At 30.4% G+C, this 54146-nt stretch carries 81 protein-coding genes, 1 tRNA gene, 1 pseudogene and 1 other annotated feature (1 of these 84 running past the window's edge); of the genes and pseudogenes, 70 read left to right on the plus strand and 13 right to left on the minus strand.

Features of this window, described 5'->3' with window-relative positions:
* The first annotated feature begins 239 nt into the window (after positions 1–239).
* The 4 genes from CLLI_RS11015 to CLLI_RS11030 all read left to right on the plus strand — a co-directional run bounded on the left by CLLI_RS11015 (position 240) and on the right by CLLI_RS11030 (position 4039).
* The gene (locus tag CLLI_RS11015) at positions 240–1082 is read left to right on the plus strand and encodes a GHMP family kinase ATP-binding protein (RefSeq protein ID WP_106064263.1); all 843 of its coding nucleotides are present in this window, start codon (positions 240–242) and stop codon (positions 1080–1082) included.
* Positions 1083–1084: 2 nt separating this feature from the next.
* Complete coding sequence (locus tag CLLI_RS11020) at positions 1085–1804, plus strand: gamma-glutamyl-gamma-aminobutyrate hydrolase family protein (protein WP_170063712.1); 720 nt, start codon at positions 1085–1087, stop codon at positions 1802–1804.
* A gap of 346 nt (positions 1805–2150) precedes the next feature.
* Positions 2151–2365, plus strand: a binding site (T-box leader).
* 142 nt (positions 2366–2507) lie between these two features.
* Positions 2508–3812: a branched-chain amino acid transport system II carrier protein gene (brnQ, locus tag CLLI_RS11025; protein WP_106064265.1), complete on the plus strand. Its 1305-nt coding sequence runs from the start codon at positions 2508–2510 to the stop codon at positions 3810–3812.
* A gap of 152 nt (positions 3813–3964) precedes the next feature.
* Positions 3965–4039 (plus strand) — tRNA-Glu (locus CLLI_RS11030).
* Positions 4040–4177: 138 nt separating this feature from the next.
* Here the strand turns inward: CLLI_RS11030 and CLLI_RS11035 are convergent.
* The 6 genes from CLLI_RS11035 to CLLI_RS11060 all read right to left on the minus strand — a co-directional run bounded on the left by CLLI_RS11035 (position 4178) and on the right by CLLI_RS11060 (position 7702).
* Positions 4178–5341, minus strand: a complete 1164-nt coding sequence (locus CLLI_RS11035; RefSeq protein ID WP_106064266.1) for a tyrosine-type recombinase/integrase — start codon at positions 5339–5341, stop codon at positions 4178–4180.
* A gap of 164 nt (positions 5342–5505) precedes the next feature.
* Positions 5506–5766: a hypothetical protein gene (locus CLLI_RS11040; RefSeq protein WP_106064267.1), complete on the minus strand. Its 261-nt coding sequence runs from the start codon at positions 5764–5766 to the stop codon at positions 5506–5508.
* Positions 5767–5792: 26 nt separating this feature from the next.
* Positions 5793–6221: a hypothetical protein gene (locus CLLI_RS11045; RefSeq protein ID WP_106064268.1), complete on the minus strand. Its 429-nt coding sequence runs from the start codon at positions 6219–6221 to the stop codon at positions 5793–5795.
* A 44-nt stretch (positions 6222–6265) separates the two neighbouring features.
* Positions 6266–6742 (minus strand): hypothetical protein, encoded by a 477-nt coding sequence (locus tag CLLI_RS11050; RefSeq protein ID WP_106064269.1) that lies wholly within the window; start codon positions 6740–6742, stop codon positions 6266–6268.
* Between the two features lie 49 nt (positions 6743–6791).
* A complete protein-coding gene (locus CLLI_RS11055; protein WP_106064270.1) occupies positions 6792–7256 on the minus strand; it encodes an ImmA/IrrE family metallo-endopeptidase in 465 nt (154 codons plus the stop codon).
* Between the two features lie 17 nt (positions 7257–7273).
* Entirely contained in the window at positions 7274–7702 is a 429-nt protein-coding gene (locus CLLI_RS11060) for a helix-turn-helix domain-containing protein (RefSeq protein ID WP_106064271.1), read from the minus strand.
* Positions 7703–7864: 162 nt separating this feature from the next.
* Between CLLI_RS11060 and CLLI_RS11065 the strand changes: the two genes are divergently transcribed.
* From CLLI_RS11065 to CLLI_RS11075, 3 genes are all read left to right on the plus strand, one after another.
* Complete coding sequence (locus tag CLLI_RS11065) at positions 7865–8080, plus strand: helix-turn-helix domain-containing protein (protein ID WP_106064272.1); 216 nt, start codon at positions 7865–7867, stop codon at positions 8078–8080.
* Between the two features lie 132 nt (positions 8081–8212).
* Positions 8213–8974 carry a phage antirepressor KilAC domain-containing protein gene (locus CLLI_RS11070; RefSeq protein ID WP_106064273.1) on the plus strand — a complete coding sequence of 254 codons (762 nt, stop codon included), beginning with the start codon at positions 8213–8215 and terminating at the stop codon, positions 8972–8974.
* Between the two features lie 28 nt (positions 8975–9002).
* Positions 9003–9185 carry a hypothetical protein gene (locus CLLI_RS11075; protein ID WP_106064274.1) on the plus strand — a complete coding sequence of 61 codons (183 nt, stop codon included), beginning with the start codon at positions 9003–9005 and terminating at the stop codon, positions 9183–9185.
* 2 nt (positions 9186–9187) lie between these two features.
* On the opposite strand, the gene CLLI_RS11080 is transcribed toward CLLI_RS11075, so the two are convergent.
* Entirely contained in the window at positions 9188–9334 is a 147-nt protein-coding gene (locus tag CLLI_RS11080; RefSeq protein WP_106064275.1) for an Arc family DNA-binding protein, read from the minus strand.
* A gap of 123 nt (positions 9335–9457) precedes the next feature.
* Here CLLI_RS11080 and CLLI_RS11085 point away from each other — a divergent pair, with 123 nt between their 5' ends.
* The 5 genes from CLLI_RS11085 (at position 9458) to CLLI_RS11100 (ending at position 11216) form a co-directional block, all read left to right on the plus strand.
* Positions 9458–9610 carry a toxin-antitoxin system HicB family antitoxin gene (locus CLLI_RS11085; RefSeq protein WP_242975589.1) on the plus strand — a complete coding sequence of 51 codons (153 nt, stop codon included), beginning with the start codon at positions 9458–9460 and terminating at the stop codon, positions 9608–9610.
* A complete protein-coding gene (locus tag CLLI_RS11090; protein WP_106064277.1) occupies positions 9603–10433 on the plus strand; it encodes a phage antirepressor in 831 nt (276 codons plus the stop codon). The genes CLLI_RS11085 and CLLI_RS11090 overlap by 8 nt, the downstream gene beginning before the upstream one ends.
* A gap of 27 nt (positions 10434–10460) precedes the next feature.
* Complete coding sequence (locus CLLI_RS11095; RefSeq protein WP_106064278.1) at positions 10461–10718, plus strand: excisionase family DNA-binding protein; 258 nt, start codon at positions 10461–10463, stop codon at positions 10716–10718.
* Positions 10719–10739: 21 nt separating this feature from the next.
* A complete protein-coding gene (locus tag CLLI_RS14560) occupies positions 10740–10913 on the plus strand; it encodes a hypothetical protein (protein ID WP_170063713.1) in 174 nt (57 codons plus the stop codon).
* 93 nt (positions 10914–11006) lie between these two features.
* A complete protein-coding gene (locus tag CLLI_RS11100) occupies positions 11007–11216 on the plus strand; it encodes a hypothetical protein (protein WP_106064279.1) in 210 nt (69 codons plus the stop codon).
* Here the strand turns inward: CLLI_RS11100 and CLLI_RS11105 are convergent.
* Positions 11206–11658 (minus strand): hypothetical protein, encoded by a 453-nt coding sequence (locus tag CLLI_RS11105; RefSeq protein ID WP_106064280.1) that lies wholly within the window; start codon positions 11656–11658, stop codon positions 11206–11208. The genes CLLI_RS11100 and CLLI_RS11105 overlap by 11 nt on opposite strands.
* Positions 11659–11729: 71 nt before the next feature.
* Here CLLI_RS11105 and CLLI_RS11110 point away from each other — a divergent pair, with 71 nt between their 5' ends.
* The 15 genes from CLLI_RS11110 to CLLI_RS11170 all read left to right on the plus strand — a co-directional run bounded on the left by CLLI_RS11110 (position 11730) and on the right by CLLI_RS11170 (position 19769).
* Positions 11730–11912: a hypothetical protein gene (locus CLLI_RS11110; RefSeq protein WP_106064281.1), complete on the plus strand. Its 183-nt coding sequence runs from the start codon at positions 11730–11732 to the stop codon at positions 11910–11912.
* A gap of 2 nt (positions 11913–11914) precedes the next feature.
* Positions 11915–12211 carry a hypothetical protein gene (locus CLLI_RS11115; protein WP_106064282.1) on the plus strand — a complete coding sequence of 99 codons (297 nt, stop codon included), beginning with the start codon at positions 11915–11917 and terminating at the stop codon, positions 12209–12211.
* Positions 12212–12245: 34 nt separating this feature from the next.
* On the plus strand, positions 12246–13166 hold the full coding sequence (locus CLLI_RS11120; protein WP_106064283.1) for a YqaJ viral recombinase family nuclease: 921 nt from the start codon (positions 12246–12248) through the stop codon (positions 13164–13166).
* A 1-nt stretch (position 13167) separates the two neighbouring features.
* Entirely contained in the window at positions 13168–13977 is an 810-nt protein-coding gene (locus CLLI_RS11125) for a recombinase RecT (RefSeq protein WP_106064284.1), read from the plus strand.
* Positions 13970–14149 carry a hypothetical protein gene (locus CLLI_RS11130; RefSeq protein WP_106064285.1) on the plus strand — a complete coding sequence of 60 codons (180 nt, stop codon included), beginning with the start codon at positions 13970–13972 and terminating at the stop codon, positions 14147–14149. Before CLLI_RS11125 ends, CLLI_RS11130 begins: the two co-directional genes overlap by 8 nt.
* A 22-nt stretch (positions 14150–14171) precedes the next feature.
* Positions 14172–14888: a DnaA N-terminal domain-containing protein gene (locus CLLI_RS11135; protein WP_106064286.1), complete on the plus strand. Its 717-nt coding sequence runs from the start codon at positions 14172–14174 to the stop codon at positions 14886–14888.
* Between the two features lie 3 nt (positions 14889–14891).
* Entirely contained in the window at positions 14892–15101 is a 210-nt protein-coding gene (locus CLLI_RS11140) for a hypothetical protein (protein WP_106064287.1), read from the plus strand.
* An 11-nt stretch (positions 15102–15112) separates the two neighbouring features.
* Positions 15113–15280 (plus strand): hypothetical protein, encoded by a 168-nt coding sequence (locus tag CLLI_RS14565; RefSeq protein WP_170063714.1) that lies wholly within the window; start codon positions 15113–15115, stop codon positions 15278–15280.
* Positions 15281–15380: 100 nt separating this feature from the next.
* Positions 15381–16187, plus strand: a complete 807-nt coding sequence (locus CLLI_RS11145; RefSeq protein ID WP_106064288.1) for a DNA-methyltransferase — start codon at positions 15381–15383, stop codon at positions 16185–16187.
* 116 nt (positions 16188–16303) lie between these two features.
* Positions 16304–16489: a hypothetical protein gene (locus CLLI_RS11150; protein WP_106064289.1), complete on the plus strand. Its 186-nt coding sequence runs from the start codon at positions 16304–16306 to the stop codon at positions 16487–16489.
* Entirely contained in the window at positions 16490–16909 is a 420-nt protein-coding gene (locus CLLI_RS11155) for a Holliday junction resolvase RecU (protein ID WP_106064290.1), read from the plus strand.
* 10 nt (positions 16910–16919) lie between these two features.
* The gene (locus tag CLLI_RS14570) at positions 16920–17063 is read left to right on the plus strand and encodes a hypothetical protein (RefSeq protein WP_170063715.1); all 144 of its coding nucleotides are present in this window, start codon (positions 16920–16922) and stop codon (positions 17061–17063) included.
* Positions 17064–17139: 76 nt separating this feature from the next.
* On the plus strand, positions 17140–17667 hold the full coding sequence (locus CLLI_RS11160; protein WP_106064291.1) for a hypothetical protein: 528 nt from the start codon (positions 17140–17142) through the stop codon (positions 17665–17667).
* 107 nt (positions 17668–17774) lie between these two features.
* Positions 17775–18554 carry a DUF5986 family protein gene (locus CLLI_RS11165; protein WP_106064292.1) on the plus strand — a complete coding sequence of 260 codons (780 nt, stop codon included), beginning with the start codon at positions 17775–17777 and terminating at the stop codon, positions 18552–18554.
* Positions 18555–18587: 33 nt separating this feature from the next.
* Positions 18588–19769, plus strand: coding sequence for a helix-turn-helix domain-containing protein (locus tag CLLI_RS11170; RefSeq protein ID WP_106064293.1), 1182 nt, complete (start codon positions 18588–18590; stop codon positions 19767–19769).
* 207 nt (positions 19770–19976) lie between these two features.
* Here the strand turns inward: CLLI_RS11170 and CLLI_RS11175 are convergent, their stop codons facing one another.
* The 4 genes from CLLI_RS11175 to CLLI_RS11190 form a co-directional block, all read right to left on the minus strand.
* Positions 19977–20381 carry a type II toxin-antitoxin system HicB family antitoxin gene (locus tag CLLI_RS11175; protein ID WP_106064294.1) on the minus strand — a complete coding sequence of 135 codons (405 nt, stop codon included), beginning with the start codon at positions 20379–20381 and terminating at the stop codon, positions 19977–19979.
* A 54-nt stretch (positions 20382–20435) separates the two neighbouring features.
* Positions 20436–20627, minus strand: a complete 192-nt coding sequence (locus CLLI_RS11180) for a type II toxin-antitoxin system HicA family toxin (RefSeq protein ID WP_106064295.1) — start codon at positions 20625–20627, stop codon at positions 20436–20438.
* A gap of 167 nt (positions 20628–20794) precedes the next feature.
* The gene (locus CLLI_RS11185) at positions 20795–21202 is read right to left on the minus strand and encodes a type II toxin-antitoxin system HicB family antitoxin (protein ID WP_106064296.1); all 408 of its coding nucleotides are present in this window, start codon (positions 21200–21202) and stop codon (positions 20795–20797) included.
* Between the two features lie 63 nt (positions 21203–21265).
* Positions 21266–21448 (minus strand): type II toxin-antitoxin system HicA family toxin, encoded by a 183-nt coding sequence (locus tag CLLI_RS11190; RefSeq protein WP_106064297.1) that lies wholly within the window; start codon positions 21446–21448, stop codon positions 21266–21268.
* A 122-nt stretch (positions 21449–21570) separates the two neighbouring features.
* On the opposite strand from CLLI_RS11190, the gene terS reads away from it, so the two are divergent.
* The 39 genes and pseudogenes from terS to CLLI_RS11365 all read left to right on the plus strand — a co-directional run bounded on the left by terS (position 21571) and on the right by CLLI_RS11365 (position 49282).
* The gene (terS, locus tag CLLI_RS11195) at positions 21571–22260 is read left to right on the plus strand and encodes a phage terminase small subunit (RefSeq protein ID WP_106064298.1); all 690 of its coding nucleotides are present in this window, start codon (positions 21571–21573) and stop codon (positions 22258–22260) included.
* Positions 22253–23710, plus strand: coding sequence for a phage terminase large subunit (locus tag CLLI_RS11200; RefSeq protein ID WP_106064299.1), 1458 nt, complete (start codon positions 22253–22255; stop codon positions 23708–23710). Before terS ends, CLLI_RS11200 begins: the two co-directional genes overlap by 8 nt.
* A complete protein-coding gene (locus CLLI_RS11205) occupies positions 23710–25152 on the plus strand; it encodes a phage portal protein (protein ID WP_106064300.1) in 1443 nt (480 codons plus the stop codon). Before CLLI_RS11200 ends, CLLI_RS11205 begins: the two co-directional genes overlap by 1 nt.
* A gap of 55 nt (positions 25153–25207) precedes the next feature.
* Entirely contained in the window at positions 25208–25645 is a 438-nt protein-coding gene (locus CLLI_RS15065) for a sunset domain-containing protein (protein WP_207655106.1), read from the plus strand.
* Positions 25646–25679: 34 nt separating this feature from the next.
* Entirely contained in the window at positions 25680–26990 is a 1311-nt protein-coding gene (locus tag CLLI_RS11215) for a hypothetical protein (protein ID WP_106064301.1), read from the plus strand.
* On the plus strand, positions 26975–27118 hold the full coding sequence (locus CLLI_RS14575; RefSeq protein WP_170063716.1) for a hypothetical protein: 144 nt from the start codon (positions 26975–26977) through the stop codon (positions 27116–27118). The genes CLLI_RS11215 and CLLI_RS14575 overlap by 16 nt, the downstream gene beginning before the upstream one ends.
* Positions 27111–27275: a hypothetical protein gene (locus CLLI_RS14580; RefSeq protein WP_170063717.1), complete on the plus strand. Its 165-nt coding sequence runs from the start codon at positions 27111–27113 to the stop codon at positions 27273–27275. The genes CLLI_RS14575 and CLLI_RS14580 overlap by 8 nt, the downstream gene beginning before the upstream one ends.
* Positions 27276–27339: 64 nt before the next feature.
* Positions 27340–27633: a hypothetical protein gene (locus CLLI_RS11220; protein WP_106064302.1), complete on the plus strand. Its 294-nt coding sequence runs from the start codon at positions 27340–27342 to the stop codon at positions 27631–27633.
* 14 nt (positions 27634–27647) lie between these two features.
* The gene (locus CLLI_RS11225; protein ID WP_106064303.1) at positions 27648–28172 is read left to right on the plus strand and encodes a phage scaffolding protein; all 525 of its coding nucleotides are present in this window, start codon (positions 27648–27650) and stop codon (positions 28170–28172) included.
* Between the two features lie 13 nt (positions 28173–28185).
* Positions 28186–28542, plus strand: coding sequence for a hypothetical protein (locus CLLI_RS11230; RefSeq protein ID WP_106064304.1), 357 nt, complete (start codon positions 28186–28188; stop codon positions 28540–28542).
* 21 nt (positions 28543–28563) lie between these two features.
* On the plus strand, positions 28564–29598 hold the full coding sequence (locus CLLI_RS11235; RefSeq protein WP_106064305.1) for a major capsid protein: 1035 nt from the start codon (positions 28564–28566) through the stop codon (positions 29596–29598).
* Between the two features lie 52 nt (positions 29599–29650).
* Positions 29651–29815: a DUF7210 family protein gene (locus tag CLLI_RS14585; protein ID WP_170063718.1), complete on the plus strand. Its 165-nt coding sequence runs from the start codon at positions 29651–29653 to the stop codon at positions 29813–29815.
* A 40-nt stretch (positions 29816–29855) separates the two neighbouring features.
* Complete coding sequence (locus CLLI_RS11240; protein ID WP_106064306.1) at positions 29856–30137, plus strand: hypothetical protein; 282 nt, start codon at positions 29856–29858, stop codon at positions 30135–30137.
* Entirely contained in the window at positions 30137–30502 is a 366-nt protein-coding gene (locus CLLI_RS11245) for a hypothetical protein (RefSeq protein WP_106064307.1), read from the plus strand. Before CLLI_RS11240 ends, CLLI_RS11245 begins: the two co-directional genes overlap by 1 nt.
* Before the next feature lie 4 nt (positions 30503–30506).
* On the plus strand, positions 30507–30851 hold the full coding sequence (locus tag CLLI_RS11250) for a hypothetical protein (RefSeq protein WP_106064308.1): 345 nt from the start codon (positions 30507–30509) through the stop codon (positions 30849–30851).
* A gap of 4 nt (positions 30852–30855) precedes the next feature.
* Positions 30856–31275, plus strand: coding sequence for a hypothetical protein (locus tag CLLI_RS11255; RefSeq protein ID WP_106064309.1), 420 nt, complete (start codon positions 30856–30858; stop codon positions 31273–31275).
* 8 nt (positions 31276–31283) lie between these two features.
* On the plus strand, positions 31284–32144 hold the full coding sequence (locus tag CLLI_RS11260; protein WP_106064310.1) for a hypothetical protein: 861 nt from the start codon (positions 31284–31286) through the stop codon (positions 32142–32144).
* Positions 32145–32175: 31 nt separating this feature from the next.
* A complete protein-coding gene (locus tag CLLI_RS11265) occupies positions 32176–32616 on the plus strand; it encodes an esterase (RefSeq protein ID WP_106064311.1) in 441 nt (146 codons plus the stop codon).
* Positions 32585–32797: a hypothetical protein gene (locus CLLI_RS11270; RefSeq protein ID WP_170063719.1), complete on the plus strand. Its 213-nt coding sequence runs from the start codon at positions 32585–32587 to the stop codon at positions 32795–32797. The genes CLLI_RS11265 and CLLI_RS11270 overlap by 32 nt, the downstream gene beginning before the upstream one ends.
* 84 nt (positions 32798–32881) lie before the next feature.
* Positions 32882–36325, plus strand: coding sequence for a phage tail tape measure protein (locus CLLI_RS14745; protein ID WP_106064313.1), 3444 nt, complete (start codon positions 32882–32884; stop codon positions 36323–36325).
* A gap of 11 nt (positions 36326–36336) precedes the next feature.
* On the plus strand, positions 36337–36771 hold the full coding sequence (locus CLLI_RS11280; protein ID WP_106064314.1) for a hypothetical protein: 435 nt from the start codon (positions 36337–36339) through the stop codon (positions 36769–36771).
* Positions 36758–37843: a hypothetical protein gene (locus CLLI_RS11285; protein WP_106064315.1), complete on the plus strand. Its 1086-nt coding sequence runs from the start codon at positions 36758–36760 to the stop codon at positions 37841–37843. Before CLLI_RS11280 ends, CLLI_RS11285 begins: the two co-directional genes overlap by 14 nt.
* Positions 37844–37855: 12 nt before the next feature.
* Positions 37856–38197 carry a hypothetical protein gene (locus CLLI_RS11290; RefSeq protein WP_106064316.1) on the plus strand — a complete coding sequence of 114 codons (342 nt, stop codon included), beginning with the start codon at positions 37856–37858 and terminating at the stop codon, positions 38195–38197.
* A gap of 14 nt (positions 38198–38211) precedes the next feature.
* Complete coding sequence (locus CLLI_RS11295; protein ID WP_106064317.1) at positions 38212–38760, plus strand: hypothetical protein; 549 nt, start codon at positions 38212–38214, stop codon at positions 38758–38760.
* A gap of 1 nt (position 38761) precedes the next feature.
* Positions 38762–39298: pseudogene (locus CLLI_RS11300) on the plus strand (hypothetical protein); the annotation flags it as partial.
* A 62-nt stretch (positions 39299–39360) separates the two neighbouring features.
* The gene (locus CLLI_RS11305) at positions 39361–40599 is read left to right on the plus strand and encodes a hypothetical protein (RefSeq protein ID WP_106064318.1); all 1239 of its coding nucleotides are present in this window, start codon (positions 39361–39363) and stop codon (positions 40597–40599) included.
* Positions 40600–40610: 11 nt separating this feature from the next.
* Positions 40611–42455, plus strand: coding sequence for a hypothetical protein (locus CLLI_RS11310; RefSeq protein WP_106064319.1), 1845 nt, complete (start codon positions 40611–40613; stop codon positions 42453–42455).
* A gap of 5 nt (positions 42456–42460) precedes the next feature.
* Positions 42461–42715, plus strand: coding sequence for a hypothetical protein (locus CLLI_RS11315; RefSeq protein ID WP_106064320.1), 255 nt, complete (start codon positions 42461–42463; stop codon positions 42713–42715).
* Between the two features lie 14 nt (positions 42716–42729).
* Positions 42730–43728, plus strand: coding sequence for a hypothetical protein (locus tag CLLI_RS11320; RefSeq protein ID WP_106064321.1), 999 nt, complete (start codon positions 42730–42732; stop codon positions 43726–43728).
* Positions 43729–43748: 20 nt separating this feature from the next.
* The gene (locus CLLI_RS11325; RefSeq protein ID WP_106064322.1) at positions 43749–44228 is read left to right on the plus strand and encodes a hypothetical protein; all 480 of its coding nucleotides are present in this window, start codon (positions 43749–43751) and stop codon (positions 44226–44228) included.
* A complete protein-coding gene (locus CLLI_RS11330; RefSeq protein ID WP_106064323.1) occupies positions 44225–44449 on the plus strand; it encodes a hypothetical protein in 225 nt (74 codons plus the stop codon). The genes CLLI_RS11325 and CLLI_RS11330 overlap by 4 nt, the downstream gene beginning before the upstream one ends.
* A gap of 16 nt (positions 44450–44465) precedes the next feature.
* Positions 44466–45401 carry a hypothetical protein gene (locus CLLI_RS11335; protein WP_106064324.1) on the plus strand — a complete coding sequence of 312 codons (936 nt, stop codon included), beginning with the start codon at positions 44466–44468 and terminating at the stop codon, positions 45399–45401.
* Positions 45402–45414: 13 nt separating this feature from the next.
* Entirely contained in the window at positions 45415–45642 is a 228-nt protein-coding gene (locus CLLI_RS11340; protein WP_106064325.1) for a hypothetical protein, read from the plus strand.
* A 164-nt stretch (positions 45643–45806) separates the two neighbouring features.
* On the plus strand, positions 45807–46031 hold the full coding sequence (locus CLLI_RS11345) for a BhlA/UviB family holin-like peptide (RefSeq protein ID WP_106064326.1): 225 nt from the start codon (positions 45807–45809) through the stop codon (positions 46029–46031).
* Between the two features lie 20 nt (positions 46032–46051).
* Positions 46052–46246 carry a hypothetical protein gene (locus tag CLLI_RS11350; RefSeq protein ID WP_106064327.1) on the plus strand — a complete coding sequence of 65 codons (195 nt, stop codon included), beginning with the start codon at positions 46052–46054 and terminating at the stop codon, positions 46244–46246.
* Positions 46247–46287: 41 nt separating this feature from the next.
* Entirely contained in the window at positions 46288–47121 is an 834-nt protein-coding gene (locus CLLI_RS11355; protein WP_106064328.1) for a GH25 family lysozyme, read from the plus strand.
* Between the two features lie 306 nt (positions 47122–47427).
* The gene (locus CLLI_RS15025; RefSeq protein WP_278335583.1) at positions 47428–47553 is read left to right on the plus strand and encodes a hypothetical protein; all 126 of its coding nucleotides are present in this window, start codon (positions 47428–47430) and stop codon (positions 47551–47553) included.
* 176 nt (positions 47554–47729) lie between these two features.
* Positions 47730–48749 carry a hypothetical protein gene (locus CLLI_RS11360; protein WP_106064329.1) on the plus strand — a complete coding sequence of 340 codons (1020 nt, stop codon included), beginning with the start codon at positions 47730–47732 and terminating at the stop codon, positions 48747–48749.
* A gap of 29 nt (positions 48750–48778) precedes the next feature.
* Positions 48779–49282, plus strand: coding sequence for a hypothetical protein (locus tag CLLI_RS11365; protein ID WP_106064330.1), 504 nt, complete (start codon positions 48779–48781; stop codon positions 49280–49282).
* A gap of 498 nt (positions 49283–49780) precedes the next feature.
* On the opposite strand, the gene CLLI_RS11370 is transcribed toward CLLI_RS11365, so the two are convergent.
* On the minus strand, positions 49781–49963 hold the full coding sequence (locus CLLI_RS11370) for a hypothetical protein (protein WP_106064331.1): 183 nt from the start codon (positions 49961–49963) through the stop codon (positions 49781–49783).
* Between the two features lie 349 nt (positions 49964–50312).
* Here CLLI_RS11370 and CLLI_RS11375 point away from each other — a divergent pair, with 349 nt between their 5' ends.
* From CLLI_RS11375 to CLLI_RS11390, 4 genes are all read left to right on the plus strand, one after another.
* Positions 50313–51689 (plus strand): PhoH family protein, encoded by a 1377-nt coding sequence (locus CLLI_RS11375; protein ID WP_106064332.1) that lies wholly within the window; start codon positions 50313–50315, stop codon positions 51687–51689.
* 237 nt (positions 51690–51926) lie between these two features.
* Complete coding sequence (locus CLLI_RS11380) at positions 51927–52934, plus strand: phosphodiester glycosidase family protein (RefSeq protein ID WP_106064333.1); 1008 nt, start codon at positions 51927–51929, stop codon at positions 52932–52934.
* A gap of 14 nt (positions 52935–52948) precedes the next feature.
* Positions 52949–53977 (plus strand): hypothetical protein, encoded by a 1029-nt coding sequence (locus tag CLLI_RS11385; RefSeq protein WP_106064334.1) that lies wholly within the window; start codon positions 52949–52951, stop codon positions 53975–53977.
* Between the two features lie 168 nt (positions 53978–54145).
* Position 54146, plus strand: a 1-nt sliver of a protein-coding gene (locus tag CLLI_RS11390; protein WP_106064335.1) for a site-2 protease family protein. It continues 647 nt past the right edge of the window; just 1 of its 648 coding nucleotides falls inside the window; its start codon straddles the right edge of the window (only 1 of its three bases is visible, at position 54146); its stop codon lies beyond the right edge, outside the window.

Below are 54146 nucleotides of genomic sequence, written 5' to 3' on the forward strand. Positions count from 1 at the left end.
TGTATAGTAATATCAACTTACATTATAATGGATTTTTTATGTATGTGGGAGATACTTTTTGTATCTCCTTTTAATTTTTTAAGCAGTAATTATTACTACTTTTGCCTACTAAAATTATACTCTAAGGAAACCCTTTATTTACAAGGTTTTTCATTTGCCTATTTACATAGTATCTATCCATTGTTAAAATTAAAATTGCATAATATTTTAAAAGAAAAGCAATTGTAAGGAGGTTAGTTATGGAAGCTGTAGTACATTATCCGGCGAGTTTTGGGGAAATAATTCAAGGTAAAATAAAGGACAAAGATATTTTATGTTCATGTCCTATAGATTTATTCACGGAAGTAAAAGTTTTTGAGAGCAAAAAAGCAAAGTCTAAATATAATCACTTAAAGTCATCAAATTTTTTAAGTAACCTACTTACAGAATGGGGATATAAAGATTATGTAAAGAATTTTGATATAGAAATCAAATCCAATATACCTGAAGGAAAAGGATTTGCCAGTAGTACTGCAGATTTGTGCGGAGTATATTATTCTCTTTTAAAATTATTTAAGAAAGAATTTAAAGAAGATGAATTTATAAGAAATTGTATAAATATTGAGCCAACTGACAGCATAATATTTAAAGAAATGACTATATTTGATTATAAAGAAGGAAAATACAAAAGGAAAATAGGCAATTACTGTGAATTTAATATACTAGTTTTTGAAGGAAATAGGATAATTGATACAGTGGAATTTAACAAAAGATCACTTCCGCCTTTAAGTAATATTGAAGACCTAGGAGAAATGTTAATAAAAGCAGTAGAAAATAATGATATAAAAACTATAGGTTGCTGTGCTACAAAAAGCATTATTAGAAATGAGAAAAGGTTAAGTTATCCTATATTACCCTTACTTCTTAGAATAAAAGATGAAATAGGTGGATATGGTGTAATAGGTGCACACAGTGGGGATGCCTTAGGTATAATATATGAAGGCAAATTAAATATGAAAATCTTAGATAAATATTCAAATCTTATAAAGGGGTATAAAATATATAATACAAAAACTATAAAAAATATAGATTTGGGGGTATGATCATGGAGAAAAAATTAGTTGGTATTGTACCAAACATTGAAATTGTTAGAGAGGATGGTTTTCCTAGTTACCAAAGAATATATTCTAATGAGGATTATATAGAAGCGGCAATACATAGTGGAGGAATTCCAATAATTCTTCCCTATATTCAAGATTATCCTATGGTAAAAGAACAGATAAAATTAGTAGACAAGGTTATAATAACAGGTGGCTCTGATATAAATCCGCTTTACTATGGGGAAGAATCTGAAATATTAGGAGGGGTTATAATTCCTGAAAGAGATAACTATGATATGATGGTTATAAAGGCTTGTGAAGAATTAAAAAAACCTATTTTGGGAATTTGCAGGGGTATACAAGCTATAAATGTGGCTTATGGAGGAACTTTATATCAACATTTGCCTAATAAAAATGAATTTTATATACAGCATAATCAAAAATCCAGATATGATGTTGGAATACATACTGTCATTATGAAAAAAGGAACAAAACTTCAGGAAATATTAGGAGAAACAATAGTTGTTAATAGCTTTCATCATCAAGCTGTAAAAGATGTAGCTCCAGGATTTGTAGTATGCGGAAAATCAAAAGATGGAGTAATAGAGGCTATAGAAAGATTGGGGGGTACAACAATATTAGGAGTACAGTGGCATCCAGAAAAGATGTTTCTAAAAAATAAAGAAATGGAAAGCCTATTTAATGAATTTATAAATAAGCTCTAATAAAAAGTTTGGATTTCTATTTTCATATTATTTTTTTTACTTTATACTAATAAGTAGGTATAAAATAAAGAAAAGGAGATAAGTGGATATGGAGTTTAATAATATTTTAGAAAAATATATAGCGGGAATCAAAAATAAGTTAAGTTTTGTGGAATATATATATTCTTTTATGAGTATACTCTACATATATATGTGGATTAAAATAAAATAAAAAGCAAGTCATGCAGAATGGTGAAGTATAGGAGAGAAAAAAGCATATATAAGTTAATATGTGGTTAAATTCAAGTGAATTTTCACTTGAATTGTAAATATATTTTTTATAAAATATTCATAATAATTAAATACACTAAAGATATTGAAGGAAAAAAGTAATTATAGGAGTTATGAAGAGAGACGGTGGTTGCTGCAAACCGTATAATAAATATAATGAAAATTCATTCCTGAATTGTAAGCTGAAAATATTATTATAAGTAAGCTGAGCCGGGTTCCTAACGTTATTAAGGAAATAGAGAATTTATTTACATTAAATTGGGTGGTACCACGATATTATTCGTCCCTTGCAGGGGCGTTTTTTTTATACTACGAAACTTAAGAAAAGTACATTATACTTTTCTTAGTTGACAGAGGACAATTGACAGCCTATAGGTCCTTAACTGTCCACTGTTAATTGTCAATTGTCAACTAAAAATACAAGGGGGAAACTATGAGTAAAAATTTAAAAAACGTATTAGTAACAGGTTTTGCACTCTTTTCAATTTTTTTCGGAGCAGGAAATTTAATATTCCCTCCTACACTAGGATTTATTTCTGGGGATAAGTGGTTATGGACTGCTTTTGGATTTTTGCTTGTTTGTATAAGCCTTCCTCTTTTGGGAATAGTATCAGTAGCATTAGTTGGGGGTAGAACAGAGGATTTAACCAATAAAGTAGGAAAATCATTTGGTACAATACTTTGTTCCGTTATAATGTTATCTATAGGGCCGCTCTTTTGTATACCTAGAACAGGGGCTACTACTTTTGAATTAGGAGTGCAGCCCTTATTTGGTAATGCTAGTCCTATATTAGTTTCAATAATTTACTTTAGCATTACTTTCATTTTTGCTGTAAATGAAACTTCCGTTGTAGATAAAATTGGAGCTATATTGACACCATTTTTATTGGTTTCTTTATTTATTATTATATTTAAAGGTATTATTACGCCTCTTGGAAGCCCTGTTAATACTGGATTAGAAAATGCTTTTTCAAAAGGATTTACAGAGGGATATCAAACCATGGATGCATTAGGTTCTATTATTATGGCTCAAATGGTTGTAGGAGATTTGATTTTAAAAGGATACAAAACTAGAAAAGATCAAATAAATATGACAATAAAAGCTGGTATTGTTTCAGCTATATGCCTTGGCACTGTTTATGGCGGATTATTATATATAGGAGCTACTTCCAGTGGAATTTTCCCTAAAGATACTGCAAGAACGGGATTATTAATCTCCATAACACAAGGATTATTAGGAGATTGGAGCAAAATTATTTTTGGAGGAGCCATATCCATAGCATGCCTTACTACATCTATTGGACTTACAGCAACTGCAGCAAATTATTTTAGCAAGTTAAGTAAGGAAAGGGTAAGCTACAAATCATTAGTTTTAGCTATATGTGTATTTAGCTGCTTTATTTCCAATTATGGGGTTGAAACTATAATTAAATTAGCAGTGCCGGTACTTGTAACTGCTTATCCTGTGGTAATAGTACTTATTATTACTAGTTTGCTATCTAAATATATAAATAAAAGGGAAATATATGCAGGGGCAGTATATGGGGCTTTAATAGTAAGTATATTTAGCTCATTAAGTTCTATAGGAATTAAAATTTCATTTGTTGAAAACATTATTAATAAGCTTCCATTTGCGTCACAAGGATTTTCTTGGGTACTACCTGCTTTAATTGGAGCAGTTATTGGGGCGGTAATTCAGGGAACAGAGAACAGAGTTCAGAGTACAGAGCACAGATAACAGAGTAGAGAGAATAAATAGGGAGAGAATTTTTGCTTATGGCAAAAATTCTTTTCTAATGTACTATGCAATCTATAAAAAAATCCCAAATTATTATTGACTAAATTGAATATGTATTATATAATATCCGAGTGAGATAAATTAAATATTATGGCTCCATGGTCAAGCGGTCAAGACGCCACCCTCTCAAGGTGGAATCAGGGGTTCGATTCCCCTTGGAGCTACCATATGTTGAAATGCAAGAGTTTACAAAGATGTAAGCTCTTTTATTTTTGCATTTTCCCACACTATTCCCACATTAGAAAAGTATAAAAATAAAAAGATATAAACAAAGTAGTTTCCCACATTTATTCCCTCATCTAAATTTATATAAATAAGCTATTTAATTTTTCAACCGCTGAAATTTTTTCTTTAGGCATTACATGAGTATATATATTAGCTGTGATTGAAATGTCAGAATGTCCTAGAAGGGTTTGAACAGTTTTAAGAGGGACATTTGCTTCAAATAATTTCGTGGCATAAGTATGACGCAAGGCATGAAATTTCTTGTGAGGTATTTTAGCTTTTTTTAATAGATTTTTATAACTCATGAATAAATTTTTAGTGCTTAAAGGATTTCCAGTTGCAGTAGCGAAAATAAAATTATTATCCAAATAGGAAGGACCTGCTTTTATTTTTTCTAATTTTTGTTCTTTCTCATGTTCTTTTAAAACAGGAATTAAGGTTGAAGGAATAGGAACAATCCTATTAGATGTTTTGCTTTTAGGAGCCTGGGTTATAACTTCATGTCTTGAAGAACCATCAGATTCTATTATTTTTACACGTTTTATAGTTTTTTCAACCTTAACTTCCTTTAAGTCTGTGTCAATATCACTCCATTTTAATGCTAGGAGTTCTCCTTGCCTTAAACCAGTACCCAAAGCCATAAGTATTAAGCATTTCAATCTGTGCCCATTTAAAGCTTGTTTTAAAGTGTCTATTTCAGCATCAGTAAATATTGCAATTTCTGTGTCTTTAACATCTTTTTTACCTGGAATAATTATTTTTTTACCAGAACAAGGATTCTTTAAAATATATCCTTCATCAACTGCGTAATTTAAAAATTGATTTAATAATTTATTTAGGCTTTTTATTGAACTACTGCTTTTACCATTATTGTAAAGATTATTATAGTATCTTTGAACTTGAAGGGATTTTAAGTCAGATAGTTTTAAGCTATATAATTCACTTTCTTTTATATAATTTCTGTATATTCCTTCGTAGCGTTCAAAAGAAGTTGGTTTAACTTTTATTTTCACAACTTCAAATAACCAAGTGTGCATTAAATTCCCTAATATTGTATCTTTATAATTTATATTAAGACCATTTTTTATATTATTTATATATTCATCACGTTTATCCTCAGCTTCTGTTTTACTTTTACCATAGAATTCTTTCCTAATTAGCTTACCATTAGCATCTCTCCCTATAGAGGTTGTTACTCTAAAATAATCATTACCGTTTTTGGTGTAGTTAGTCTTACGCGCCATAAGCTTCCCCTTCCTTCTATAAATTTATTATTTGCTCCAAAGCCTTTAGTTTCATTTAAATCTTTATATTTTACTTTGATGTCTAAATAAGAAATTATTTTTAACGGATTTCTTGTGTTATATTTTGCTATAGTTAGTTTTGCGTGCTATATAATATCTACCCCTTATTTAATTCTTCTCAAAATAACTTCTTCGTGTTTTGCAACTTCATGTTCAATTCTGTTAAGCTGTTCGCTATTTTGCTTATAGCCATCAAATAATGCATTAAGTTTTTCTCCATGTTCATTCTCAATTTTAATAACAGTTTTTTCAACATTAGCTAATCGAGAACTTAAATCATCTTGCCCCTTCTTTAAATTATCTTGACCATCTTTTAAGTCAGCATACATCTTCTCCATTAAGTCAAATATTTTTTCACTTTCCATTTTTATCATTCTCCCTTTCATAAATTTTAAACAGGTCTACGTTTCAATATCTCAATATCTACTTGATGATGCCCGATAATATCCTTCATTGCTTCAATAGTTTCCTTGCTTTCCTTTACATCTTGTGTCGTACTTTTTAAAGCTGTTTCAACTAAATCAAAATGTTCGTTAACCATAGCATCTGAATTCTTAAAAGAAAGTTCATTTTGTTCTTTATGAGCAGTTTGGACTTCAGCAACAGTATTAATCTTATTTTCTATAGATTCAAGGGATACAGAGTTCTTTTTAACTTCTGTTTCAACATTAGCTGATCGGGAACTTAAATCATCTTGACCTTTTTTTAAATTATCCTGACCATCTTTTAAACCATTGATGTCACCTTTTAAGTCATTGATGTCGCCTTTCAAGTCAGCATACATCTTTTCCATAAGCTCAAATATTTTTTCATTTTCCATTTTATCAGTCTCCTCTACTTTTTATACTTATATCCAATTAGCTCTTAACCTTGCATCTTTTCATCTAAGCGTCTTTCAAATTCAATAACTTTATTTTCGGTTTTTACTGCCTTAGAAGTAGTGGTATTAACGTCAATTTGTAAATCATCTATTTTTTCACTTAGTTTATTAAAGTTTTGGCCTAATGTTTTAGATGTATTGCTGACGGCAAGCTCTATAACATCAAGTCTGTCATTTATACTTCTCTTATCATCATTATTATTGCGCCCTATTTGGCTCCTGAATGATTCTTGACCTTCTGCAAGTAATTTTACATTGCTATCAACTTTTTCAAGTAATATAGAGCTTTTAGCAGTATCAGCTTTTAAGTCTTTAACATTACTTTCAACATTGCTGAGCCTGTTATTCATTTTCTGCATTTCTGAATACATGTTATCCATTCTTGAAGTCATTTTGTCGAACTTGTTGTTCATTTCAGAATACATTTTAGACATTAAATCAAAAGTCTTATCGCTTTCCATCTTTATCAATCTCCTTTTCATTTAAGATATTTATATTAACCTTAATGGGTTAAAACTTTTTTATAATCCCAAAATGGGGTTCGAACATTACTATGTAATTATCTATTTCAAAGTAGGCGCCATACTTTTCTCTATAATGCTGAATTGCTTCCTCTAAAAATTCCTCTGTAACTTCTAGGTATTCAGCTAATTCACATCTATTTCTGGCACCACTATTATAGGCATTTACTATGTCAATAATACCTACTAATTTTTCATAACCCCAGTTGCGAGCTTTCTTCTCCTGTTTTACATTTTCAATTTTGTTTTGGTTGGTAATATTACCTACAGTTTTATTATAATGCCCTAATTCTTCCGCTAGAATAACGTGTTTTTGTTTATCAAGTAAATTTCTATTTATTAATACTTTATTATTAGAGTAATAGCCACATTCCTCACAATCCCCAAAATCTATCTCTTTAATTTTTATCTTATGTTTTTCAGCTTCAACTAATAAACTTTCGTATTTTGTCATGTAACCCCCTTATGAGATTATTCCTCATCCATCTCTTTAAAAATCTCTTTTGCTTTATTTAATCTTTCTTTAGATTTTTCAGGGGATAATCCATCATCATGTGCTGCTAAGGTATAAATTTCATTTTCTTCTTGTGTATATTTATTTATTTCAGTTAATTCAGATACTCTTTTGATAGCTTCATCTTTACCGGTTTCATTTAGTTTATTGAAGTTTGATATTAATGTTGTTTCTTTTTTATCTTTAATTTCAATGTCATCATCAAAATCGTCAAGTGTGCACCCTAATACTTTTGATAAAGCTTTTAGCGTTTCTAATTTAGGGTCTTTGGTAGTTCTATTTAATATTTTGTTTAAAGTTCCCAATGGCACTCCAGACATTTCGGAAAGTTCCTTTGATGTAAGATTCTTTTTCTTTTTTAATTCTTCTATAATTTCTAGTCCCATATTATCACTCCCTTGATATACATTATATAACGGTAATATTTTACCGTCAACTATTATTTTACCGTTAAATATAAAAATATTTTAAAAAAGGCATTGACTTTTACCGTTGAAGGGTATATTATATGATTAAACAAACCGTTAATGGTAAATGGAGATGATAAAATGTACCGCGAACTATTAGGAGAAATAGTAAAAAAGGGCCTAAATAGAAAGAAATTAGCTGAAAAAATTGGGGTTTCTGAAAAAACACTAAGAAATAAGTTAAATGGGAAAACAGATTTTACATGGAGTGAAGTAAAAAAAATAAGAGATATCGTTGCCCCAGAGTATACTTTAGAAAAATTATTTGAAAAATCAGATACCAAAAATCTAAATTAAAAGGAGGAACTTAAATGGCATTAAAAACATTAACATTAGAAAGGCAAGCAGATAAAAATAAGGTTAAAAGAATTGAACAAGAAAGCAAAGGGGCAAGATTAGGATTTAGAAATAGTTAAAGGAGGGGATAAGATGAACAACTTACAGATTTTTAATAATCAACAACTTATACCATTAAAAGAAAATGAAACTGGTGAGGTAATAATAAGTGGTAGGGATTTGCATGAGTTTTTGGGAATAAAAACCGAATATAGAAAGTGGTTTCCACGAATGACTGATTATGGTTTTATTGAAAATCAAGATTATATAAGGGTGTCCCAAAAATGTCCTACCCCTGGAGGAGAACAGGAAATTGTAGACCATGCGATTAAATTAGACATGGCAAAAGAAATAGCAATGATACAGAGAAATGGAAAAGGTAAGCAGGCAAGACAATATTTTATAGCAGTAGAAAAAGCATGGAACAGTCCTGAAATGATTATGAAGAGAGCTTTGGAGTTTGCAAATAAGAAAGTTATTGAATTGCAAGATAAAATCCAAATAGATAAGCCAAAGGTCATATTTGCAGATAGTGTTACAGCTTCAAGAACTTCAATATTGGTCGGAGAGCTTGCAAAGATTATTAAGCAAAATGGATATGATATAGGGCAGAACAGGCTATTTCAATGGCTCAGGGATAATGGATATCTGATAAGTCGTAAAGGTACTGATTATAATATGCCAACACAGAAATCTATGGAACTGGGACTGTTTGAAATCAAGGAGACATCTATCACACATTCAGATGGACACATAAGTGTAAATAAAACACCAAAAATTACTGGTAAAGGGCAGCAGTACTTCATTAATAAATTTATTGAGAATGAAGCAAAAGAAGAAACAGCTTGTAATTAAAAATTAAATTAAAAGGAAGAGTGATTAAATGAGCAATTTAGAAAAAAATCAAAACAAAAAAGAAGTTGCCCAGGAACCATTAATAAAAAAATATACATTAACAATACCAGATGGACTATTGAAAGAAATTAAGGGAAAGGCTAATCAACAAGGGATGTCAGTTAACGCATACATCTTATTATCAATTAGCCAAACGTTAAAAGAAAAGTGATATTATTTTAAATTCTTTTGTGTATATTCTTTTAAAACCATTTCAATTTCTTTATTTACGGAACGGCCGTTGTTTTGAGCTATAATTTTCAATTTGTCTAATAACTCTTTTGGTATACGTAATGTAAATTTAGGTAATTGAGAAGTCATTAAAAAACCTCCTTTTAAAAGTCGTCATAATGACATCACTATTATAGCATAGAAAACATTTTAAAAAAAGTATTGACGGCATAATGACGGCATGGTAACATAATGATAAGAGGTGACGGCAAAGTGAATTTAAAGCAAAGACTTACAATACGAATGCCAAGTGAACTAAATACAAAACTGTCAATTAGGGCACAAAAGATAGGAATAAGTAAAAATAGCTTAGTTTTACAAATATTATGGGAAAAGGTACAAAAGGAGGATATAAAAAGTGTGTAATGATTTACAGGTTTTTAAGAATGAACAGTTCGGAGAAGTAAGAGCTTTGATACTCAAAAACGAACCTTGGTTTGTAGGAAAAGACGTGGCTAAATGCTTAGGGTATAAAGATACCAAGGATGCTATAAGACAACATATAGATAATGAAGATAAAACTATAATTCAAAAGGGGCAAATTACCACCTTAGAAATTCCAAATAGAGGATTAACAATTATAAATGAAAGCGGGTTATATAGCTTAGTATTAAGTTCAAAATTACCAACAGCAAAGAGGTTCAAAAGATGGGTTACATCAGAAGTGCTGCCACAAATAAGAATACATGGAGCATTTATGACAGATGATACTTTGGAAAAGGTATTAACAAACCCTGATTTTCTTATAAAATTGGCAACAGAACTTAAGGAGGAAAAAGAACAACGCAAGGCACTTGAATTACAAAATAAGCAGAAAGAGCAAATCATAGGAGAGCTGAAACCTAGAGCAGACTATACAGATAGAATTTTAAAGAACAAAGGGCTTGTAACAATAACACAAATTGCTAAAGATTATGGAATGACTGGAATAGAGTTAAATAGGTTATTGCATGACTTAAAAGTGCAATATAAACAAAGTAATCAATGGCTTTTATATAAAGAGCATAGTGGTAAGGGATACACACATTCCGAAACTGTAGATATTGTCAGAAATGATGGTAAACCAGATATAAAAATGAACACTAAGTGGACACAAAAAGGTAGATTATTTTTATATAACTTACTTAGGAAGAATGGAATATCACCAACTATTGAGAATGAAGCAAAAGAAGAAACAGCTTGTAATTAAAAATTAAATTAAAAGGAGGAAATATAGATGGATATTACAGCAGAACAGCTAAAAGACATTATAAGGGATGCCGTTAAAGAAGCGGCACCTGAACCCCAAAAAGCAACTATGACAATACAAGAGTGTGCTAAATACAGCGGCATAGGAAAAGACAAGCTCATGGAATTAGCGCATAGTACAAATTCAGATTTTCCAGCTTTTAGAGTAGGTAAAAAGTTTCTAATTAATAAAGAGTTACTAGATAATTGGCTAGAAAATATAAGCAAAGAAAAGAAAACACTATAAGGATAATTAAAGGGGATAAAAATGTTAGAACTGAAAACACAGTATGGAACTTTTGGAAACTTTAGAGACCTATATAGATTTATGTTAGAAGAAGATATAGAGAATGTAAGAGTAACTACTTATTATATTTTTGATAAGTTAAGCACTTTAAATTTGAGCCTACAAGAAATAAAGAATTTAGCATATAGCAAATAATTAACTAAGGCTGAATAGCCTTTTATAAAAAACTGTTTTATCAATCTAGGGATATACTCGCCCAATATATGTATATGCGAAAGGAGTGAGAATATGAGCAACATTTTAAAAGTAGTATTAACCAATGCTGTTAGAAATACAGAGATACAAAAGGCTGGTGAAATTTTAGGCATATCTCGTAAGCAAGTAATCAAGCTAAGAAAAGGAGAAAGTGCCAATATAAACAGTGATAAATTACTTGGTTTCATACTTGATTATATGGCACATCCTAGATTAATTATAAAAGAACATTTTATAGATTAATAAATTTTAAATTATTAAATTGTGAATCAGAATTATCAAAGTAGGTATTTTGGGCATAACTTTTAATATCATTTAAACTGTTATCGGGTTGGAAACTATCGTTGGCAAAAACATCATCTATATTAGTCCATTCGTTCAATATGCTATATAGGAAGATGTCAATTTGGAACAATCTATTACAACATATTTTAAAATCCAATACATCCCTCTTGTTGTAAAGTTCGATTGCTTCAAGCTTTAGTTGGTTGAACTTATTTATAAGTATTTCTCTACATTTAACAGGATTAAATAAATGTTTTTCGACACTAGGTTCGCCATCACCATATTGACTAATAGTTTCAGCAACTTTACCGTCAGGATAATCCCTAAGAGCTTCTTGATAAATAGATTCCCAACCACAGGGTATATCCTCAATATTTAAATCCCATAAAAACTTAACCATAAATAATCACCACCTTTCACCAAAATTCTACCATGATGGGGGCGAAAAGTAAAAATGCAGGAGGGACGGATATGATAAGAAAGTTATTAGAAGATAACGGAATTACATCCACGGATGCAGAGTTTAAAGAGCTTATGGATTCCGTTACCGAGTATATAAAGCTTAACCAAATCAGGTTCGGCAAAAGGACAAATCTTTATGAGGTTTTAGGAATATCTTTAAGAACAATTAACGTGCTTAGGAGGTGTAGCTAAAAATGTATTTTGAAAATCTTGTAGCTTTGCATATAGCAATAGAAAAGCAATGCCCGCAAGAGACAGCATTTAAATATTTGGATAGGCTTTTGGATGGTAAATCAAGAAAACATAATAATAAGCCTAAATTTATATGGACTAGTGATGATATAGAGGACATAAAGAGATTTAGAAAACAAGGGCTTACTTATAAGGGAATAGCAAAAATATATTTTACAACAGATGATACTATTTTCCAAGTGTTAAGGAGAAATAAAAAAAAAGCCCTTTGCAGAGGGCCAATAATTAAAAAACACTAACTACAGTTTACATGGAAATGGAGGTTTTGTAAAGATGGATAAGCTTAAATGGCTCCAAGAAAGACAAAAAGGTATTGGCGGAAGTGATGTTGGAGCAATAATGGGAGTTAATAAGTGGAAAACACCGTTCGAAATTTATTTAGAAAAGACAGAGGAAATACAAGAAGTTAACGAGCAAAGCGAATCAGCATACTGGGGAGATCAGTTCGAAGAAGTAGTCGCTAAAGAATTTGAAAAGAGAACAGGTAAAAAAGTACGAAGGGATAGAAGACATTTTCAGCATCCATCATATCCATTTATGGTTGCAAATATTGACAGGAGAGTAGTGGGAGAAAATGCAGTATTGGAATGTAAAACAGCTAACCAATTCTTAGCTAAAGAATGGGAAAGTGAAGAAATACCAGCAAGCTATTTATTACAAGTACAACACTATCTAGAAGTTACAGGAGCGGAAAAGGGTTATATAGCTGTTTTAATAGGTGGGCAGAGATTTGTTTGGAAAGAGATACCGAGGGATGACGAACTAATAAGGATTATTGTTCAAATTGAAAAAGATTTTTGGATGGAACATGTTGAGAAGAGAATACCACCAGCTTTGGATGGAAGTAGCGCTGCAGAGAAATATCTTTCAGAAAAATATAAGGGATCAAATTCAGAGCTAAGTATTGATTTAAAGTCGGAATATACAGAAAAAATAGACAAGCTTTTAGAGCTAAAGAACACAATTAAGCAATTAGAGAACCAGGCAAAAGAAATTGAGAATAACATAAAAAATGAACTTGGAGAAGCTGAAATAGGCTATACTCCACAGTTTAAAGTTAGTTGGAAGGCAGTTAGCTCTAATAGAATAGACAGTAAACTTCTAAAAGAAAAGTACCCAAATGTTTATAAAAAAGTATGTAAAGAAAGTATGTCAAGAAGATTTACTATTAAAAACTTGAAGGAGGAAAATTAACATGACAACAGCAAGTGAATTAAAGAATCAACTAGCAACTAGAAAGGAAACAGGAGTAGGGAGTGCTGGTAATACAGTAAAGGGGTTATTAGAAAGCCCAGCAATTAAAAAAAGATTTGAAGAAGTTTTAAAACAGAGAGCACCACAATATATGAGTTCTATAGTTAATCTAGTTAACGGAGATGCAAATCTTAAAAAGTGTGACCAGATGAGTGTAATAGCAAGTTGTATGGTTGCTGCTACTTTGGATCTTCCAGTTGATAAAAATTTAGGATATGCATGGGTAGTACCTTATGGCAATAAAGCACAATTCCAGCTTGGTTATAAAGGATATGTACAACTAGCACTTAGAACAGGGCAGTATAAATCTATAAATGTAATAGAAATACATGAAGGTGAATTAATTGAATGGAATCCTCTCACGGAAGAATTAAGGATTGATTTTGAGAAAAAAAAGTCAGATGCAATTATAGGTTATGCAGGATATTTTGAATTAATAAATGGCTTTAGAAAATCAACCTATTGGACTAAAGAACAAATAACCAAACATAAAAATAAATTTAGTAAATCAGACTTTGGTTGGAAAAAAGACTTTGATGCTATGGCTAAAAAAACAGTGCTTAGGAATATGTTAAGCAAATGGGGAATTTTAAGCATTGAAATGCAAAACGCTTACACAGCAGACCAAGAAACTATAAAAAGTGAAGTGCTAGAAACCGGGAACATTAAAGAGAATGTTGAGTATGTAGAGGCAGACTTTGATGTTGATTTTGAGGGTACCCCATTTGAAGAAGGTGTAACTAATGAGTAATATCCCAGATTGTTGTTATGATTATCGTTATGAGCAACCACAAGCGCAGATAGTTGACACTTGCGACATATGTGGTGAGGGTATATATGAAGGTGAAGAATACTACAATATTTGCGAAATGAACATTTGTGAAGACTGCATTTTAGACTTTAAGAAAACAGCAGAAATTTAATATATTTAAAGGAGCAAATAGCATGGCAGGGGAAGGAACCAACAAAGGATGGATAAGTATATATAGGAAAATCGAAGATGGTTGGTTGTGGGAAGATAAGCCATTCGCTAGAGGACAAGCTTGGATTGACCTTCTCCTTCAAACCAACCATAAAGATAAAAAGACATTTTCAAAAGGTGAATTAATTGAAATAAAACGAGGAAGTTTTCTAACATCTGACCAAGAATTGGCGGACAGATGGGGGTGGAGCAGGAATAAGGTCAGGGGCTTTTTGGAGGTACTAGTTGAGGAACGGATGATTACACTTAAAAGGTCACCAAAAGGTACAAGCTTAAGCATTGAAAACTATAGCTTTTACCAAGGTTGTGGTACAACAGAAAGTACAACAGAAAGTACAACAGAAGGTACAACAGAAAGGCAACCGAAGGTACAACAGAAAAACACTAACAATAATGATAATAATATAAATAATGATAATAATGGGAATAAGAGAATAAGAGAAGAACCACCTCAACCTCCTTCTACTCCATCCAATCTGTCTAAAATAGAAAAACTTATTTTAAATAGCTTTGGAGAAATAGCTTATAAGACATGGTTTTCTAATTGCAAAATTACAGAGCATGAGAAAGAAGTTGAGATTGTAGCAACAAGTAGTTTTGTAGCTGGAATGATTACTCAAAAATATAAAGAAGCACTGGAAAAGCTTTGTGGTAAAAAAGTAATAGTTAAGGAGGAGTAAACAATGGAAATATTAACAAATACATTACTTATAGCAAATTTAGTGGTGGTAGCTGCAGGAGCTACCGTAATAGCAAAAGAAATAGACAAGCTAAACAAAAGGGTGGAAATGCTAGAGAATAGTTTAGACTTAAAAGAATTTAAAAAGGAACTAAAAGACCATATAAGCAAAGAATTTATGGGATTATCCTTCAGGGGGATAAAAATAAAATAGGAGATATGGACATGAAAGAGTTAAGAAGAAAGGTTGTTAATATAGCCGCAGAGCTAGCACAGCAGGAAGTTGAGAGAACAGGTAAAGATTATAAGGCGTGCATAGATAAGGCGCTAGATGAAGCTTGTATAAGGCTAGGAGTAAATAGAAAGCAGTTTATAGAAATGTTCTTAAGATAAGACAGAATCTGAAATTTAGACGACGTAAATCCAAAATATTAAAATGGAGTAATTCTAGATAAAGTGTGTGGCCACACCTCCAGACGTGGAGGGAAAGAAAATGGGAAGTAGTAAAAAAATTAAAACAGAGTTATACAATGATAATTTCCAAAATTATAAAAGATATGGGATACCAAAAGCACAGCTGGTAATAGCAGATATACCTTATAACATTGGGAATAACTTTTACGGAAGTAATCCAATGTGGTACAAGGGTGGAGATAACAAAAATGGGGAGAGTAAGTTAGCTAAGAAAGCTGCATTTAATAGCGATTTTAATTTTAATATTGCTGAGTACTTCCATTTTTGTAATCGACTATTAAAAAAAGAGCCAGAAAAAAGCAATGGGCGAGGGAAATCATCAGATGCGCCTTGTATGATTGTATTTTGTTCTTTTGAACAAATACAAACAGTAATTAAATACGCTGAAAAATATGGATTTAAGCATAACATACCTTTGATTTTTTGCAAGAACTATAGTCCTCAGGTGCTTAAAGCAAATATGAGAATTTGTGGTGCAACTGAATATGCATTAGTGTTGTACCGTGAAAAGCTTCCGAAGTTCAGGAATAATGGGAAAATGATTTTTAATTGGTTTGAGTGGCACAGAGATAAAACAAAGGTTTATCCTAAAATACATCCAGCCCAAAAGCCAGTAAATCTTTTAAAACAACTTATAAAGATATTTACAGATGAGGGCGACGTTGTAATAGATCCAGTAGCGGGGAGTGGAACAACCTTAAGAGCAGCTAGGGAATTAAATAGAAATAGTTATGGATTTGAAATATCTAAAGATTTTTATAAGAAAGCAAAAGAGCAAATGTTAGCTGAAAACAAAAGTGAATTTGAACAATTATCTATAGTTTAAATTCAAACAGTTAGCCTGCATTTCAAAAAATAAGGCCATATGTGAGTATTGTTGTAAATTATTATTACTTGATTATCATATGATAATCAAGTAATAATAATAAGGGAAGTGATTTTATGAGTATTAAGGTAATGACTAAGGCGGAGTTTATGGCTAGGTATAGAAAAGACTTAGAAATGAAAAATAGAAAAAAGCAAAGAGATGCAGATGGAGCAATAGCTTTCTTAAAGAAAAGTGTATCCGGGAAAAGTAGTCCTATCGCTAATTCTACCAGGAGAGATAACATATATGGAGGGTTTTAGATGGATAAAAATTTAGGCAAAATATTTGAAGAAGATTTTAAAAAATCAGTGCCAGACTGGTGTTGGATATATAGATTCAGAGATGGAACAGCAAATTTTGCAGGAGAGAAGAACCAGAATGTTAGATTTCAAGCTCATAACATATGTGATTTTGAAGTTATGGCAAATAACAACTTGTTTCTCTTAGAGCTTAAGAGTTATCAAGGTGTGAGTATTCCACTAAGTGGCATAAGAAAAAACCAACTAGAAGGAATGATTAAAGCTAGTAGCTATAGGAATATATACCCTTATTTTATACTCAATTTTAGGGGTGTACAGCGTGTTTATGCAATAAAGGTACAAACACTCTGTAACTTTATTTTAACAGCAAATAGGAAATCTATACCGTTAAAATGGGCTATGGAAATCCAGAACTCTTAAAGGAGGCTAAATGATGGGAGTAGTAGCGTTAATATATATTTCTATGGCAGTATGTTTAGTAGTAGGGATATTAAGTGCCAGGTATGCGATTAGAAAGGTTAAGAGCGTAGAGATAGAAAGAACGGATTTAATAAAAACATGCAAAAATAGCTAAGGAAAGATGACTTAGGTGTAAAAATATTTAAGGCTAAACATAGATAATAATTAAGATTTTAGGGGAGGATTTCGGTATGGTAGACGATAAAGCATTTAAAGAGATGGAACAAAAACTTTTTAATTATTTCAATAAAGATAAAAGGGTGAGTGTTCTAAATAAAAGGTTAGAGATTTTGAAAAAGCAAATATCTGAAATAGAGTACAAGTTAAGAAATGTTGATGTGGACCTCCCCGAAGAATCAAGAGCTGTTGGCTATAATGAAAGGGTTCAAACAAGTCCTACCGACGAAAGTTATGCCGAGAGAGCTTGCATGCATATAACGGATAAGTTGCTAAAGGAACAAGCTTGGAAAAAAGAACAGACCGCTGATATAGAAGAAACTATCAGGAATATTGAAGCAGATAATGCATTTATTGAAGCTAATATAAAAGATCTAAGAGTTGAGGATCAGGAGTTTTTAAAAGAAAAATATAAATATGGAAAAACGGACTGGCAACTGGGGATGAGGTTTGGTATGTCACAATCTACAGCTACAAGAGTAAAAAAACAATTAGTTCAAAATATTATTAATTGGGATGAATGGATAAAATGTATTGGTTAAATTTATATGCAGTTGCTTCATTAATATACAATAATACATTGATTTACTTGACTAATTTTTAAAATATGGTATGATTACTATATTAATTTAATTAGAGGGTGGGTTATGTGTTAAAAAGTTCTATTCCAAAAGATGTTTTGGCTGAGAGATATGTTAGATTGGTGATTAAAGCAATAAATGATTCTAAAGAACAACAATATCAAGAATTGAATGGAAGAGGCTTTAATATCAATAATGGTAGATATCAGGATAGATGGAACTATTTATTTCATAATATAGAAGTATTATTTTCTGACAAGCCATTTAAATGTTATGAAATCTGTAGGAGTGCATTATGGGGATTTGTAGCAATTTATAATTTGGGAAGCAAGATTTTATATATTATATTAAAAAAAGATAGATTTAACACTATAAAGAATGATCATGAAAGTATGTATCATTATGTTAAAGTTTTAAATTCTATAAATTCAAATAAACCTTTTATCACTATATCTAAACCAAAACAAATTTCATTATTTCCTACAAAGGAACCTTCATCGGAACATATATTTGATGATTTAGAAAGCATGTTAAGTGATATAAAAGATGAAATTAAATGGTGTGTAGATATACTTTTCACAGAAAATGCTAATGGAGTAGATTCAATATCAGGTAACTTGGCAACATATGATTTAGATATTTTTAAAACATATAATTGGAATAAGTATATTGTTCCTACTATTACAGAGATTAGTGATACTAAAGAAGGTGGAATTGTTAAATCTGATAAAAATCCACCAATTGAATTAAAGATTAGAAAAGGGAAACCTAGGGAATATAAAGAACAAGACATGGTTGCTAAAAAAGAGAAAGATGATAGGGGTAAAAAAAATACTGATGGGAATTAGTTACATTTAGCATTTAGGAGGTTAACAGGTAAAATGTTAAATACTAGTAAAAAAAGACATAGTAATTTTAATGGAGAAAGACTTAAATTCGCAAGGAAATATAGGGGGAAAACTATAGCAGACTTGGCTCAAGACATAGGAATATCTAAACAAGCAATTTCTCAATTTGAAAATGGAAGATCATTCCCACTATTTGAAACATTAATGAAACTTATAAATGTTTTAAAATTTCCACATGAATATTTTTACGAAGACGATGATATAAATATAGAATTAGGGAATACTTATTTTAGATCATCAAGTAAAATGACTAAAAGGGAGGAAAGCATTCAGAAAGAAAAAACTAAATTAATAGGGAAAATTTTTAGTTTTCTAGATGAATATATAGAATTTCCTAAATTAAATTTGCCTGAGTTTAAAGCAGATCTGACAATTGAAGAAATGGCTATAAAACTCAGAGAGCATTGGGGACTTGGAGAAGAGCCTATTAAAGATATAGTATATGTGCTCGAAAAAAATGGTGTAATAGTCACGTCAATGAATACTAATACTGATACTATAGACGCATATAGTCAGCAACAAAATATAAACGGGGAAAAACATTTTATAGTTGTATTAGGGAATGACAAGCATTCAGCTACGAGAAGACAATTTAGTCTTGCACATGAGCTTGGGCATATAGTAATGCATGATAGTTTCTTAGATGTGGAAGATCTCACTAAAGAAGAGATTAGAAATATGGAAAATGAGGCACATACTTTTGCTTCAGCATTTCTATTGCCAAGGGATAGTTTTGGTAGGGATGTGAGTATATATCCAACAGATTTGAACTACTATAAACAGTTAAAGAAGAAATGGAAGACCTCAATTTCTGCTATGTTGGTAAGAGCAAATCATTTAGGTATACTTACTAATAGTTCATATCAGGTTGCTATGAAGAAAATGAGCAAACTTGGATGGAGAAAATGTGAACCTTTAGATGATACTTTGATAATGAATAGACCAACAGTTTTAAGAAGAGCGATTGACATCTTAATAGATAATGATATTTTAGATGAAAGTGGTATACTAAAAGAACTGTCTAATAGAGGATTGACGTTACCAACAGAAGAAATTGAAATGTTGTTAGGGCTAGACAATGGAAAATTAAAGCCTAAGAATATAGACAACAATGATATAATACAAATACCATTAAGAAAAGAAAGTATGAATTAAAGTTGCATTAAATATGAATTTGTTTTGCATTAAAATCTTTTCAAAATGTAATATAATAAGCATATAGGCAAGTGAGCCTAGATAAAATTCACTACAATATATTGTATTAATATGGAATAAGCATCCAGCATTACCTAGGTGCTTATTTTTATGCCTATAGCCATATGGATGTGAACTAATTTCACATCCATATGGCTGAGATAATTATTAGTTTTTAATATTAAGTTTTTCTTTAAGAGCTGATTGAATAACTTGTGAAAAATTTATACTGTTTTTTTCGGCTAAATTTTTCAACCATTGAGGCATAGTAACAGTTGTTTTAACAGAAGTATTCTGAATAGCTTCACGATATAATGGCATATAAACATCTACTAGTAAAGGTATTTCATTTTTATTGACTTTAATTTTATTTATTGGTGATGGGCCTGGTATTTCAATATTATCTTTTTCCATACCAAATAAGTGCAATGCTAAGACTTCTTTAGCACTTTTAACAGCATCATCCATATTGTCAGCATTTGAAACACAACCAGGTAGATCAGGGAAAGTTATACCTACATTGTCTTTATATTGAGTTAATATAGCTGGATAAATATAAACATCTTTTTTCATGTTAGCTTAACCTCCTAATAATATATATTAAACTTTCAAGGGATAAGGGAGGGATTAAGAAAATTTAATCCCCGTTTGTTTTTCAATACTCTTTATGTTTTTTATACCTAAATCTTTAACAGGGTGCCTAATGGTTGCTAATTTATGCCCATCAGTGTATTGGTAATGGTCGCCGATCACTCTTTTTAAGTACCAGCCATGCTGTTTGAGTATCTTAATTACATCCCTTGATGAGTAAGATTTCATTTAACTTTCCTCCCTATAATTATAGTATAGCACGTCTTTAAAGACGTGTCAAATAAAATAAGAAAATAATTTACTAGGTTGGGGCGAAATTTTGTGGCTTCAGCCATGTTAGGTCACGGCAGAAATAAAAAAGCTATAGATAATTGCATCTACAGCTTTTATTAACTTTATTTATAATCTTTAATTTTTAGTTGCTCTTTAATGGCAGCTTGAAGAAGTTGGGAGAAGTTAATTTTGTTATCTTCAGCTATTTTATTTAACCAATAAGGAATAGTCAATGTTTTCTTGACAGCTTTATTAGCCATTTCATTTCTTATCAGTGGCATATAAGCTTCAATAGGCGCTATAAAAGAATTATTAGAAACTTTAATACTTTCAGGAGAAGATGGTAATGGAATTTTTTCATTATCATCTTCTAAGTTATATATATAAAGTTCTAAAGCATCTTTTGCCATATACATGGCTGACTTTAAATCATCACCTTCAGTTATACAACCAGGTAAGTCAGGAAATGAAATACAGTAGCCACCATCTTCGCTAGGTTCAAATATAGCTGGGAAAATAAAAGTATCCATATTTTAAGACCTCCTTAATTTTTTAAATTATTTTTTATATTAAACCTTTTTACAAGAGGGCTTTTATTTAAGCCCTGCTTGTTTAAGTATTGAATTTAATGTCCCTGGCTTTAAGTCTTTGTTATGATTAGGTATTGTCAGTTTACCAGGTTTCGTTTTGTGTGCTAGGTAGATGTGGGAACCTCTTTGGCTCTTTATCTCCCAGCCTTCTTTAGTTAGTATTTTTAGTATTTCTTTTGGTTTCATCCCCCTTCCTCCTTACAATTATATTATAATACGTATTAGCACACGTGTCAAACAAAATGAGAATATAGCACTTAAAAAACTATGCCCAAAACAAACAACATGTGAGGTGGTGACTATGTAGAATGACAGATATAAGAGGACCAGATATAAGAGATCAGGCAAAACAAGATTACTTACAAGGTATGAAATATAAAAATCTTGCTGAAAAGTATGAAGTGAGTTTAAATACAATAAAGTCCTGGGTAAAAAGATATGGTTGGTCAGAAGAGAAAAAGAAGGGCGCACACAAAAATAAAAAGGGTGCGCCCTTAAATAATAAGAACGCAGTAGGCCATGGAGCTCCGATAAGGAATAGGAATGCGGAGAAACATGGCTTTTTCTCTAAGTATCTTCCTGAAGAAACTTTAGATATTATTCAAGATATAGAAACAAAAGCTCCTTTAGATATGCTTTGGGATCAAATAACGATACAGTATGCAGCAATTATAAGGGCACAAAAGATTATGCATGTTGAATCCAAAGATGAAATGATAAAAGAATTAAAAAAGACAAAAGATTCATGGGGTGATAAGGGCTCATCGGAAGAAAAAGAATATGAATTCCAGTTTGCTTGGGATAGACAGGCTACTTTTTTAAATGCACAGAGTAGAGCTATATCAGAGTTAAGAAGTTTAATTAAAAACTATTTAGAATTAGAAGGATTAGATAAAGAAAAATCTAAAGCTGGTATTAAAGATTGGAAATCAGCTATTCAGGAGATTGCTAAACGTAGAGAAAAGAAGCAACAATCTGAGGTGAATTCAAATGGATGATTCTAATATATTTGTTGAATTATTAGATATTTATTGGGATAATCCAGTAGCTTTTGCTGAGGATATGTTAGGCTTTTATCCTGATGAATGGCAAGCTAAAGTAATGATGGACATTGCAAATACTCCTAGGGTATCTGTAAGGAGTGGCCAAGGAGTAGGTAAAACAGGATTAGAAGCGACTATAATTATATGGTTTTTATGTTGCAGACCATTCCCTAAAGTAGTAGCTACAGCCCCAACAATGCAGCAGTTATATGATGTACTTTGGGCAGAGGTTGCTAAATGGCTTAACAAGAGCAAGGTTAAAGGCTTCCTTAAATGGACAAAGACTAAAATATATATGATAGGTGAAGAGGAAAGATGGTTTGCTACTGCTAAAACGGCAACAAAGCCAGAAAATATGCAAGGATTCCATGAAGATTATATGCTTTTTGTAATTGATGAAGCTTCTGGTGTTGCTGACCCCATTATGGAAGCTATACTTGGTACTTTATCAGGAGCGGAAAATAAGCTCTTAATGTGTGGAAACCCTAATAAAACAAGTGGAGTTTTTTATGATAGCCATAATAGAGATAGGGCTCATTATAAAATTCATAAAGTAAGTAGCTTAGATAGTCCTAGGACTTCAAAAGAAAATATTGAAATGCTTAAGGAGAAATACCATGAGGATAGCGATGTCTACAGGGTAAGAGTTTTAGGCGAATTTCCTAAAGGTGATCTCGATACATTTATATCTTTAGAGTATGCTGAATTAGCAACACAATATGAGCTTGAAGCAATAGATTTTATTCTTCATTTTGGAGTGGACGTTGCTAGATATGGGTTGGATGAAACGATTATTGCTCCTAGAATAGGTGATAAGGTATTTAAATTAAATTCATATAGTAAGCAAAGCACAATGGTTACTGTTGGTTATATAATAAAAACATTCAGAAGTTATTTTGAAAAGTATCCATTCCTTAAAAGATGTAAAGTTAAGATTGATGATACTGGTGTAGGAGGTGGAGTAACAGATAGGCTTGAAGAGGTAGTAAAAGAAGAGAATTTACCTATTGATGTTATCCCAGTAAATAATGGTGGGCAATCATATGATTTATACTATGCTAATTTAGGTACATGCATATGGGGAGAAGTTAGGGATACCTTAGAAGAAAATTTTTCAGCTCATATGAGAAATGAAAAGCCTAAAATACAATTACCTCAGGATGAAAGATTAATAAGCCAGCTTACTACTAGAAAATATAGGATAACAAGTAAAGGTAAACTTATACTTGAGTCTAAAGAAGGCATGAGGAAAAGAGGGTTAACTTCACCGGATCGAGCTGATGCAGTAGCATTAACATTTTATGATAGAACAGTATCTTATGATAAGAAGGTATATGAAAAAGGCATGGGACTTAAAGAAAATATTCTTAAACAATATAAAAAGAGAGGAGGAAATGTGTTCTAATGGCTGATATAAAACAAACTTTATTAAAATTTACTGATGATCAAAAGAAAGAATTAGAGGAAATTAAAGCAGATTATTATTTTTATCATGGTGCAGTAACTGATAAAGATAAAGCTTTATTAGATAAAACTTTATTAGGTCAAAGCTGGATAAACGCTGATGATTTGGATTATGTTCCTTCACAAGTTATAGACAATAAAATAAAATCATTAATTCATAGGCAGGCTCGTTTCTTTTTAGGGGAAGAACCTGTTTTATTATTTAAACCAAGGCATAGTAAAGATAAAAGCACATGTGAAGAACTAAGAATATTTATAGATGATATTCTTAGTGGTAGCCAGTTTTGGAGTGAAACGATGAAGGCTTTTAGATTAGCAACTGTAACTAGAAGAGTACTTTTAAGAATGGAAGCCAACCCTGAAGAAAAAATAAGATTATATTACCATGATGTAAATGACTTTAATTATGAGCTAGATCCAAAAGATCCAAGAAAGCTTTTATCAGTTACATTTGTTAGATTAAAACAAAAAATAAATACTACTGAGATATGGAGTAGATATACTTATAAAATGGGCAAGGTCAATAAAAAAAGCTTAGAAGAAACATGTTTGTTAACTATAGAAACATTTAATAATTTAGATTTAGAAAATCCTATAGAAGCAAAAACCATAGATACAAAATTAAGTAAGATACCTTGCTGGATAATGATTAATGAACAGGATTTAATAAATAAAAATGGTAAAAGTGATATTACAGATTTAAAACCGCTACAAAATAGCTATAATCACAGGTTATCAGACTTTAATGATGCTTTAAGATTCCTGATGTTTGGACAAACGGCTGTAATTGATGCAACAGATGATACAGTAAATGCTTGTAGAATAGCTCCTAATGCATTAATGCCCCTAGTTAGTATAGATGGGAGACAAGCATCAGCCCAAAGAGTTGAAAGTTCATTTAGCAATGCTGAACCAGTTAAAATGTTCCTTGATATTTTAGATAAAAGTATGCATGACAAATTAAGCATACCTACTGATGACAAGCTTAAAAATGTTCCATCAGCAAAAACTATCAAATATATATATAATGACTTAATAGCTAGAAGTGAAGAAAAATGGCATGATTGGGAACCTAACATTAGGAGTATGCTTAGATTATTAGTAGAAGCTTGCAGTAAATTTAAATGCTATAAACTATGGAATCCAGAATGGAATAACCTAGAGTATTCCATAGTATTGGATAAGCGCTATCCTATCCCTGAAGATGAAGAAGATAGGAAGAAGTTAGCCATGGAGGAGGTAAGAACCAATGTAAGAAGCCATAAGAGCTACATAAATGACTTCACAGATGATGAAGATGTAGATAATGCATTAAAAGAAATATGCGAGGATATAACTTCTATTACTGCAGCTGAAAATGAACAATTTTTAAAGGATACATAGGTACCAAAATTCCCCTTGATTATGCTATAATTTACATAGGAATAGGGGGATGGCTATGGAATTGGTGATTATATTTTATATACTATTTATAATATTTCTTTGTGCATTACTTGTAGCAGCTTTAACAGGTAGTAAAATACTAAAACATAAAAAGGATGCAATTGTTGTATATTCAATGGGAACTATAATTTATGGAACTTTATTTGTTTTAACTTTAAGGTTACAACTTAATGGTTATGACTATGTATATGTTGAGCCGACGAATAATACACCTATTAATAGACAAGCTAGTAGTGAAGCTGGTGGAAATAACAAAGGTAATCCACAAGGGGACGGGCATGAAGGTAAAATAAAAGGGAATATTAATAAAAATACAGGAGAAAAAATATACCATGTTCCAGGTAGCACTTATTATGATAGAACTAAAGCAGAAAGATGGTTTAATACTGAAGAAGAAGCTAAGAAAGCTGGATACAGAGCACCTAAAAGATAGGTGCTTTTATTATGCCTGAAAGTGAGGCAGTGATATGAATAAATACTTAGAATTAGTAGATAAAGCACAAAAACAAAGGATAAGGCTCACTAATCAACAAATAAAGAATATAAGAGATTTATATAAAGATGTGGCGAAAGACTTAGGGAGAAGAGCTAAAGGAGCAAATAAGGGCAGTTTAAATGAAAGATGGTTAACAGATTATCAAAAACAGTTTAAATTAGACATAAAAGAATTAAATAAGATACTTAGAAGAGGCATAGAAAGCTCCATGTTAAAGGGGGCTGAATATGCAACAGGTATTCAGATGAATTTCTTTAATTTATTAGATGTTAAATACAAACTAAACTCAAAGGAAACTTTCTCCAATATGTTTTCTAAAATACCACAGCAAGCACTAGAAGAACTTGTAAATGGGCAGTTTTATAAAGATGGTAGGGGACTTTCGGAGAGAATATGGCTCAACGAAATTAAAGCTAATGCAGATTTTGATTATATAATTCAAAAGGGATTAGCGGAAAAGAAAAACGTTTATGATTTGGCAAGAGACTTATCGGATTATGTTAATCCAGATGTAAAAAAGGATTGGAACTTTAAAAATATTTATCCAAGTGTAGGCAATAAAAAAATAGAATATAATAGTTTTAGGTTAGCTGTAACTTCTATAAGCCATGCATATCAATTGTCTATGCAAAGGTCTTGTAAGGCTAATCCATTTGTAGAGGGAATAGAATGGCATACTTCTAATAGTCATAGAGGGCCATGCTCTTTATGTAGCGGAAGAGAAGGAAAGGTATATAAGCCTGATGAATTGCCTTTAGACCATCCAAATGGAGTTTGCTACTTCACACCAGTTATAACTAAAAGTATGGAGGACATTGGGTCAGAGCTTCATGATTGGTTATATGGGGGAAGCAACAGTAAATTGGATGATTGGTATAAGGAATATGTTGAAAATAGCTCAGAAACAATAGCAGGAGAAAAGAAAACTCAAAATAAATCTAGCGATAAAAAGCAATTTGAAAACTATAAGAAAGTTTTAGGAAAAGAAATGCCCAAATCCTTTGATAAATTCCAGGAGTTAAAGTATAATAATGTTAATGAATGGATATCTTTAAAAATTAATTATAGAGATACGAAGAGATATAATAAAATAGTTGGAGAGGCTAGCCATTTAAATATTAAAGGAATACCGATTAAGAATATAGATAGAATTGACTTAGAAGAATATGAATTTGATTATAAGCATATTAACAATGAAAGACAGCATGGTGTTACTAAGGACATGGCTCAGAAGTTTATAAACAATTCTAAAGCTGCATATAGTAGATGGAATGGGCAATAGTTGTATATGTATCGGAAGATGGATGCAGTGTTGTTAATATCAAGGATAAGAAAGTAAGTACATCATATAAAAGTGGTGAATATGACGATAAATTCAAGAAATTAATGGAGGTATTGAAAGATGATTAGGTGTCCTATAATTAATGAGGATATAGATATAGGGGAATGCGTAACTATAGTTGATGTTTGCGAAGAATGTATAAAAGAAACCGTAATATCAGATAAGATTAAAAAGATAGATAACTGGAAAGAAATATGTAAGAAATGTGAAAACCATAATAATTGATAAGCACTTACTAAATAAAAATAGTAGGTGCTTTTATTATGCTCTGGGAATGGGGTGAAAGTTAATGAATATATCAAGTAAGGTTAAGATAGGTGGAGTTAATTATAAAGTTATTGAATGTAATAATCCATCAGAAGAAGATCCTAATGTAGATGGGCAGATATTATATTCGAAGCAAGAAATAAGACTTAAAAATGACATGTCTAGAGAATATAAAGAAAATATATTTTTACATGAAATTATTCATGGGATATTTGAACACATTGGTTTTGAACAAGATGAAGCGATTGTTATTAGATTAAGCAATGCACTACATGGATTCATAAAAGATAATCCAGAAATATTCAAGGATGAATAGGAGGTAGTTGAATAATGCCAAAATTAAATGAAATATTAGGAGAAAGTTTTAAACAGATACCAGAGGATTTACAAAAGAAGTACAAGGATGTGGATTTAGTTGACAGTTCTAACTATGTAGAGAAAAAGGATTTAGAAACTGCGAATAATTCAATTAAAGAATATAAGAAGAAGAATGAGGACACTACAAAAGAATATGAAAATAAGTTAACTAAGTTAAACTTTGATACTAAGTTTGAAAAAGCTGTAGTAGGATATAAAGCTAAGAATCTTAAAGCATTAAGAGCTCTTTTGGACATGGATAAAGTAAAACTTGTTGATGATACCTTTATAGGGTTAGACGAACAGGTAAAAACTCTTAAAGAGAGTGATCCTTATTTATTTGAAGAGGAAACTCCAGGAGGTACTGGGAATATAGGAGGCGATCCATCTTACATAATTGATACTGATGAAGGGAAGTTAAGCTTAGGCGCACGTTTGGCTAAAGAAAGAACAGAAGCTTCAAAAGTAACAGAAGCACAAAATAAATTTTTTTCATAGGAGGTAGAAAAGTATGAGTATTGAAACAAAACAAACTTATATGGGAGAAAATAAGACAATATTGCAATTTGCAGGAGAATTATTTCAAAATGCAATGATAAAGGCTAAAAAAACTGATGTGAAAGAAGTAGAAGGTAAGAGAATACTTAAAGCGGGTACAGTAATAAGTAAAGATGGCAAAATAGTTGATGGATCTATAGTTACAAATGATAAGGCTTTTGGTTTAGTTTACAGAGATGTAGATTTTACTTATAGCAGCGGCACTGAGATTGTTCCAGTAACTATTTTTGGATTTATAAAAGAATCGACATTACCTGAAACTATTTCATTAGAAGCTAAAACGGCTATGAAGATGCTTATGTTTTTATAATTTAGAAGGAGGAATGAGTGAATGGATTGGAGAGATATTATAAACGTAAAAGAAATAGCAACTTACATTAAAGAGCTTCCACCAGAAGTAACTATTGGTGAAGCTCTTTTTCCTAGAAAAAAACAGTTGGGAATGGAATTAAAATATATTAAAGGCGCAAAGAAAAAACCAGTTATATTAAAACAATCTGCTTTTGACGTAGCAGTAAAAATCAGAGCATTAAAAGCACAAGTAGATGAAATTACTAAACAAATGCCATTTTTTAAAGAATCAGTGCTTGTTAATGAAAAAGATAGACAAGACTTACTATTAGCTACACAGGCTCAAAACAAAAATGTTATTGATATGATTATCACTAAAATTTTTGATAATTATAAAGACCTTGTAGATGGTGGAGATATGCAAATGGAAAGAATGAGAATGCAATTACTTTCTGATGCAGGAGTAATTTCTATTGTTTCAGAAGATGGAGATATTGTATTTGATTTTGGTGTTCCTGAAAAGCATAAGGAAGTATTAGCTGGCACTGCTAAATGGTCAGATACTGTTAATTCAAATCCTGTTTTAGACATAATTAGATGGAAAAGACTGATGAAAGAAGAAGGTTATATAGTAGATAGAGCTGTACTAGATTCTATTACCTTTGGGTGGATTACTGCTAACAAAAATATAGTTAAATCAGGATGGCCACAAAACCCAGACTACTTGGCTTCAGATGATGAAATTAAAGAATATATAAAAAAGAAAACAGGTGTAACATTAGCTGAAGTAAGCGGGTCTTATAAATTAGAAGATGGCAGTGAACAGCCTTACTTCCCAAGCGGAAAATTTACATTAATACCTACAGGAGCATTAGGAGTAACTTATTATGGAACAACCCCAGAAGAGGCTGATAAGATGTTCTCACAAGGTTCTAATGTAGAAATAGTAAGAACAGGTGTAGCAATTATGACAATGAAAAAGGATGACCCCGTAACAGTCCAAACAAAGGTGTCTCAATTAGGGATGCCTTCATTTGAAAGAGCTGATGAATGTTTCTTCGCTACGGTTAACTAGGAGTGGTTATTTTAGCCACTCTTTTAGATTCTAAGTAAAAAGGATGGTTAATATGGCAAATAAAAAAACAATAAAAGCTAAAGCTTTAGTAAACTTAAAATATGATAAAGATTGTTTTAAGATAGGGAATGAATTAAAAGTTAGAATAGAAGACGCGTTAGATATGGTTGAAAAAGACCATATTGAACTTTTAGAAGAATTATCAGAGGAAAGCTAAAGGGAAGAAATATGTGAATCCATAGGGAAGGTGGATAAGTATGTCTACACCGTTAGAAGTTTTAAAATTTAATCTCCAAGAGAGGGAATACCCTTATTTTGAGGACAAGGAACTAGAACTGCTACTTGAAACTAATTACAATGATATTAAAAAGGCTAGTTATAATGGATGTTTATTGAAAGCTGCAGCTGATGATAAATTAGAAGTAGCTGGAGTTAAACTTGAAAGTAATAGGCAATACTGGCTTACATTAGCTGAAACGTTTAATGAGAAACCTAGTTATAATTATATAACCAGCATGGAAAGGGTCGATGGTTACTGATGAGTGGTATAAATAGGGCAAAGATAAGCCAAAGAATATACAAGCAGTTGTATAGAAAAGGCTTATTAAAAGAAATTAGAATTTTAAGAAATGGTAAAAATGCTTATGGCGAAAAACTAGAGGATCTATATGTAACAACTATAAATGGATATTATTACAGAGAAAAAAGTAAAATAAACATTAGTCCAGGTGCTGCAGCAACTGTAACCGCTAATTGTTATGATAAATTGCTTATTGCTTATAGTGAAGAAAGTAAAAAAATAAAAAAAGATGATTATTTTATTTTAGATGGCGCTGAATTTAGGATTATAGATCCTAACAATATTGAAAACATAGTATTAGATATGTATTTGGATAGGATGTGATGTTATGGGCTTAAAAATTGATATAGAAGACGTACTTAATGGACTATATGGATTTGAAATTAAGTCTAAAGCTGCTATAGGAGTTTATGCCGATACTGCAGGGAAAAAGTTAGAGAAACATGCAAAGGATAATGCACCATGGACAGATCGAAGTGGATTGGCGAGAAAAACTATAGAAGGTGGTAAACAGTGGGAAGGTGATAAATGCAATGTTTATGTAGCTGGCAATATGCCGTATTCCCCATTCCTGGAATTGTGCAATGATAAACGATATACTGCATTAAAACCAGCAGTAGATCAGCTATCGCCTGAAATACTAAGGGGTATGAATAATTTGTTAGGAAAGTGATTAAATGAGTAATTTTAATTATAAAGTCCCAGGTGATGGTCTGCAAGAAGATCTAATAAATAATACAGTTGCTCAAACTGTATGGCAAAAGATATTTTTACATCTAAAAAGAATGGGATATGAGGTATATTCTCCTGGACAGAAAAGTGATAAATGTACTAGTGACTATGTAGTTATAAAAGAGAATGGGACTTATGCTATGAACGGTAATGTTAATGGATATAAGTTGTTTGACATTATTATTTATCATCCCATGTCTAATTATTCTACTATGGAATTTTTATTAGAAAATATAAAACAGGTCATGAAAGGTATAGAAGAATTAAAACCTACAGGTAATGAAACATCATCTATTATTGATGATAAAGTAGAAGCTTATACTTCAAGTGTAGAGTATATACAATATAAAAAATTAAGGAGGTAATAATCTATATGGTAGATGAAGGTAAAACATTAGTTAATGTTGTTAAAGTAAACTTTATTGACGAAGTTAAAAATACAAATCATACAATTGAAACTTCTGATGAAATAGATATAGAACCTATAAAAAGTGAAGGCAAGAGAGATATATTAAGGGTTAAAAATAGGATATATGGAATAAATGAAACAGAAGATATTGTAATAGGTTATACATTAAAATTTAAAGATAATTTGTTCAATATGCAAACCATGGCACTTGTTGATGGCGGAACTATAGAAGGAGATAAGTATTGTGGAATCGAAGCAGGAGTTGTGGCAGAAAGGCATCCGTTCACAGTAGAAATATTTACAGAGGAAAAGGATTATTCGAGGACTGTAGGTTATGCTAAATTTACTTACAAGCATTGCAAAGGCAAACCCGCAAAATATAAAGTTAAAGATGGAGCATTCTTATTACCAGAATATGAAGCGGAGTCAATTCCATTTAGGGGAGAAAAACCAGTAGAAATAGAATTTATAAATACTTTACCAACGGATCCAATTCCAACAACACCTGAGATGAAAGTAGATGGGGGAACTGTTACAAATAGTAATGAAGATGTAAGTGTAGAAATAACTTCTAATGTGAAATGGACATTTGGGAAAGCTATAAATCAAGATGATGTAACTGCTAATAATTTTGTAGTTAAAAAGAAGTCTGATGGGAGTGTTGTAAATGGGAATGTAACTATAGATGATACTAAGAAAATAGTAACGTTTATACCAATTAGTATTGAAGAATTCGTGACTTATATTGCTGAGGCTAAGGCAGTAAATTTACTTGATGGCAGTGGAACAACTACACCTATAAGTGTAGAATTTACAACTATATAATAAAACAAATAAAATTTTGAGGAGCAATAGTATGGAATTAAAAGTAACTAATATAGAAGATTTAAAAAGAATGGCAGAATATGAAATAATAGAATTACCAAGATTTAAGAAAGAGATACCTTTTAATGCTAAAGTTAAGAGAGTATCTCTTTTAAATTTAGTTAGAAAAGGTGTAATACCTAATAAACTTTTAAGTGCAGCAGAAGAGCTATTCTATGGAAAACAGGCAAGTGAAGGCAAGGTAGACTTGGCACAGCTTACTAATGTAATGTTTATTATGGCAGAAAATGCATTAGTAGAACCTAGTATTAAAGATTTAGAAGATGTGGGATTAGAATTAACTGATGAACAGCTAGTTGCGTTATTTAATTATACGCAAGAGGGTACATCTGATTTGGAATCTTTTCGTGAGGAGCCAGAGGATAGTGAGCGTAATAGCAATGAGCCAACAATACAGGGTAAGACCGAGTGAAATAATAGGCTTAGTTAATGATTATGAAGCGTTTTGTTTTGACGAAGCATGCGCTTATATAATGTCTAAAATGCAAGAAGAGGATAGCCCTAAGCCAAGATTTATAGATGATGAAAATAAAAACAAACAAAATAACAATGATGTGATTGAGTGGCTAAAAGTTAATAATGAAAAGGGGTGATTTAAAAATTTCAAGTCAATATAAGGAAGTTTATGGAGCATAGAAATATGCTTCTTTTATTTTGCCCAAAAGGGGTGAGAGTATATGTCGGTAAATGTGGGGACTGCAGTAGCATTTTTAACATTAGACCGTTCAGGAATGAAAAATGGACTAAAGGCAGCTGGAGCAGATTTAAAAAACTTTGCTAAGGGCACAGGTGGAGCAGAAGAAAGAATAAAAAGTTTAGGTAGTGCTATGACTGGTGCTGGAGCTGTTATGGCTAAAAAATTAACAATACCATTAGCAGGAGCTGGAGCAGTAGCAACTAAAGCTAGCATGAATTTTGGAGCACAAATGTCTAAAGTTAAGGCCATTAGCGGCGCTACTGGTTCTGATTTTAATAAATTAAGAGAGCAAGCTATTAAGTTAGGAGCTGACACAGCCTTTAGTGCTAGCGAAGCTGCTGAAGGTATGGAAAATTTAGCATCCGCAGGTTTTAGTGTAAATGAAATAATGCAAGCTATGCCAGGAATGTTAGACTTAGCAGCAGCAGGTGATGTAAGTATTGCAGATGCTAGTGATATAGCAAGTAGTGCATTAAGGGGTTTTGGTATGGAAGCCGATAAAACCTCTCATGTTTCGGATGTCTTAGCAAAAACGGCAGCTGATACTAATGCAGGAATAACAGATACCGGAGAAGCTATGAAATATGTTGCTCCAGTTGCACATTCACTTGGAATCAGCTTCGAAGATACGGCGGCTGCTATCGGGTTGTTAAGCAATGCTGGAATCCAAGGAAGCCAGGCAGGTACTACATTAAGGAGCGCTTTAACTAATCTTGCAAGTCCTACTAAACGGGCAAGCAAGGTTATGCAAGAATTAGGTATGAATTTTTTTGATGCACAGGGTAAGATGTTACCTTTAGGGCAAATAATACAGCAATTACAAGATAAAACTAAAGGGTTAACAGAACAACAAAAAGCTAGTGCTATGGAAACACTTTTTGGAAAAGAAGCTATGAGCGGAATGCTTGCCCTAGTTGATCAGGGACCCGATAAATTTAATAAGCTTACAAAAGGGCTAAAAAATTGTGATGGTGAAGGTCATAAAATGGCAACTACCATGCAGGACAATTTAAAAGGAAGTATTGAAGAATTAAAAGGAAGTTTAGAAACTGCATTGATAAGTATAGGTGATGTATTAGCACCAACGATTAAAAAAATAGCCAACTTTATAAAGATATTAGTTAATGCTTTTAATTCTTTACCTAAGCCAGTGCAAAAGGTGATAGTTAACACGGGATTATTACTGGCTGCACTAGGCCCTGTGCTTTTAATCTTAGGTAAATTAGTAAGTAGTGTAGGCTTAGTGGGAGGAGCGTTTGCTAAGTTAGGCAGAGCAGCAAGTGCTTTCTTGAAGATACCAGCTATGGTTAGCAAAGGTGGAAAAGGTACATTAACCGCATTATCCGTTCTCAAAAAAGGTATAAACACGATATTTAAAGGAATAAGTAAATCAGTTACAGGAGGAATAAAAGTATTCTCTAAAATTCCATTGTTCGCTAAAAAATGTTGCAGCGGAGCACTTAAAGCATTTCAACTTTTAGGGAAAGGTGTGGGTAAAATATTTAGTGGCATAGGTAAAGCAATATCAAAAGGTGTAAGTATATTTGCTAAATTGCCTGCATTACTTAGACCACACATACTTTTAACAGTAAGTTTAATAGCAGGGATAGGATTGATTGTATACGAAGTTATTAAAAACTGGGATGAACTAAAAAAGGCAGCTGAAAATTTATTTAAACATTTGGAGAAAGTTTTTTCTAAAATAGGAGACTTTTTTAAAAAGAGTGTAGAAGGCTGGAAACTTACTTTCAAAGGGTTAGGAGACTTCTTTTTTAAAGTAGGGCATTGGATAACTGATGGATTATTGGGAGGACTAAAAAAAGGTTGTAATAAGGTTAAAAGTTTTATTGGTAAAATGGCAAATGGAATAAAAAGTACGTTTAAAAATATTTTAGGAATACATTCTCCTTCAAAGGAATTTCAGGGTTATGGTAAATTTATAACATTAGGGCTTATCGAGGGGCTTAAAGAAGGGCAACCTTTTGTAGATTATAGAATTACGCAATTGGGTAAAAATATTAAAAGAATATTCAAAGAGGGGTTAGGAATACATTCTCCTTCAAAAGAATTTAAAATGTATGGTAAATTTATTGATGAAGGTTTAGCAAAAGGTTTAGATGAAAATTCACTTTTCCCAGAGGAAGCAATAAGAAAAAATATGGAAAAGATGCAACAAGCAATTCAAGACACAGACATAGGGGAATTTACATGGCATAATGAGCAAAGTAATGAGTCAATAAGAGCTTCCAAATTAGCCTTCGAGCACATAGACAGCAAGCCTGTTATGGGAACAAAAGAAGAATGGAATGCAACAAAAACTAAAATAAAACTCTTAAATAAAGTCCAACAAGCTCAAACTCGTACAATATTATTAATGGAAGTTGTAAAATCAGGTTGGCAAATCATAGGTAGAGGTTGGCAACTTCTTATAAGGGAAACTACTGGTTATAATGTAGGCCTAGATAAAGCCAAAACAAAAACAGCAGAATTGCAAAACCAATTAAATAAACCTGTTAAGCCTAAAATATTACTACCTACTAATGCTAATATTTTAAAACCAATAAAAGCTAATATTTCAAAAGCTATTAAAGCAACTCAATTAGCACTTAATAGTACTTCAAAACGTGTAGCCGCATTTTTAAATAAATCAAAACAAGGTTGGAGTATGGCAGCTAAAGATGTTGAAAAGACTGTTACAAAACATATCAATACTATGAAAAAGAAATTCAATGATCTGAATAAAATACCAACGGTTAAAATAGGAAAAAATATAATGAAAGGTTTTATATTAGGTATTGAATCTTTGATTGAAAATGCTGGAAAAACCATTTCACGAGTTGCAGATAGAGTTATTTATGTGTTTGAAACTGAATTTGGCATACATTCTCCAAGTAGGGTTTTTTATGGATTCGGTTGCAATATTGTAGAAGGACTTATAAATGGTATAAAATCTATGTTTAGAAAAGTAAGTAATGTTATTACAAGTTTAGCCAACAAAGTGAAAAGTGGATTTAAAGAACTATTAGGTATTAATTCTCCCAGTAGAATATTTTTTCAATACGGTGGATTTATAGGCGAAGGACTTATACAAGGCATAGATGGACAAGAAGGTGCTATAGAAAGCAAATTCAAAGGGCTAGCTAATAAAATTAAATCTTTAGGAAATGTTAAGCCTGATTTTGATTTTAGGGGGCTTAATAATTTAGCTTTAAGTGGAACTTATGGTAGCGGTAGTGAATTTAATAACATTAGCAATAGTAATAAGAATATGGGAGTAACACAAAATGTAAAAATGTATATAACAATACCAAATGCAGATAAAGAAGGTGCCCAAAAAATAGCAACAGAATTTAAGAGTATGACACAAGCAAGCTTAAAAGATGAAATGACAGAGTTATTTATGAATGATGTATTAAGAGATTAGGAGGTGGCTTTATGGACTTAGGTAGGATAAAAGATTTTAAATTAGATTTATTATATGAAGATGGTACAAATACAGGTGCTGTTATAAGTAGTTATAAGCCACCCAGACCTGCTTATTTTCGTAAAGGAATTAGAACTATAGATGGATATACTTATTTTCAAAAGGATATTAAAAGTGATTGTATAATTGATTTTACAATTGCATTTCAAATTAAGGGTAAAACGGATAGTGAAACTCTATCTAATATAAATAAATTTATAAAATTTAGGAATAGATATACTGAAAGATTTATATTTATAGATGAGTTTGGAACTACTTATAAAGGCTATTTTCAAAATAAATATGACTTAGATACCCCCATAGAAGGTGATATCTATTATATAAATTTAGAGCTTTTATGTAATCATGAGGTATCTGGATGGGTGAAAGATAATGGCAAGGTGTAGAGTAGAATTTTATAAAAAAAATGGATACAGAGCTTTTGAAGAAGGTGATGCAAATAAAGTTATATTGGAACATAGTTTAATATCTGTAAAAATAAATAGAAGCTTAGATACACCTACTGCTGAGGCTACGATTACAGCACAATATGAAAATCTACCTACTGCCATATTTGCTGGTGGTACACAAGGTATAATAGATAATTTTGCACAAGTTAAAATATATATAGATGATGTAATACAATTTACAGGAGTAATGAAAAATTATGACTATAATACATTAGATAAAACAATAGAAATGACTTGCCACGATATGTATTATAGAATGTTAAATTTATGTGATAAAGAATTAAAATTTTATAATAAAACAGCAGCAGATATAATTTCTACTGTTGTATCTGATGCTAAATGCAATTTTTATAGAAGTGGTGGAACTAATTATACTGTTTCAAAATTAGAATGTGAAATAGGCACCATGTATAATGATATAATTACTAATTTAGTAGAAACTATGTACGCTAGAGTAAGGGCAAGAAAAGATGGGACTATTGTATTAGAGGAACAATATCCCCTATATGATGAATCTAACCATGAATTATACCCCTATGATTATACTATAACTACTTCAGATTTAAGCAGCGAAACTGCTAGTAGAAATGCTAATTTATTAAGAAACATTTTGAAGATTTGTTGTAATGATGAATATTCAATTTTTGAATCCAAAACTATGACGAGTTATTTAAATGGCGAAAAGTGGGTAGATATAATAGATAACCCATTGGCAACAACACAGGAATTAAAGCAAAAGGCAGCGGGACATAAATTTTTAGATATGTGGAGAGGTAGTACAGCATTAAATATATTGCCAGTTAAAGGAACACCTAACATAGATTTAGGACAAGTTATTAAAATAGTTAGTAATGATAGAGGAAATGGATGGTATTTAATAATTGGGATTAATACAGAAGTAAGTGCAAATACATATACAGATACATTGCAACTACAAGGCATGAGGGATAAAAGAAAAGTATATGACCAATGCAATCTAATAGGAAGTGGTAAGTTAAAGCAGCAATAAGAAGGTGATAATATGGCGCATATGGGGTATAAAAACTTTAGGGAACCAGTAGTTTATATATTAAATCAAGAGTTAAGAAAAAGAAATTTTAAAAATCAAATAAATACGCAAGAAGATCCAATATATTCTGGTGAGTTACCAGAGTATCCTTGCAGAATAATTAGAGATAGCAATAATAAAGCATATAAATTTATATATGCTAATGGAACAGATTTGCAATGGGAAGAGGAATTGATTAGAGATTCAGGGGGTAAAGTATGTAGAATTAAAACAATTTATCCAGATGGTAATTCTAAAACAATACAATTAATTAAAAATACAGATAACAAATTAGAAATTATAGATTATGTATAGGAGGCTGAGATAATATGGGGTTACCTTCCTATGTAGTCAACTTTGATGAACTCTCAGATTTAATTAAAGATTATTTGCAAAATGGTATTAATGTAGATATTGGTGACATAACATTTTCTACTGCTGAAATAGAAAAATTGCTTAATGAAATTAAAGATAAAATACAGGGTGTAGACTATAATGATTTAATAAATGCTTTAAATGAATTAGGTGTAAAATTAGAAAATTTAAGCGATAATTCAGGTATATCTGGCATACAAAAAATATATGGGAAAATGTTAGAGATTCCTGCAATAAAGGGACAATATGTAATAGAGGCTAATTATACTGGGAAACTAACAGGCATAACTTATAGTCAATCTAATTGGAGGTTTGAGGATAGTTGGGATTTAGTCATAGGAGATAAAAAAATATTTGATGGTGTTAGGACTAAAGAATATGGGGAACATAAATATTTAAATGTTTTTTATAATATAGATGGGATGATTAAATTTATTTATAATAATATTAGTGGAACTAGTAAAGTCCTATGGGTGGATTTTAATGTGTTAGAAGGTGTCTAATTTGAGTTTGCCTAAATATATAGTTAACTTTGATGAACTTACAGATGATCTAAAAAATAGTCTATTAGATTCAATAGATGCTAATATAAAAACTAACTATCCTGAAATAAATGCAAGTAATATATATGGTTTACTGAATCAATTGGAAAGTTTATTGCCAGATGTAAAATATAAAAAATTGGGGCAAAAGATAAACGACCTTATATGTAAAAATATTGAGGGTGATCAAAAGGTTAAGGGTATACTATTAGATATTCCAGCAATAAAAAATGATTATAAGGAACAATTTAAATTTGATTATGATGTACTTATTACAGGATTACATTTTAACCAAACAGGATGGAAAAAAGATGATAGATATAGTTTAGAGGTTAATAGAACAAAAATAATAGATAATGCAACTATAAAAGAAATAGGTGAGCATAAGTATTTTAATACTTATTATCCCGTTATAAGGGATACTCCTATTTCTTTTATTTTACATAATTTGAGCGGAAATAGTAGACAAACAATTATAGATTTAGAATATATAAAAGGGAATATGCTATAGATGTAGCTGAAACTAACAAATATAAAGGTATAATTTAGGAGGTTGATTAAATGGCGGAAGAAAACTTTTATTATTCAGAAGGAAGTTGCCAAGTAAAAGATTTAGTTAACACATTAGTAAAAGAAATTACACAAAATGCTGGAATTTATAAATGGGATTTAGTTTACCCTGATAGTATAGATAAAATAGGATCATCAGGGGGAGAAAGCACAATAAATCTTATAACAGATGATTCCGTAACAAGTAAGGTAGACACTGTATTTACAGTAGGCTCTCAAGATGATAAGTGCATTATAAAGGCTAATACAACTTATGGGAAAGAATTTTATTTGAAAATAGATAGGGGAAAAGCAGATTTAAGCAAAGAAGAAAAAAAGGCATTAATTGACTTTGATAAGTTGCATACCTATTATAATTACAATGGAAATAGTCTTAGTAGAACAGATGCGCAAGTATTAGAAGTAATGGCTGGAGTTTCTGATGAATGGAGCAAAAGTGGAGATTATACCACTTATGTTAGCGCAAAGACTAAAAGTAATTCTATAAACAATATAAGATTGCAGATATCTGATAAATTAAATAAAGATAACACTGATTTAGATATACCCAGTAATATACAAAAAGATTATAACTACAGATTGGCTTGGTATAGAAAATTACAACCAGAAATTAAAGATTTTTTACCAATTCAATATTGGATAAATGTAACTAAAGATAGTATAAATTTAGTATTACGAGGAGATCCATCAGCAGATGTTGAACCCTATGAAAACTATCTTACATCTTATGCATATATAGGAGCATTAAAACCAGTAGAAGATTCAGCTTTTACAGATGATAAATATAATTTTGGTATAACTGTATCTTCTGATATAGAGCCTAATTATGCTAAGCCTTACGGGGAAAGAACTGCAACAGGAGTAACAGATGTATGTATGATAGCTAATAAAATAGGCATGCCATATCAACCCCATTATCCTGCTTTTTATACTGCAAATCCATTTATAGACAAGTGTAATGTGGAGGGCTCAAGATGGAATCATAAAAAACATCAGTTTTCAGATATAACACTTGTACATCCAGTAGATATGGAAAGAGGGAAAATGATAAATGTTTTGGCGGGGGATGCTAGTGCTATTTATGATATGGATAAATTAGCATATAAAAAAGACACTGAGGAAGAAGAATATTATAAGAAATTTAAGATAACTGCGCCTTTTCATTTTTTAAATAATAGTGCTAATAGAAATTATTGTGTTGCTATTAGATGTTATAAAACAACAGAATAGAGGTGATATGAATGCCCCTACATAAAATTCCCCTATGCAGTTTTAAATATGTAGGGGACAATACTCTTTCTAGTGGGGCTTTTGTATATGATACCACATGGAAAGTATTAAAAACTAAGGAGAAGCTATTTTATAAAGATAAAGTGATTGAAATAAACAAAAGCATAGGGGATAAACTTTTATATAAGAATTTTTATAATATAGGGAAGAATAATAATAAATATTTTTATAAAGAAAATTCTATAATGATAAAAGAATTTGAAAAAGAGTTAGGATCAGGTATTGCAGAAATAAATAAGAATAAAAATATAATTACTGAAAATACAAATACTATAGAAATTAATAAAAATAAAAATACAGAATTAGAAAATATAGAAGATAAAAATATAAACATAAAGGTAGATAAAAATTTATTAGATATCAGGAATACACAACTAAATAAAAATAATATTATATTAAATTTATATATAGATAAAGAGAATTTACAATTAGATAAATCTAAAACTGTATATACAGATGGAATAGCAAAAAAAGAAATATTCAAAGATAACATTATAAAAAATTTTAAATTAGGAAAAAACATAAATTTTGAAAAATATTATAATTGTTATTTAGCTAGGATTTATTTTAAAGAAATTAATACGAATGAATTAAAATTTATTAAAAGAAATAAATCTAAAAACATTGATAAAGATACATGCTTTTTTATAGACAGATTTAATTTAGAAGAAATAATTGGGAATGGTCTAAAAATATTAAAGAAAAACATTATGGAAAATATAAATGCATATAGAAATATAAGCAATTTAAATTTAATAGATATAAAATCTATAGATAAAAACTATAATTCTAGATTAATGTATATAAGCCTACCTAAAAATATAGGAAAATATAAATACACAGATTTTTTAGACAAGGTAAATATAAAATCTATAGATAAACATGATAATAAAATATATTTTTATAGAGAAAAAACCAAAATGCTATGTAAACATGATAATAGATGTTTGGATAGAAAAGTTATAGCAACTATATTAAAAGAAGATAAAGGATATTTAGACTATACATCTTTAATTAATATCTATAAACAAATAGAAAAAGGCTTGTTAGATTTGACTATATGGAGCATATATAAGGAACATGATAAGAATCTAAAAGGTACAATTATAAAAGATGTATATGAAGCTAGAACTAATATAAAATTTATTGAAGTAACTAAGAGATGGTGGTGGCTAAGGCCTACATATCCTGCAGATGAATTAATTATCCCTAATAAGGACTTTAATTATAATACTGATTTATTAAACAATGCGGATTATGAATATTTAAGATTTAATAATCACCCTATTGAATGGGGAAAAGATTGGGGAATAGATTATAATATTCCGCCTATAGGAATTAGTATTGAAATAATGCTAGATTTAATAAATATTCTAATGATGATATGGCATAAAAATACTCAAGCTTGGTTAAGCTGCACAGGTAAAGAATCTATACAATTTATTATGGAATTGGTTTATGATTGGTATACTTTAGATACATCAAATCCAAATACAGATTATATTAGGGCATACAGATGGATTAGGTGGGAAGCTGAAAAAGTATATTTTTGTGATGTTAAAAATGGATTACAAGCCATAGGATTACTTATAGCTAATTTAATAGGTTATATGAAACAGCATCATTTTAATTTAGTCCCAATTTGGTATAATCCAAAAGCTATGGATATTGAAAGAGAATTTAATAAAGTAGCAACTAATGGTGATATTATAAAAAACTTAGATAAATTGAAAGGTAAAAGACGTTATTATATAGAAACACAAAACTTTGAAAAGGAAAAAATATTTGGGGGGTAAATATTATGTTAGAAAGTACAATAGATTTTAAAAAACCAAGACAAAAAATGTGGGGAATATTAAAAGATAAAACTTTAGCATCCTTACCTTATGGGCATGAAACTAATAAAGAAGGAGCCGAAGTATCTTCCTATGCAACAAATTGTTATGAAGATGCATTAGCGGAAGCGCATACATTATTAGCACAGGGAGTAGGAACTAAAGATATACAGGTGGTTGAATTTGTTCCATATGATTATATTATGCAGCCTAGAGTTTAATTGGGGTGATTTCAATGAAACTTATAAAAGTAAAAGATGGATTATTAGAGGTGGAGAATTTTTTCTTGACCTCTTCATTTTCTGATTTTGCAGGAGAAAGTAATGCGGCTAGAGATATTAAAACAGGCAAATTAAAATTAATTTCTAACAATAAGATAGAGAGAAAATTTGATTATAATGAATTTGTAATTGAATTAGAAAAAGAAAACTTTAAAGATATGAATGACTATGATTACTCTATGATTTATCTAGGGAATAATGAATATACATTTGGTATTAAGGATGAGGGATTAGAGAATCAGAGTAGATATTGGAAAATATTAAAGCGAGATAATTATATACAAGCTTATTCAAGTGAGGATGGTATAAATTATAAAAACATAGGCGGCATGAAATTTGACGAAGCTATAACTAAACAAGGATTTATGAAATATAGTGATGAGAATTTTATATTAAATACCTATAAAGTTTATAAAAATCCATATATAACTATTCAAAATTTCCCTGAGAATACTATTTGTGAATTATATGATTTAGATAACAAATTAATTAAGACTAGATTATTTAATTCAGATATGGAATGCAAAGTATTTATAGACAGTAGTATTATAGGATATTTTGCATTTAAAGATGCTTATGGGAAAGTAATATATACAAGTGATGCTCTTCGTATACAATACGGTGATATGTGGGTATTTAGTCCTTATAATTTTGAAATAATTTATCATGGGAATGTAGTAACTAATATTAACCCAGCTATGTTACAGGATTTAGAAGAATTAATAACAATTAAAAATATAGGAGATAAGGACTATACAAATATTAAAATAGAAACGGAGACACCTGGTAATGACCTAATTCAGTTGTCTTTTGATGGTATTAATTATATAGATTTTTTAACTATGGATAGCATAAAACAGAATGAAAGCAAAGATATATATGTAAAAATAATTAAAAATGCAGAAAATCATAATTTTGCAGTTAGGGATTTTCAACTGGTTATCAGTGAATAGAGGTGAATAGGGGTGAACATATGAGTGAGTTTTTTTATGTGACACAGGACAAGGACGTAGTCATAGATGATAGTGTAACATCCAGAAATTCAACTTGGAGTAGTGAACAAATATTTGAAGAAATAATAAATCATATACAAGGGAATTCAGGTGGAACAAATTTGAAATATAGAGAAATCAACGATACTATTAACTTAAAAGCAGGAGAAGAAATTACAAAAGACTATGATTTAGGTGATAATACAATGATTTTAACTACTTTATATTTAGATATACCAGATGGTAGTACATTTAGATTTAGAGTTTTTGATAAAGTAAAAAATGGATTTTTATTATATGATTCAGGTAAGGTAATGCATTATACAGATAGTGTATTTATTCCTTATCAAGATAAAGATAAAGATACAAATTTATTGCATACTGTAATTACAAATTATAATCCTAACAATTCAGAAACTTTAAACGTCAAATTATTAGGACTGGAGGTGCAAAAAATATGAACAAAACTGATTTTATTCTTAATTATGAAAAAATAATAAATGGTAGCACTATTTCAAATGAAAATTTTATATGCGTTTTAAATATTTTAAAGAATCAAAGAATTATACCATATGATTATACGTATAATTCAGAAGATACGTCTGTTAGTCAAAAAGATGTTATTTTAAAAGGCATAGAACAAGCAGTCTTAGTATTTTATAAAATTTATTTAGGACAATAGGAATGGAGGAATTTAAGTGTTAATAAAAGGAGAATGTTTAAAAAGCAATTTGCTACAAACAATACATGATGCAATTTTATATTCTGGATCTAACTGGACAGAAATTTCTAGTAATAAAGAACAAGATTATAACGTTGTTGGTGGTGGCTCAGATGGATGGGTTTTTAAAAGCCCTGTAATTGGGGGGGAAGGTCAAAGCATATTCTTAACATTAAAAAGTCAAGATTTTACACAGGATGGAAGGAATTTAATTATGATAGGGCTAAGTGAAGATTACTCTCCGGCATTGGAAATTGGTACAAATGGTATCCATACTAATAAATTCTATGAAGTTTGGGCAATATGTAATAATGCTAAGAATAACGATATGACATGGCTACCAACAGATACAATTGAATATTTTATTGATGTTTTAGACCATAGAATACTGATAGTTTTACAAAAAAAATCTGAAACTTTATATAATTATCCCCAATATTGTTATATAGGATATCCAAATTTAAATACTAATTTAGAAAGTCCAAATGCAATAAATCAATTTATTTTTGCCAGTAATTTATCAGGGTTAGATTCAGTTAATAGACCAACATGGTTTAAAACATCTCAACCTAAATCAAGCTCATATAATCCATATGGTCAAATAGCGATTTCATATGTAAATTTGAATATAAATAATCCTACTCCAAACGGAATGTATCTTATGCACCCTGTTTATTTAACTGGAGATGGCGTTGTATCACCAGCATGTGGAATTTTAGGCATACTTGATGGTTTGTATTTTTTACCTGCTACAAATATTAGTAATGGAGATATTATAAAAGTAGGAGATGATACTTATAAAGTATTCGTTAAACAATATACGATAAATAATTTTCATATAGATATGGGAATTGGGTATAGGGCTTATTATGATTCTATTAATGCATCAGTTTTTGCTATTAAGATTAGTTAGAAGGTGTTAAATTATGATTTATACTGGAACAATTGTAAATTCGGATATATTATTTGGTAAATGTTTATATAGCTTAAATGGTATGCTGGTACCAACTGAACCAATTATAGTTGGTACAAAAAAGAGACGTATACTTAATGGATATAATATTTTAGATAATAATGCTTATGTATTTACTAGAATACCAAAAGAACATGTCTTAAATAAATTTAAAAAGCTTGGTGGTAATGTTAAATATTAATAAAAAAGCGGATTATAAAATAAAAGTACAAAATAAATAAGATGAATGGCACTTTAATAAAACAATCTTCATTTCAAATATTAGATGAGAAAAATAAATATGTTAAAAGTAAGGAATCTTAACAGGTTCTTTTTTTATTTTTAAAATTTACATGGGGGTGCAGCATGGAGCAGAATATACTTAAAATGGCATTACAGCAAGGATTATGGGCAGTACTATTCGTAGTGCTGCTTTTTTATATTCTAAAAGAACAGGAGAAAAGAGATAGAAAAGCAGGGGAAAGAGAAGAAAACTACCAGGATATAATTTCCAGGCTTACAGATAAATTTAATATTCTTGAAGATGTCAAAAAAGATGTGGCGGAGGTAAAAGACAAAATATTTAAATAAAATTTTGGGGGTAAAGAAATATGGAATGGTTAAAAAATTTTCTCCAAATTAAAAAGATAATAGCTTTACTTACTACTATAGTATTTTGCATATTAGCTTTAAAAGGGAGTATAAGCAGCACAGAGTTCTTAAGTGTATTTACTTTAATCATAGGATTTTATTATGGGCAGTCTAGTGCTAGACAAGCAGCTAAAGAAAGCAAGGAGCAGGAATAAAGGCCTGCACTTTTTTTATTAAATTTACAGGAGGTAGCTTTATGAAAGGTATAGATATAAGTATGCATAATGGTAATATTAATTTTAATACAGTTAAAAGCGCTGGATATAGCACTGTAATAATTAAAGCAACGGAAGGGGTTAATTATATAGATCCACTTTTAAACACGCATTATAACGGTGCTAAAGCTCAAAATCTTAATATAGGATTTTATCATTTTATGTCGGAAAAAACAAATCCATCTCAGCAGGCGGTGGACTTCTGGAACGCTATTAAAGATAAACAATTTAATATAATATCTACGTTAGATATAGAAACAAATAATATGGATAGAAGTGCTAAAGAAATATCGGATAGATGTATAGAGTTTCTAACTAAATTTAAATCTCTAAGTTGTATGGACTGCATGGTGTATACAGGTGGTTACTTTGGCAGAGATAATTTAGACAGTAGAGTTAAAAAATATCCAGGGTGGATAGCACATTATGGTGTAGATAAGCCTATGGAAACTGGTTTTAACGTTATAGGACACCAATATACAGAAACCGGAAGAGTTAATGGTATTAGTGGTAATGTAGACCTTAATAATTTCTCAAAGAATATATTTCTAAATGCTAAAAAGGAGGAAAAGAAAGTGGAGAATTTAGTTGTTTTTAATAATATAGCAGACCAAAGAGCGGCAGAATATCTAGCGGATAAATTAAACTGCCCTACTATATTTGGAAGTAGACCGTTTGATTATACTTGCGTTAAGAATGTAATAGGCGTAGGTGGTAAGAAAGAGCAATACACAACTTATCTATCGAAGCTTATATCTGGGAGAAGCCGCTTCGATACTATGCAGGCAGTGTTAGACTATATAAATAAGAAGTAAATTTTTGAGGTAAATAAATATAAGGGTAGTGTTAATCAAACTGTAATACAAGGTCAAAACATTCTCGATCCTACAGAAAATGCAGTTGCAGCAGTTAAAGTAGCGCAGTAATGATTTTATTACATTAGAGTATCTATGTACTTACATGGGAACTGTAGTAGTTACCATGTTAATGGTACAGTTTAGTAAGGAGCTTCTAGGAGTTAAGAAAATACCAACTAGGTATTATACTTTCTTGGTAGCTCTTTTTAATATATTAGTTTGTAGTATATAAATAATACATTTACTATAGCTGAGTTATATTTAATGCTTATAAATGCTATATTAGTATGCTTTACTGCTACTAGAGGGTATGACTTTAGCAGTAAAAAAGTAACAGTAGATGAGCAAAAGAAAATAGAACAAAATAATATAACTAATTATATAAAATAGAATTTTAGCTAATATTGTCATAAAGCTTGTCCTTTTTGCGGAAAAGATTTACAATAAAAGAGAAACCACTACTGATTTGGCGGTCTGAGTGGTTTCTTAAAAAGTATATTGTATTTCATTTTATACCTCTATTATACTTGGTTTATTGTTGAAATACAAGGAATTTGGAGGACCCTATGAGTAAAAAAAAGGTTAGGTGTTTTAGATATAGGTTAAAACTAAATAATACAACAGTGGAAAATAGTTATTTAAAAGATGTTGTTAATGAAATATTTGATGTGAATAACAATAATGATATTAAAGAATTAAATAATGGGAATTTGGTAAATATATTAATAGGAGAAGATTCGGATAATTACTTATCTTTAGAATTTATAAAAAAAGTATCAACAACAGATAAAGATGAATTTATTGAAACAAAAGATGTAGATGAAAGGTATTTGTTTTTTAGAATTGGAAGAGAAAAAGATATAGAAGGAGCAATCAAAAGGAATATTGAAACTTGGGAAGGTAGCGGAGTGATTGGAGCTAATGAGCAAGATTCATATAATTTAGAAATATGCACATATATATTAATAGATACCATGAATGGAATAATTTTAGAATTGTTTGGCAGATATGCTCCAACGGTAAAATCTTTAAAGCATTTATTAAATAAATTAATATCTAGACGCGAAAGTGATGTATTAGCTGGCATTACCTTCGATTATAATAATATAATGACTGATGAATTAATTAACTCATTAAGAGATAATGGAACCAGGCTAGGGCAAGTAACATATAACTATGAGAATCCAAATTTAGATATGCTAATTGATATTGGATTTACGGCAGAACAAATAAATAGATTAAAAGAACTAGATGTTTTTCAATTGGAAATAAATTTAAAAGGAAGAGTACGAGTACCTTTAACCAGAACTCCAGATAAAATAAAATCTGTATTAAATAGTTTTAGAAATGCACCTCAAAATATGAAAGATAAGTTATCATTTAAAGGAACTACAAAATCTACATCAACTAAAAACTATACATTTAAGGAAGAAGAAGTGACATACAATATTGATATTCCATATGAAAGAATAACTGATAATAGAAGGATTAAATTATCTTTGGACGACATAGCTTTTGAGGCTTACACAAGATTATATAATTTATATAGTGAGAATATAACTAGAATAGCATCATACACTAGTTAATAATATATATATAAAGAGGGTGAGTGCTGTTGAAAAAATATTACAAGAGCATTGTTGAATTAATTATTTTTTCTGTATTGATTTATAATTTAACTAATGTGAACTTCCTTTTAGAAAATGAATTTAATTTAATTACTATAAATACTGTTCTTGTAGGATTTTTATTCACAATATATACAATTCTTATCCCTTTATTAGATGAAGAAATAATGGAAGCTTATGAAAAAACAAAGGAAATAGAAAGAGTATTTGATAACATCACCTTAGGCATAGTATATGGAATTTTATCAGTCTTGTTTACTATAATGGGATTAGCTATATTTGGAATAGTAACTGAAAATAAAATGACTAATATTTACAAGCTATGGTTAACAATAGATTTATCTTCCTTTATCTTGGTTATGAAATCAATGCTTTTATCTATACTCGACATGAGCAGTATAGTTGGATCTATTAGAGATTTTAATAAACTAAAAAGAAAAAAATGCCAAGCAAATGATGAAATGAAGAATAGATTTATAAAAAAAGGTTAAAGTTATTTTCTTATCGTTTTAAAAAATAATTTTTTAGGAGGTAGCTTAGGGAATATCCTTTGCTACCTTTTTTATTTTGTAAGTATAAAGAAAAATTAAACTTAAAAAGCACTCCCTTATAAAAATAAAAATTGTTAAAAAAGACAAATTTAAAATGTATAATTAGCAGTGCATAATAGGCAGGAGCTGCCAATATTAAAAAGCATATGCAACTTAGGATTATAAAAAGCACTGCCTTTTAATACTTTATTAAAGAATTTAAAATACATGTAAGTAAGGATCCAGAACATTGTCCAATGTGATTTTTAGCTATATAAAATTTTACAAGGCAATTCTAAAAATAAAAAGGGATGCGAAACTATTGTTAGGGCAGCACTATATAAAAAATCAAGAAAGGTTACAGATATTTTCCCCTTTCTATAGCTGCACCAATATTTATAAAAATATATAGATAAATAAAAAAATAGAAATAAATATGCACTATCCCTCTAAACATTTTTAATACCATTCCACAGCTCCATTTAACTTTTCGTACACTCTAATCCAACTACCATTTTTAAAATTTACTTTTATACTACATACCACATTATCCATTCTAAAATCTTTATATCCTTCAATTTCTTCTTTAAATTCCTCACTCTGTAAATTAAAATAATAATTAAATAATTCTTCTTTATTCAATCTAACATCTCCTTGAATTTTAATACCCAATTAGCACTATTACTTTCCCACATCTTTCCCACATTAGTTTTAAAATGTGGTATATAAATATAGAGGATAATAGTTAACAAGACCTCTTATACCAATGGCTATAGATGAGCTTGTTTAATTAAATATACATTTCCTTCGAATCAGGGGTTCGATTCCCCTTGGAGCTACCATATGTTGAAATGCAAGAGTTTATAGACTGAAGTTTTTACTTCAGTCTATTTTTTTGTTTTTTGTCATAGTATATATCAATTAAATTATTCACTATCAACTAAATTTTACCTGCATATTATGGTATTAATAAGGATAGGAGGAATGCTTCTTGAAGAGGACCTATGTACTAGATACTAATGTTATTCTGTATTCTCCCGGTGCTATTTTTTCCTTTGGAGAAAATGATGTAGTTATACCAGAAGTGGTATTAGAGGAGTTGGATTCTTTCAAAAAAGATAAAAATGATTTAGGAGCAAATGCAAGGCATGCTTCTAGATTACTAGATAAATTAAGAAAGGAAGGAAAGCTAAATAAAGGAGTACTTTTACCTGGTGGGGGAAAACTAAAAGTTGAAATGAATCACCAGAATACAACAATACCAATTTCTTGGGATAAGACAAAACCTGATAACAGAATAATACAGATATGCAAAGGTCTAAAAGAGAAAGGTGAGGATGTATGCCTAATAACTAAAGATATATTTGAAAGAATAAAGGCGGATACCGTTGATATAGATGCAGAAGATTTTTACGAAAAAGTAGTTCCGGAAAATGAAAGTCAATATACTGGGAGAATAGATTTATATGCTTCTTCAGATAAAATAGATGAATTTTATCATAATAAAGTTATAGATATAAAAGATTTATTATACTATTGCAACAGTACTGATGAATATGCAATTCCCAACCTTTATAGTAATGAATTTATAATACTTCATACATTAGATAATCCTAGGAAAACAGCTTTAGGAAGATTTGATGGGAAAAAAGTGGTACCATTATATTATAAGGATATGTGTCCTTTGGGCTTGACCCCTAGAAATGTAGGACAAAGATTTATGTTAGAAGCATTATATACAAATGCTAGCAGTGCTCCTTTAGTTATTGTAAAAGGACCTGCAGGAACTGCTAAAACTCTATTTTCTTTGGCTGTAGGGTTAAATAAAATATTAGAGGATGGAACAAATCAGTATAGAAGAATACTGGTATGTAGACCTAATGTAACCATGGATGAAGATATAGGATTTTTACCTGGAACTGAGGAGGAAAAAATAGCACCTTTTATGAGACCAGTTTTCGATAACTTGGAGATTTTGATGGATTCTGATGAAAAAGAAAGATATAAAAATGAAAAAGAACTAACAGATAAAATAAAAGAACTATTTGACAGAAGAATTATAACTACAGAGGCAGTAGCTTATTTAAGAGGAAGATCTATAGTTAAAAATTGGGTTATAATAGATGAAGCACAAAATTTAACCCCTAAGCAGGTCAAAGCCATTACAACCCGTGTAGGAGAAGGAACAAAGCTCATGCTTATAGGAGATCCGGACCAAATAGACCATCCTTTTTTAGACTCTAGATCCAATGGACTATGTTATGCTTCTGAGAAAATGAAGGGTAGCGAACTATGTTATCAGGTTACCTTAAAGTATGATGAATGTGAAAGGTCACCTTTAGCTTATGAAGCTTCTAAAAGATTGTAAAATGAATTGATATCCAATTTAAGTAAGGCGGTTAAGGATATATATCCTTAACTGTTTATTTTTAACCATAATTCATCATTTTTAAAGCACATTAACCATATGTTAAAAAAAAATTAATAATTTACATATATACAACTTAGTATAAATAAAGTATAAATATATTAATTGCTATTTAAAAATTATAATATTTATTGTAAAATAAAAGTATCTATGTATTGAGAAAGGAAAGGTTGAAATATGGTGAAAAAGAAAAGAGCGGGGAAAAAGAAGAAAAAGTTTTCTTTTAAGATATTTATACTGTTTATTTTATTTGAAGTTGCTTTTTCAGCAGTAACTGCCCCTTTAATAGTATTTTATGGACCTTTTAAAAATTTAAGAAAGACTGTAGTTGGTGCTGCAATGAGTACTTTGAATCATCAATATATAGCAACTACTTTTTTATCTGATAAAAAGATAAAAGATATATTACAGGATGATAGTATACAGGTGCTTGAACAAGGACAGGGAATAGACACACTAAAATTTGAAAATAAACATGATGATAGTATTGAAAGATATGATGTTGAAGGCAAAAAATTTAAAGGATATATGTTGGTAATTCATGACCCAACACGAGTAAAGGTTGGTTATAGTAGTAAGTTAGGTAAATCAGGAGAACTTACCAGTCAAATTGCAAAAGCAAATAATGCAGTAGCAGCTATCAATGGTGGAGGATTTGCTGATAAAAATAACGATGGAAATTGGACAGGCACTGGAGGACAACCTGTAGGTATATTAATGAGCGGTGGAAAAATGATTCATAATGATTCCAGTGCTCCAGATAAAAAAGATGATGTAGTAGCTATTACTTCTAAAGGAGTCTTATTGGTAGGACGTCATAGTATAAATGAAATGAAAAGATTAGGAGTTACAGAAGCCATAACATTTGGACCAGCTCTTGTAGTTAATGGTGAACCAACAATAAAATCCGGTGATGGTGGTTGGGGAATTGCTCCAAGAACAGCTATAGGACAGAGAGAAGATGGATCTATACTCCTTTTAGTGGCAGATGGAAGACAGGTTAAAAGTTTAGGAGCTACATTAAGGGATATTCAAGATATAATGTTGGAATATGGAGCTTATAATGCAACAAATTTAGATGGAGGTTCCTCATCTACAATGTATTACGATGATGAAGTAATAAATAATCCTTGTGATCCACTTGGAGAAAGAGCTGTACCTTCTATTATATACGTTACGCCTTAGAATGGGAGGAAGAGATGAAAAACGTAAAGAGAATAATTACTTGGATAGTTTTATCCTTATTAGTACAGTTTGCAGTTTTTTTCTATATAGACAAATATTATTTAGCTACCAATACTACAGTAAAATTAAAGAAAATTGAAAATAAAAACTTAGATAAAAAACCAGATGCAGAGGTTAAAATTCCGGAAAGTGCAGAGAATATAAGTGTATCTTTTGATGGAAAATATGTTGCATATTATGATGGAGACAAGTTACAGGTTGTGAACACAAAGACAGGAGAGATTAGGGATATTTCATTTAATGAAGGGGTAAAGGTATCTTATTATAAATGGCTTTCCGATAGAAATAGAATGTTAATAGGTGAGAAACATAACACAGATGGAAGTTATGGTTTTAAATTATCCTATTATGATGTGGACAAAAATACTAAAGAAGAAATAAAGGATTTAACTTGGGCAGATGAAGATTCAGAAGTTGAAGATATACAGGCTTCTACTTTAACTAATGTAATATATGTAAAAGTAGCTAGAAGCGGCGGTAAAAGTAGCATATATTGGATAAACATTATGAATGAAATGAAGAAAATCAATACAAAGGCTTATTTAGTTGGAGAAACAGCTATACTATACCATGAGGACAAGCTTTTATATGAAGATGCTACTTATCATAAAATATACGCTACTAATATGGAAGATTCTATTGACATTGACGGGGTAAAAGATCCAAGGCTATTAGGTGTGGATAGTGATGACAATGCATATATAGGATCCATGGAAAATGGTAAGATTACTAAAATTTATTATGGGTTATTAGAAAATCCTACTAGTAAGTGGAATGTAATCCCTTTAAGTGGACCAGTAGATAAAAACAATATATATATATCAGAACAAGGTAAGGTAATGATAAATGATAATTTAAAGGGAACAATAAAGGAAGTTTCTACAGGTAAAGAAACTTCATATAAAGGAAAATTTCTTCAAGTATATAGCACAGGTGTTGCTTCTATTAAGGATGGAAAATTAATTAAAACAAATTTTAAGTAAGTGCAGTAAATGTTTTAATTAAGGGAAAAACCCACTGCATATCATATGCAATGGGTTTTTTACAGTTAAAAATAGTAAAATATTCAAAATTCCATTTAAAAAAATTTACATTCATTGAGAAAAGGGACTGCCTTTGATATAATAGTTTTACATGAAAATTAAGAGAGGA

Source organism: Clostridium liquoris, from assembly GCF_002995785.1.
In the GTDB taxonomy this organism is placed as follows: Bacteria; Bacillota; Clostridia; order Clostridiales; family Clostridiaceae; genus Clostridium_AO; species Clostridium_AO liquoris.

Coding starts and splice junctions, on each gene's coding strand:
- CLLI_RS11015 (WP_106064263.1), top strand. CDS start 240: ATGGAAGCTGTAGTACATTATCCGGCGAGTTTTGGGGAAATAATTCAA.
- CLLI_RS11020 (WP_170063712.1), top strand. CDS start 1,085: ATGGAGAAAAAATTAGTTGGTATTGTACCAAACATTGAAATTGTTAGA.
- brnQ (WP_106064265.1), top strand. CDS start 2,508: ATGAGTAAAAATTTAAAAAACGTATTAGTAACAGGTTTTGCACTCTTT.
- CLLI_RS11035 (WP_106064266.1), bottom strand. CDS start 5,341: ATGGCGCGTAAGACTAACTACACCAAAAACGGTAATGATTATTTTAGA.
- CLLI_RS11040 (WP_106064267.1), bottom strand. CDS start 5,766: ATGGAAAGTGAAAAAATATTTGACTTAATGGAGAAGATGTATGCTGAC.
- CLLI_RS11045 (WP_106064268.1), bottom strand. CDS start 6,221: ATGGAAAATGAAAAAATATTTGAGCTTATGGAAAAGATGTATGCTGAC.
- CLLI_RS11050 (WP_106064269.1), bottom strand. CDS start 6,742: ATGGAAAGCGATAAGACTTTTGATTTAATGTCTAAAATGTATTCTGAA.
- CLLI_RS11055 (WP_106064270.1), bottom strand. CDS start 7,256: ATGACAAAATACGAAAGTTTATTAGTTGAAGCTGAAAAACATAAGATA.
- CLLI_RS11060 (WP_106064271.1), bottom strand. CDS start 7,702: ATGGGACTAGAAATTATAGAAGAATTAAAAAAGAAAAAGAATCTTACA.
- CLLI_RS11065 (WP_106064272.1), top strand. CDS start 7,865: ATGTACCGCGAACTATTAGGAGAAATAGTAAAAAAGGGCCTAAATAGA.
- CLLI_RS11070 (WP_106064273.1), top strand. CDS start 8,213: ATGAACAACTTACAGATTTTTAATAATCAACAACTTATACCATTAAAA.
- CLLI_RS11075 (WP_106064274.1), top strand. CDS start 9,003: ATGAGCAATTTAGAAAAAAATCAAAACAAAAAAGAAGTTGCCCAGGAA.
- CLLI_RS11080 (WP_106064275.1), bottom strand. CDS start 9,334: ATGACTTCTCAATTACCTAAATTTACATTACGTATACCAAAAGAGTTA.
- CLLI_RS11095 (WP_106064278.1), top strand. CDS start 10,461: ATGGATATTACAGCAGAACAGCTAAAAGACATTATAAGGGATGCCGTT.
- CLLI_RS14560 (WP_170063713.1), top strand. CDS start 10,740: ATGTTAGAACTGAAAACACAGTATGGAACTTTTGGAAACTTTAGAGAC.
- CLLI_RS11100 (WP_106064279.1), top strand. CDS start 11,007: ATGAGCAACATTTTAAAAGTAGTATTAACCAATGCTGTTAGAAATACA.
- CLLI_RS11105 (WP_106064280.1), bottom strand. CDS start 11,658: ATGGTTAAGTTTTTATGGGATTTAAATATTGAGGATATACCCTGTGGT.
- CLLI_RS11110 (WP_106064281.1), top strand. CDS start 11,730: ATGATAAGAAAGTTATTAGAAGATAACGGAATTACATCCACGGATGCA.
- CLLI_RS11115 (WP_106064282.1), top strand. CDS start 11,915: ATGTATTTTGAAAATCTTGTAGCTTTGCATATAGCAATAGAAAAGCAA.
- CLLI_RS11120 (WP_106064283.1), top strand. CDS start 12,246: ATGGATAAGCTTAAATGGCTCCAAGAAAGACAAAAAGGTATTGGCGGA.
- CLLI_RS11125 (WP_106064284.1), top strand. CDS start 13,168: ATGACAACAGCAAGTGAATTAAAGAATCAACTAGCAACTAGAAAGGAA.
- CLLI_RS11130 (WP_106064285.1), top strand. CDS start 13,970: ATGAGTAATATCCCAGATTGTTGTTATGATTATCGTTATGAGCAACCA.
- CLLI_RS11135 (WP_106064286.1), top strand. CDS start 14,172: ATGGCAGGGGAAGGAACCAACAAAGGATGGATAAGTATATATAGGAAA.
- CLLI_RS11140 (WP_106064287.1), top strand. CDS start 14,892: ATGGAAATATTAACAAATACATTACTTATAGCAAATTTAGTGGTGGTA.
- CLLI_RS14565 (WP_170063714.1), top strand. CDS start 15,113: ATGAAAGAGTTAAGAAGAAAGGTTGTTAATATAGCCGCAGAGCTAGCA.
- CLLI_RS11145 (WP_106064288.1), top strand. CDS start 15,381: ATGGGAAGTAGTAAAAAAATTAAAACAGAGTTATACAATGATAATTTC.
- CLLI_RS11150 (WP_106064289.1), top strand. CDS start 16,304: ATGAGTATTAAGGTAATGACTAAGGCGGAGTTTATGGCTAGGTATAGA.
- CLLI_RS11155 (WP_106064290.1), top strand. CDS start 16,490: ATGGATAAAAATTTAGGCAAAATATTTGAAGAAGATTTTAAAAAATCA.
- CLLI_RS14570 (WP_170063715.1), top strand. CDS start 16,920: ATGATGGGAGTAGTAGCGTTAATATATATTTCTATGGCAGTATGTTTA.
- CLLI_RS11160 (WP_106064291.1), top strand. CDS start 17,140: ATGGTAGACGATAAAGCATTTAAAGAGATGGAACAAAAACTTTTTAAT.
- CLLI_RS11170 (WP_106064293.1), top strand. CDS start 18,588: ATGTTAAATACTAGTAAAAAAAGACATAGTAATTTTAATGGAGAAAGA.
- CLLI_RS11175 (WP_106064294.1), bottom strand. CDS start 20,381: ATGAAAAAAGATGTTTATATTTATCCAGCTATATTAACTCAATATAAA.
- CLLI_RS11180 (WP_106064295.1), bottom strand. CDS start 20,627: ATGAAATCTTACTCATCAAGGGATGTAATTAAGATACTCAAACAGCAT.
- CLLI_RS11185 (WP_106064296.1), bottom strand. CDS start 21,202: ATGGATACTTTTATTTTCCCAGCTATATTTGAACCTAGCGAAGATGGT.
- CLLI_RS11190 (WP_106064297.1), bottom strand. CDS start 21,448: ATGAAACCAAAAGAAATACTAAAAATACTAACTAAAGAAGGCTGGGAG.
- terS (WP_106064298.1), top strand. CDS start 21,571: ATGACAGATATAAGAGGACCAGATATAAGAGATCAGGCAAAACAAGAT.
- CLLI_RS11200 (WP_106064299.1), top strand. CDS start 22,253: ATGGATGATTCTAATATATTTGTTGAATTATTAGATATTTATTGGGAT.
- CLLI_RS11205 (WP_106064300.1), top strand. CDS start 23,710: ATGGCTGATATAAAACAAACTTTATTAAAATTTACTGATGATCAAAAG.
- CLLI_RS15065 (WP_207655106.1), top strand. CDS start 25,208: ATGGAATTGGTGATTATATTTTATATACTATTTATAATATTTCTTTGT.
- CLLI_RS11215 (WP_106064301.1), top strand. CDS start 25,680: ATGAATAAATACTTAGAATTAGTAGATAAAGCACAAAAACAAAGGATA.
- CLLI_RS14575 (WP_170063716.1), top strand. CDS start 26,975: ATGGAATGGGCAATAGTTGTATATGTATCGGAAGATGGATGCAGTGTT.
- CLLI_RS14580 (WP_170063717.1), top strand. CDS start 27,111: ATGATTAGGTGTCCTATAATTAATGAGGATATAGATATAGGGGAATGC.
- CLLI_RS11220 (WP_106064302.1), top strand. CDS start 27,340: ATGAATATATCAAGTAAGGTTAAGATAGGTGGAGTTAATTATAAAGTT.
- CLLI_RS11225 (WP_106064303.1), top strand. CDS start 27,648: ATGCCAAAATTAAATGAAATATTAGGAGAAAGTTTTAAACAGATACCA.
- CLLI_RS11230 (WP_106064304.1), top strand. CDS start 28,186: ATGAGTATTGAAACAAAACAAACTTATATGGGAGAAAATAAGACAATA.
- CLLI_RS11235 (WP_106064305.1), top strand. CDS start 28,564: ATGGATTGGAGAGATATTATAAACGTAAAAGAAATAGCAACTTACATT.
- CLLI_RS14585 (WP_170063718.1), top strand. CDS start 29,651: ATGGCAAATAAAAAAACAATAAAAGCTAAAGCTTTAGTAAACTTAAAA.
- CLLI_RS11240 (WP_106064306.1), top strand. CDS start 29,856: ATGTCTACACCGTTAGAAGTTTTAAAATTTAATCTCCAAGAGAGGGAA.
- CLLI_RS11245 (WP_106064307.1), top strand. CDS start 30,137: ATGAGTGGTATAAATAGGGCAAAGATAAGCCAAAGAATATACAAGCAG.
- CLLI_RS11250 (WP_106064308.1), top strand. CDS start 30,507: ATGGGCTTAAAAATTGATATAGAAGACGTACTTAATGGACTATATGGA.
- CLLI_RS11255 (WP_106064309.1), top strand. CDS start 30,856: ATGAGTAATTTTAATTATAAAGTCCCAGGTGATGGTCTGCAAGAAGAT.
- CLLI_RS11260 (WP_106064310.1), top strand. CDS start 31,284: ATGGTAGATGAAGGTAAAACATTAGTTAATGTTGTTAAAGTAAACTTT.
- CLLI_RS11265 (WP_106064311.1), top strand. CDS start 32,176: ATGGAATTAAAAGTAACTAATATAGAAGATTTAAAAAGAATGGCAGAA.
- CLLI_RS11270 (WP_170063719.1), top strand. CDS start 32,585: ATGAGCCAACAATACAGGGTAAGACCGAGTGAAATAATAGGCTTAGTT.
- CLLI_RS14745 (WP_106064313.1), top strand. CDS start 32,882: ATGTCGGTAAATGTGGGGACTGCAGTAGCATTTTTAACATTAGACCGT.
- CLLI_RS11280 (WP_106064314.1), top strand. CDS start 36,337: ATGGACTTAGGTAGGATAAAAGATTTTAAATTAGATTTATTATATGAA.
- CLLI_RS11285 (WP_106064315.1), top strand. CDS start 36,758: ATGGCAAGGTGTAGAGTAGAATTTTATAAAAAAAATGGATACAGAGCT.
- CLLI_RS11290 (WP_106064316.1), top strand. CDS start 37,856: ATGGCGCATATGGGGTATAAAAACTTTAGGGAACCAGTAGTTTATATA.
- CLLI_RS11295 (WP_106064317.1), top strand. CDS start 38,212: ATGGGGTTACCTTCCTATGTAGTCAACTTTGATGAACTCTCAGATTTA.
- CLLI_RS11305 (WP_106064318.1), top strand. CDS start 39,361: ATGGCGGAAGAAAACTTTTATTATTCAGAAGGAAGTTGCCAAGTAAAA.
- CLLI_RS11310 (WP_106064319.1), top strand. CDS start 40,611: ATGCCCCTACATAAAATTCCCCTATGCAGTTTTAAATATGTAGGGGAC.
- CLLI_RS11315 (WP_106064320.1), top strand. CDS start 42,461: ATGTTAGAAAGTACAATAGATTTTAAAAAACCAAGACAAAAAATGTGG.
- CLLI_RS11320 (WP_106064321.1), top strand. CDS start 42,730: ATGAAACTTATAAAAGTAAAAGATGGATTATTAGAGGTGGAGAATTTT.
- CLLI_RS11325 (WP_106064322.1), top strand. CDS start 43,749: ATGAGTGAGTTTTTTTATGTGACACAGGACAAGGACGTAGTCATAGAT.
- CLLI_RS11330 (WP_106064323.1), top strand. CDS start 44,225: ATGAACAAAACTGATTTTATTCTTAATTATGAAAAAATAATAAATGGT.
- CLLI_RS11340 (WP_106064325.1), top strand. CDS start 45,415: ATGATTTATACTGGAACAATTGTAAATTCGGATATATTATTTGGTAAA.
- CLLI_RS11345 (WP_106064326.1), top strand. CDS start 45,807: ATGGAGCAGAATATACTTAAAATGGCATTACAGCAAGGATTATGGGCA.
- CLLI_RS11350 (WP_106064327.1), top strand. CDS start 46,052: ATGGAATGGTTAAAAAATTTTCTCCAAATTAAAAAGATAATAGCTTTA.
- CLLI_RS11355 (WP_106064328.1), top strand. CDS start 46,288: ATGAAAGGTATAGATATAAGTATGCATAATGGTAATATTAATTTTAAT.
- CLLI_RS15025 (WP_278335583.1), top strand. CDS start 47,428: ATGCTTATAAATGCTATATTAGTATGCTTTACTGCTACTAGAGGGTAT.
- CLLI_RS11360 (WP_106064329.1), top strand. CDS start 47,730: ATGAGTAAAAAAAAGGTTAGGTGTTTTAGATATAGGTTAAAACTAAAT.
- CLLI_RS11380 (WP_106064333.1), top strand. CDS start 51,927: ATGGTGAAAAAGAAAAGAGCGGGGAAAAAGAAGAAAAAGTTTTCTTTT.
- CLLI_RS11385 (WP_106064334.1), top strand. CDS start 52,949: ATGAAAAACGTAAAGAGAATAATTACTTGGATAGTTTTATCCTTATTA.